The 57671-nt window shown below is 44.0% G+C and carries 37 protein-coding genes, 4 tRNA genes and 1 riboswitch (1 of these 42 running past the window's edge); of the genes, 19 read left to right on the top strand and 22 right to left on the bottom strand.

Annotation, left to right across the window (positions count from 1 at the left end):
• Positions 1 to 123: 123 nt before the first annotated feature.
• The 8 genes from L0B18_RS18045 to queA form a co-directional block, all read right to left on the bottom strand.
• Positions 124 to 195: transfer RNA gene (locus tag L0B18_RS18045), tRNA-Thr, on the bottom strand.
• Between the two features lie 11 nt (positions 196 to 206).
• A tRNA-Gly gene (locus tag L0B18_RS18050) sits at positions 207 to 279 on the bottom strand.
• Between the two features lie 14 nt (positions 280 to 293).
• Positions 294 to 376, bottom strand: a tRNA-Tyr gene (locus L0B18_RS18055).
• Positions 377 to 399: 23 nt separating this feature from the next.
• A tRNA-Thr gene (locus tag L0B18_RS18060) sits at positions 400 to 471 on the bottom strand.
• Between the two features lie 140 nt (positions 472 to 611).
• Positions 612 to 1253: a DedA family protein gene (locus L0B18_RS18065; RefSeq protein WP_234573312.1), complete on the bottom strand. Its 642-nt coding sequence runs from the start codon at positions 1251 to 1253 to the stop codon at positions 612 to 614.
• A gap of 1 nt (position 1254) precedes the next feature.
• Positions 1255 to 1734, bottom strand: a complete 480-nt coding sequence (gene ispF / locus L0B18_RS18070; RefSeq protein WP_234573313.1) for a 2-C-methyl-D-erythritol 2,4-cyclodiphosphate synthase — start codon at positions 1732 to 1734, stop codon at positions 1255 to 1257.
• On the bottom strand, positions 1731 to 2429 hold the full coding sequence (gene ispD, locus L0B18_RS18075) for a 2-C-methyl-D-erythritol 4-phosphate cytidylyltransferase (RefSeq protein ID WP_234573314.1): 699 nt from the start codon (positions 2427 to 2429) through the stop codon (positions 1731 to 1733). Before ispD ends, ispF begins: the two co-directional genes overlap by 4 nt.
• A gap of 3 nt (positions 2430 to 2432) precedes the next feature.
• Positions 2433 to 3479, bottom strand: a complete 1047-nt coding sequence (gene queA, locus L0B18_RS18080; RefSeq protein WP_234573315.1) for a tRNA preQ1(34) S-adenosylmethionine ribosyltransferase-isomerase QueA — start codon at positions 3477 to 3479, stop codon at positions 2433 to 2435.
• Between the two features lie 281 nt (positions 3480 to 3760).
• On the opposite strand from queA, the gene L0B18_RS18085 reads away from it, so the two are divergent.
• The 8 genes from L0B18_RS18085 (at position 3761) to L0B18_RS18120 (ending at position 13601) form a co-directional block, all read left to right on the top strand.
• Positions 3761 to 4249, top strand: a complete 489-nt coding sequence (locus tag L0B18_RS18085) for a hypothetical protein (protein ID WP_234573316.1) — start codon at positions 3761 to 3763, stop codon at positions 4247 to 4249.
• 8 nt (positions 4250 to 4257) lie between these two features.
• Positions 4258 to 4716 (top strand): LytR C-terminal domain-containing protein, encoded by a 459-nt coding sequence (locus L0B18_RS18090; RefSeq protein ID WP_234573317.1) that lies wholly within the window; start codon positions 4258 to 4260, stop codon positions 4714 to 4716.
• 6 nt (positions 4717 to 4722) lie between these two features.
• Positions 4723 to 5136: a ribosome silencing factor gene (rsfS, locus tag L0B18_RS18095; RefSeq protein WP_234573318.1), complete on the top strand. Its 414-nt coding sequence runs from the start codon at positions 4723 to 4725 to the stop codon at positions 5134 to 5136.
• 88 nt (positions 5137 to 5224) lie between these two features.
• On the top strand, positions 5225 to 9097 hold the full coding sequence (locus L0B18_RS18100) for a sensor histidine kinase (protein ID WP_234573319.1): 3873 nt from the start codon (positions 5225 to 5227) through the stop codon (positions 9095 to 9097).
• A gap of 85 nt (positions 9098 to 9182) precedes the next feature.
• Complete coding sequence (locus L0B18_RS18105; protein ID WP_234573320.1) at positions 9183 to 10541, top strand: MATE family efflux transporter; 1359 nt, start codon at positions 9183 to 9185, stop codon at positions 10539 to 10541.
• Between the two features lie 97 nt (positions 10542 to 10638).
• Positions 10639 to 11736 (top strand): type III polyketide synthase, encoded by a 1098-nt coding sequence (locus tag L0B18_RS18110; protein ID WP_234573321.1) that lies wholly within the window; start codon positions 10639 to 10641, stop codon positions 11734 to 11736.
• 3 nt (positions 11737 to 11739) lie between these two features.
• Positions 11740 to 12444 carry a methyltransferase domain-containing protein gene (locus L0B18_RS18115; RefSeq protein WP_234573322.1) on the top strand — a complete coding sequence of 235 codons (705 nt, stop codon included), beginning with the start codon at positions 11740 to 11742 and terminating at the stop codon, positions 12442 to 12444.
• Positions 12445 to 12449: 5 nt separating this feature from the next.
• Positions 12450 to 13601 carry an FAD-dependent oxidoreductase gene (locus L0B18_RS18120; protein WP_234573323.1) on the top strand — a complete coding sequence of 384 codons (1152 nt, stop codon included), beginning with the start codon at positions 12450 to 12452 and terminating at the stop codon, positions 13599 to 13601.
• 44 nt (positions 13602 to 13645) lie between these two features.
• On the opposite strand, the gene purU is transcribed toward L0B18_RS18120, so the two are convergent.
• The 5 genes from purU to L0B18_RS18145 all read right to left on the bottom strand — a co-directional run bounded on the left by purU (position 13646) and on the right by L0B18_RS18145 (position 21898).
• Positions 13646 to 14482 carry a formyltetrahydrofolate deformylase gene (gene purU, locus L0B18_RS18125; RefSeq protein ID WP_234573324.1) on the bottom strand — a complete coding sequence of 279 codons (837 nt, stop codon included), beginning with the start codon at positions 14480 to 14482 and terminating at the stop codon, positions 13646 to 13648.
• A gap of 6 nt (positions 14483 to 14488) precedes the next feature.
• Positions 14489 to 15814, bottom strand: a complete 1326-nt coding sequence (locus L0B18_RS18130; protein WP_234573325.1) for a Na+/H+ antiporter NhaC family protein — start codon at positions 15812 to 15814, stop codon at positions 14489 to 14491.
• Between the two features lie 69 nt (positions 15815 to 15883).
• Positions 15884 to 18601 carry an aconitate hydratase AcnA gene (gene acnA, locus L0B18_RS18135; RefSeq protein ID WP_234573326.1) on the bottom strand — a complete coding sequence of 906 codons (2718 nt, stop codon included), beginning with the start codon at positions 18599 to 18601 and terminating at the stop codon, positions 15884 to 15886.
• A 145-nt stretch (positions 18602 to 18746) separates the two neighbouring features.
• Positions 18747 to 19646 carry a hypothetical protein gene (locus L0B18_RS18140; RefSeq protein WP_234573327.1) on the bottom strand — a complete coding sequence of 300 codons (900 nt, stop codon included), beginning with the start codon at positions 19644 to 19646 and terminating at the stop codon, positions 18747 to 18749.
• A complete protein-coding gene (locus L0B18_RS18145; protein ID WP_234573328.1) occupies positions 19646 to 21898 on the bottom strand; it encodes a TonB-dependent receptor in 2253 nt (750 codons plus the stop codon). The genes L0B18_RS18140 and L0B18_RS18145 overlap by 1 nt, the downstream gene beginning before the upstream one ends.
• Positions 21899 to 22112: 214 nt before the next feature.
• Here L0B18_RS18145 and rplM point away from each other — a divergent pair, with 214 nt between their 5' ends.
• From rplM to smc, 7 genes are all read left to right on the top strand, one after another.
• The gene (rplM, locus tag L0B18_RS18150) at positions 22113 to 22556 is read left to right on the top strand and encodes a 50S ribosomal protein L13 (protein ID WP_370647609.1); all 444 of its coding nucleotides are present in this window, start codon (positions 22113 to 22115) and stop codon (positions 22554 to 22556) included.
• A gap of 9 nt (positions 22557 to 22565) precedes the next feature.
• On the top strand, positions 22566 to 22952 hold the full coding sequence (gene rpsI, locus L0B18_RS18155) for a 30S ribosomal protein S9 (RefSeq protein WP_234573329.1): 387 nt from the start codon (positions 22566 to 22568) through the stop codon (positions 22950 to 22952).
• Positions 22953 to 23145: 193 nt separating this feature from the next.
• On the top strand, positions 23146 to 24075 hold the full coding sequence (gene rpsB, locus L0B18_RS18160; protein WP_370647610.1) for a 30S ribosomal protein S2: 930 nt from the start codon (positions 23146 to 23148) through the stop codon (positions 24073 to 24075).
• A 49-nt stretch (positions 24076 to 24124) separates the two neighbouring features.
• Positions 24125 to 24955, top strand: a complete 831-nt coding sequence (gene tsf / locus L0B18_RS18165) for a translation elongation factor Ts (protein ID WP_234573330.1) — start codon at positions 24125 to 24127, stop codon at positions 24953 to 24955.
• A 160-nt stretch (positions 24956 to 25115) separates the two neighbouring features.
• Entirely contained in the window at positions 25116 to 25841 is a 726-nt protein-coding gene (gene pyrH / locus L0B18_RS18170) for a UMP kinase (protein WP_234573331.1), read from the top strand.
• A 172-nt stretch (positions 25842 to 26013) separates the two neighbouring features.
• On the top strand, positions 26014 to 26583 hold the full coding sequence (frr, locus tag L0B18_RS18175) for a ribosome recycling factor (RefSeq protein ID WP_234573333.1): 570 nt from the start codon (positions 26014 to 26016) through the stop codon (positions 26581 to 26583).
• A gap of 78 nt (positions 26584 to 26661) precedes the next feature.
• Positions 26662 to 30183, top strand: a complete 3522-nt coding sequence (gene smc / locus L0B18_RS18180) for a chromosome segregation protein SMC (RefSeq protein WP_234573334.1) — start codon at positions 26662 to 26664, stop codon at positions 30181 to 30183.
• Between the two features lie 3 nt (positions 30184 to 30186).
• Here the strand turns inward: smc and L0B18_RS18185 are convergent, their stop codons facing one another.
• The 3 genes from L0B18_RS18185 to L0B18_RS18195 form a co-directional block, all read right to left on the bottom strand.
• Entirely contained in the window at positions 30187 to 31584 is a 1398-nt protein-coding gene (locus tag L0B18_RS18185) for a phage tail sheath family protein (RefSeq protein ID WP_234573336.1), read from the bottom strand.
• A 12-nt stretch (positions 31585 to 31596) separates the two neighbouring features.
• Positions 31597 to 32547 carry a tetratricopeptide repeat protein gene (locus tag L0B18_RS18190; protein ID WP_234573337.1) on the bottom strand — a complete coding sequence of 317 codons (951 nt, stop codon included), beginning with the start codon at positions 32545 to 32547 and terminating at the stop codon, positions 31597 to 31599.
• Positions 32548 to 32617: 70 nt separating this feature from the next.
• A complete protein-coding gene (locus L0B18_RS18195) occupies positions 32618 to 33862 on the bottom strand; it encodes a M28 family peptidase (protein WP_234573339.1) in 1245 nt (414 codons plus the stop codon).
• Between the two features lie 61 nt (positions 33863 to 33923).
• Positions 33924 to 34025, top strand: a riboswitch (TPP riboswitch).
• Between the two features lie 61 nt (positions 34026 to 34086).
• On the opposite strand from L0B18_RS18195, the gene L0B18_RS18200 reads away from it, so the two are divergent.
• On the top strand, positions 34087 to 36555 hold the full coding sequence (locus tag L0B18_RS18200) for a TonB-dependent receptor (RefSeq protein ID WP_234573340.1): 2469 nt from the start codon (positions 34087 to 34089) through the stop codon (positions 36553 to 36555).
• A gap of 200 nt (positions 36556 to 36755) precedes the next feature.
• Here the strand turns inward: L0B18_RS18200 and L0B18_RS18205 are convergent, their stop codons facing one another.
• Positions 36756 to 40973: an FG-GAP-like repeat-containing protein gene (locus tag L0B18_RS18205; protein ID WP_234573342.1), complete on the bottom strand. Its 4218-nt coding sequence runs from the start codon at positions 40971 to 40973 to the stop codon at positions 36756 to 36758.
• Positions 40974 to 41365: 392 nt separating this feature from the next.
• On the opposite strand from L0B18_RS18205, the gene L0B18_RS18210 reads away from it, so the two are divergent.
• The gene (locus tag L0B18_RS18210; RefSeq protein ID WP_234573344.1) at positions 41366 to 45385 is read left to right on the top strand and encodes an ATP-binding protein; all 4020 of its coding nucleotides are present in this window, start codon (positions 41366 to 41368) and stop codon (positions 45383 to 45385) included.
• Between the two features lie 248 nt (positions 45386 to 45633).
• Here L0B18_RS18210 and L0B18_RS18215 read toward each other — a convergent pair whose 3' ends face one another.
• From L0B18_RS18215 to L0B18_RS19930, 5 genes are all read right to left on the bottom strand, one after another.
• Positions 45634 to 51819 carry a choice-of-anchor Q domain-containing protein gene (locus L0B18_RS18215; RefSeq protein ID WP_234573345.1) on the bottom strand — a complete coding sequence of 2062 codons (6186 nt, stop codon included), beginning with the start codon at positions 51817 to 51819 and terminating at the stop codon, positions 45634 to 45636.
• A 456-nt stretch (positions 51820 to 52275) separates the two neighbouring features.
• The gene (locus L0B18_RS18220) at positions 52276 to 52818 is read right to left on the bottom strand and encodes a DUF2911 domain-containing protein (RefSeq protein ID WP_234573347.1); all 543 of its coding nucleotides are present in this window, start codon (positions 52816 to 52818) and stop codon (positions 52276 to 52278) included.
• 188 nt (positions 52819 to 53006) lie between these two features.
• Positions 53007 to 53621 (bottom strand): peptide-methionine (S)-S-oxide reductase MsrA, encoded by a 615-nt coding sequence (gene msrA, locus L0B18_RS18225; RefSeq protein WP_234573348.1) that lies wholly within the window; start codon positions 53619 to 53621, stop codon positions 53007 to 53009.
• Positions 53622 to 53717: 96 nt separating this feature from the next.
• Positions 53718 to 54947 (bottom strand): MFS transporter, encoded by a 1230-nt coding sequence (locus L0B18_RS18230; protein WP_234573349.1) that lies wholly within the window; start codon positions 54945 to 54947, stop codon positions 53718 to 53720.
• Positions 54948 to 55189: 242 nt separating this feature from the next.
• On the bottom strand, positions 55190 to 55357 hold the full coding sequence (locus tag L0B18_RS19930) for a zinc ribbon domain-containing protein (RefSeq protein ID WP_370647611.1): 168 nt from the start codon (positions 55355 to 55357) through the stop codon (positions 55190 to 55192).
• Between the two features lie 78 nt (positions 55358 to 55435).
• Here L0B18_RS19930 and L0B18_RS18235 point away from each other — a divergent pair, with 78 nt between their 5' ends.
• Together L0B18_RS18235 and L0B18_RS18240 are read left to right on the top strand one after the other, a co-directional pair.
• Positions 55436 to 55723 carry a hypothetical protein gene (locus tag L0B18_RS18235; protein ID WP_234573350.1) on the top strand — a complete coding sequence of 96 codons (288 nt, stop codon included), beginning with the start codon at positions 55436 to 55438 and terminating at the stop codon, positions 55721 to 55723.
• Between the two features lie 147 nt (positions 55724 to 55870).
• A protein-coding gene (locus L0B18_RS18240) for a UPF0182 family membrane protein (RefSeq protein WP_234573351.1) crosses the window boundary here: on the top strand, positions 55871 to 57671 show its 5' portion. It continues 929 nt past the right edge of the window; only the first 1801 of its 2730 coding nucleotides appear in the window; its start codon is at positions 55871 to 55873; its stop codon lies off the right edge, out of view.

Genomic DNA, 57671 nt, shown 5'->3' on the forward strand with positions numbered 1-57671 from the left:
CCGTGATCTACGTGACCTATCGTACCTATATTCACATGCGGCTTGGTACGTTGAAATGTCTCTTTTGCCATGGTTAAAAAATTATTTATTAGTTTTATTTACTTTTGAACGTTCAATCTGAAGAGCCGATAGTCGGAATTGAACCGACGACCCCTTCCTTACCATGGAAGTGCTCTACCCCTGAGCTATATCGGCTTGTTTCAGTGAGCGGGCGACCGGACTCGAACCGGCAACATTCACCTTGGAAGGGTGACGCTCTACCAATTGAGCTACGCCCGCAATTGTGATATATGTGGGGGGAGCAGGATTCGAACCTACGAAGTCTCACGACAACAGATTTACAGTCTGCCCCAGTTGGCCACTTTGGTATCCCCCCTTCTTTCTACTCTTTACAGAGAGAGCCAGTGGCCGGATTTGAACCGACGACCGGCGGTTTACAAAACCGCTGCTCTACCACTGAGCTACACTGGCATATCCAAAATTTCAAAAAACAACGGGTACAGATAAGAAAACTTACTCACCCAACTTTCAGTATCTTGAGGGCATAATTTCCCCACAAGCGAAAGACCTGAAACATAAGAACATCTCCGATATTAGTCAACAAAACTGAGCTATTTTTTTAATGATTCTTCCTTTTTCTTTTGAAGACTTTTATATATCACCCTTGTTATGACCAAAACGGATATCAAAATTAAAATTATCCAGCCATATACATTTAAATAGTGACCAATAATTTGCCAGTTCTCGTGCACAATCCATCCAAATGAAAGCAAAATGGTATTCCACAGAATAGAACTGATAAACGAACTAATAACAGTTGAATAAATTCTTGTCTTTGTAATTCCGGAAGCAAGGGAGATTGCGGAGCGTGTACCGGCTAAAAAACGATTGGCAAGAATAACACCCTGCCCCCAGCGCCCCATCCACCGGTTGATCTTGTCGAAATATTTTACATCAATAAACCTCATAAGCCAAAAACGGCTTCGTTCTTGCTCAATTCGATCTCCAAAATACCAACCAACCGCATACATACTCATAAATCCGAAAACGGACGCTATGGTTGTGAAAATTAAAACAGGTATAAAGTTAATCGTCTGTTCAGCAGCAAGATATCCTCCAAAAGCCACAAGTACATCCCCCGGAATTGGCGGCAGAATATTCTCCATATATGCAACAAGCGTAAAGATCAGGTAGATACTTACAGGAGATAGCGTTTGTATCCAGTCAACAAGTTGTTGTACGTATGCCTCCATGTTACACTTTTTCTAAAAGTACAACGGCATGAACTGCAATTCCTTCTTCCCTGCCGATGAACCCCATCTTCTCGTTTGTAGTTGCCTTCACAGAAATTTGGTTTTGATTACACCCCAACGCTTCAGCGATATGATTCCGTATACCCGGAATGTATGCACTCAATTTGGGCCTTTCTGCAACAATAGTTGAATCGACATTTATTATGGAATAGCCTTCTTCTTGAACCCGTGCATAAGATTCTTTCAGAAGCTTTGTACTATCCGCATTTTTAAAAGCGGGATCGGTGTCGGGAAAATGCTGTCCAATATCTCCCAGCGCAGCTGCGCCCAACATTGCATCAATAATAGCATGAAGCAATGCATCAGCATCCGAGTGACCTTTAAGCCCCTTGGAAAAAGGAATTTCAATCCCGCCCAAGAATAATTTACGCCCTTCTTCAAACGGGTGCACATCAAAACCCTGGCCCACCCGAAAACTCACACCACCCCCTGCGTGATGAGATAACGGGCTACATTTAAATCATGTGGATGTGTAATTTTGAAATTTTCTGAAGATCCCTCTACAAGAACAACTTTTCCACCGGTTCTTTCCACCAGAGAAGAGTCATCTGATCCCAGAATTTTATGTTCCTTTGCATATTGATATGCTTCCCGTAGCAGAGCCGCCCAAAAAATCTGAGGCGTCTGTGCCTGCCAAAGTTTTTTTCTGTCCGGTGTTTCTTCAACTTCCAGGCTTGGCCGGGCAATTTTTATCGTATCTCGTGCGGGAATAGCAAGTACAGCCCCGCCAGATCTTGACGCTTCCTCAATACAATTCTCAATTTCTTCTTTCTTTACAAAGGGGCGGACTGCATCGTGCACAGCAATTAGCCCTGTCTTATCGGATATCTGTTCAAGAGCATTTCGAATGGAGTCCTGACGCTCAGCCCCGCCTTCAACAACCGAGCATTTTAAACCCGGAAAAACATTGTTGAGGATGTCCTCCGTTAAGCCTACATATTCCTGCGACGTTGAAACAATCACCTCTCCCAAACCGGAAACCTCCCTGAATCTTGAAAGTGTATGCTCCAAGACTGTTTTTCCGGCTATTTTAATATACGGCTTGGGAACTTCTCCCCCCAGCCTTTCCCCTTTTCCAGCTGCGGGGATTATAAGCGCCAGTTGTTGCTTTTCCACGTGTTATTGTATCAACATTGCATCCCCGAACGAGAAGAAACGATAGTCTTTATCAACGGCCTCTTTGTATGCTTTTTTGATGAACTCAAAGCCACCAAAAGCAGCCGCCAACATTAACAGAGTTGATTCGGGTCTGTGAAAATTTGTAATCAATCCTTCTGTAATCTTAAACTCATAATCAGGATAAATGAACTTATCTGTCCAGCCTGTTCCCGGTTTAGACATGCCGCTTGCCATTACACTGGTTTCAATAACCCGAACGGCAGAAGTTCCGCACGCATAAACTTTATTTTTTTTGCTTGACAGAGCTTCATTAATCCTGTCAGAGGTTTCCTGGGATATGTAATAATTCTCGGAATCCATCCGGTGCTTGGTCAAATCTTCCACTTCTACCGGGCGAAATGTGCCCCAGCCGATATGAAGGGTTACCGGCACAAAATCCACGCCTTTCTTTTCCAGCTTTTCAACAAGATCGGGGGTAAAGTGCATGCCGGCAGTGGGTGCGGCAACAGCTCCTCTTTCTTTCGCAAAAATGGTTTGATAACGTTCTTTATCCGTTTCCTTTGGATCGCGTTCGATATACGGAGGCAACGGCATGTCGCCAATCTCATCAAGACGAGCGTAAAGATCTTCATTTGGACCTTCATATAAGAAACGAATCGTTCGGCCCCGCGATGTAGTGTTGTCTACAACTTCGGCCATCAAATCTTCACCGAAATAAAGTTTGTTACCGATCCGGATTTTACGGGCCGGCTCAACCAAAACATCCCACAACATATTCTCGGGCATCAGCTCTCTGAGAAGGAATACTTCAATATCGGCTTCAGTTTTTTCTTTTTTTCCTTTTAATTTAGCCGGAAATACCTTTGTATTATTATATACAACAACATCTCCCTTGTTCAGGTATTTATGAATGTCAGAAAATTTTTCGTGTTTGATGGTTTCTTCTTCTCGATCAAGAACCATCAGGTTTGAGCCATCTCTTGGGTCTTTTGGTTCATCAGGTACATTAAAATCATCGATTTCAAACTTGAAATCTGTCAATTTCATTTTCAAAACAGTAGGGATTATGAATTTGAATTTTCAACTTTAAGGAAGCTAGAAAATATAGCTGTTTTTTCTTGCTCTGACAAGGTGAATATGTTTAAAGTGAACAACAACTTTTTCAATCACATTCCTTCTTTTTAAAACAGACTTCTCCTTGTTATTACAGGGAAATTCGCCAACACAAATCTGCACCTTCTTTTTGTATAATAATTATTTACTAACTCCTTACATTTATGTATAATTATTGGTGTTGAGAAACCGTTTGATTAGAAAACATAATCATTATGAAATTCATTACTTCTCTCATATTAATTCTTCTAATAACTGTTGTTGTAGCCAATGCCCAGTTACGTGAAGATCTATCTTATCAACCGGAACAGTATACAACCAGTGTTTCAACCTCTCCGCATTCGGGCCCGGGTAACTGGATGAATATGCTGAATATGACAATGAGCCACTCGTATTCGATGTCTTTCAGCAATTTTGGCGGCCAGATGCAAAACATCAATGCCTATACCAATCATATGTTTTTTGATTTGAATGAAAAATTTAATGCTCAGCTGGATGTCTCGGTCCTCCACTCTCCCTTCGGCAATAGTTTTATGAATAACGAAAATAGTTTAGGCGCACAGATTATTATCGATCAGGCGAGACTTGATTATCAATTATCTCCGAATGCCAGTATTTCGTTTCAGTTTTCGCAACGGCCGGCCTATTATGGACGCGGAGCATTCTATTCTCCTTTTTATAACCGGATGTCACCCTGGTATTAAGCTCATTGATGGCTAACGACTCTAAAGAAGAAAATTCGAAGCACCTCTTTCTTAATTCTGTAATCGGGTTTCTGGGTGTTTTACTTTTTATCTTACTCATTGCCTTATTTTCCCGTATTTTATACCCGAGAATTGTTGCTGATCGTGCTCAGGAAGACCCGGCGCTGATCAGTGAGGTTATTCAGCTTGAAGTATTGAATGGTTGCGGAATAACCGGAATTGCCACACGATTTACAGATGGACTTAGAGAGTACGGTTTTGATGTTGTTGAAACCGGAAATTATGATCACTTTGATGTCTCAGACACATTTGTGATTTCCCGGAGCGGCCAAATGGAAAACGCATACAGGGTAGCCAGTGCACTGGGAATTTCCCGCGATCAGGTAATCAGAGAACAATCCCCTGATTTTTACCTGGATGTAACATTAGTGATTGGCACAGATTATGAATCCTTAAATTTAAATTAACTGCCTATGACCAAAAAGACGGATATTGCCGAATCAATTTTTCAGACAGATTCACCGGGCAAAACATCTGATTCTAAAAAATTAATAGATGCTATTGTTGAGGGACTTCTCGAAAAAAAAGCAAAAAATATAAAATTGCTTGATGTTCGGGCACTTACAACATTGACTGATTTTTTTGTCGTTTGCCATGGAACTTCGGAAACACAAATCCGCGCATTAGCCAACAGTGCTATCGAAAAAGTAAAAGAAGAATTGGAAGAAAATGTGTGGAAAAAAGAGGGAATGGATGCCAGAAGGTGGATTATCCTGGATTACGTAAATGTTGTTGTTCATATCTTTAGCGAAGAAAAACGACAATATTATGGAATTGAGCGCATGTGGAATGACGCCGAAATTACAGAGATTGAAGACACACCATAGCCCTTTAATATTGAACTGCCAAAGTTTTATTAACTTTAGCCAATTATCAGATCTGTACCATCGCAAACATTAATTAACGCTTTTCTGCTTGTCCAGGTTAGCTACATATTCAACCAATCTCTGCGTTTCTATCCTGGTCATTTTGTTAGTAGGCCTTGCTGTATTTGAAGCCATTCAAATTTCAGGAACGTCCGATAACGGTATTCCTACAGATGAAGATATTCAACTCTCGCTCGAAGCAAGCGTAGATTTTTTTGATGATCTCTCCGGCGACTTTCGTGAAAAATCAAACCGGATTTACAACGATATCAGCGAAGCCATCCAAACGGACGTAGAGAGAATGGCTCTCTATAACCGGCTTGACAATTACGATGTATGGGGAGTTACCGTTCTGAGAGGAAATTCTAAATGGATCTGGAAAGGATTTGACCTGAGTACTCCTTCCGACTCGGCAACTATAGATACCGATGCAGATAAAATATCTATTGCCAATTACAACAATGTGGTTGTCTATTTAAGTCGGCGGACGCTTGATTTTAACGGAGAGCATTATATAATCCTGGCTGCAGAAAAACTCTATACGGTGACAGACCTTCCTTTTGCTGAAAACGGAAGGTCTCCTTTTTCCAGCGAACCTGCTTTAAGAGATCATTACCCGGTCTATTTCAACTTCTTTGGCAACATGCCGGAGAATGCCATTTACCGAACATTAAGTACCGCTTTCAGTGACTCAGTCGGCACCGTTTATGCTCTTCCAAACCAGTCTTTCAACATCCAGCAATCCAATGATGACAGCCTAAATACAACTTCTATAAGGTTCGCCTTTCACGTAGCTATTTTCATTGTCTTTTTTATTATGCTGATTATCTGGTCATCAAATAAAAGAGATGTAACTATTCGTGCATTGGTTTTCCTGATTATTGCTCTCGCGTGGCCATTGATCTTATCCATCAATTTTATCGGGCTGTGGTCGTCCATGATTCATACCATGACGCCCGGAATTGAATTGCGGTCTATCCGGGAATTGACCCTCTACACGGTAAATGGACTCTTTATTCTCTTTCTGTTCATAGCGTTTAACAACCTTGTTCAACTTACCAAACGCAAAGAGTGGAACAGCAAACTTTCCCGGGCATTTCTGCTCTCCTTTTTTTTTGGAGCTATCCAGGTTCTCCTAATATCATTTTTTATCCAGTCGACCCAAACCCTGCTCACGAACAGCGAAATTCCGTTGCTGGATTTAGAACTCGCTCCCAATGCTCACTCCTTTTTCTTCTACATATCCTCCGGATTATTTTTTACAGGGGTTTCTGGTTTCGCTATTTCGGCAGGCTATCATCTAAATCTTATTGAGGATGGAAAATCCGTACTCATCGCAATTATTACTGCCTTCAGTTTCTTCTGCACCTATTTTTTGATGGACTTGATCGTTAATGATTTCATCATTGTGGACTGGATGTTTCTGCTATCGATAGTGTTGTTGTTAATCTATCTCATCATCATTCACTTTTTACATTTATATCCGGATCTCATTAAAGAGATGTCTGGTTTCCGAAAGTTGATGATCGGCGTGCTCATCGCTTCCTCAACTATTTACGTCATCATCTGGACAGCAATGAACATGCGGTTAGATGAAAGGCTTCTTGAAAATGTAGCCAGTTTCACAGAGGAAGGATCTATTGATACACGAACTATTTTATACGATCTTCTCGCAGATATTGAGTACGAATTTTCGGACGTTACCGCTCAAGACATTGACGATAATATTTCAGCCGTTCAGATTCAGTTTCAGCAAATCGTTCAGCAGAACATCCGGCAGCAGTGGTCAGATTACTCGTTCTATATTAAATTAATCTCAGAAGATAACCGCGAAATTGCGAGCTATTCGACAACCGTTGAAACCCCGGCCTGGTCTACATCTTTCTATAACAGGGATATTATGCTTCGAACTTACCGGGGTGAACAGATTCGATGGCACACCAACCGCCCTGTTATCTGGGACAACCTTCCGCTGAATCTGTCAGACCGGTTTATCTCCCTGTCACGCGGCTGGATTCCAATCTATGATCAAGAAAATCCGCGGGATATCATCGCGTGGGTTGCAGCAGATGTATATCTGGAACGAGCCGATTATAACAAACCCATGCGTGCAGTACTTTCAGAAATGCCTTCTGATGCGTGGAAACAGAGCTTTTATCTTGCTGAATTTACCGGCAGCCAGTTAACAAGAAACAGCATGATTGGTCTGTACAATCACCAGCCGCAATACCATATGCTGCCGGCCCGTGAGCTGGAAATAGCGCAAATTGATTCCATTAATTTCCTGACCAATAAAACAGCCCATGGTATTTTCAGGGAGGTTCTTGTCAACACCGATACTCGCAAAATTATTAAAGCGAGCACACCTTTCCCTGGTTTGGATCAACACCTGTTTTCCTACTTCAGGTTGCAAATTGTGTTGATATTCTTTGGGTTGTTTTGCTTCTCCATTTTTTCTTTGATCGGTTTACGGCACTTCAGTCCCTTTGGCCAAAGCAGAAAATTCAAAGCCCGTTTGATTGATGGCCTGGCACTTGCCACCATTCTCTTCCTGATTGTCCTCACATTTGCCACTCAATATGCTGTTGGCATTCAGAATGAAAAAACGCTGGAACGGGAATTGATTCAAAATCTGAATAATTTATCCGTTTCTCTAAAAGATGCCGCCCTGGCCGGAGAAACAGAAGCTACGACGATTCAGCTTTCAGATCTTACTTCACAATTTAATGTAGATGTGATTCTGTATCGCAATGCAAACGTGGTCGAATCCACAACTCCTCAGGTTTTTCAACAAAATTTAATTCCTTCCATTCTTCCATTTCCTGTTTATGATTTTATTTACAACCGGCAGAGAAGTCATTACATCACCACTTCAAGAATTGGAAACGAAGAACTGCTGGTTGGTTATCAATCTCTGCAAAACTCAGCCGGCGAAACCATTGGCGTAATAGCCATTCCAACATTTCTTCAATCACCGGTTTATAATGAACAGTTATTGGAAACTACCAGTTATTTGTTTGTGGTTTATCTTTTTATATTCGCCCTGTTTATTGGCGGATCCGTACTACTCTCCGGACAGCTGACGAAGCCACTTTCACTCATTCAAACGGGTTTGAAGAAAATTTCGCGGGGAGATATGAAAACCAAAGTCCCCGTTACCAGCCGCGATGAAATCGGTTCTCTTGCAAACGCTTATAACAATATGGTCATCCAACTTGAAGAGGCTCAAAAAGAGTTGGTAAAAGCGGAAAGAGAATCGGCCTGGAAAGAAATGGCTCAACAGGTTGCTCACGAAATCAAAAATCCTCTGACCCCCATGAAGTTGAATCTTCAACATCTGCAGAGACAATTGGAAAGTAACCCTGACAAAGCCCTTGAACTAAAACCGCTGATTGAAAAAACCGCCAACAATATCATCGGGCAAATTGAATCTCTGAATAAAATTGCCTCTGATTTTTCAAAATTTGCCCAGCCAATGCAAGAGCCCAAAGAACCGGTAGAACTGGCTGGTTTGCTTGAATCTGTTTCCGATCTTTATAATCACGAAATCACCTTACATCTGGATATTCAGATCCCCGGAAAATCAGTAATGGTGCATGCGGTAAAAGATGAACTGCGCCGGGTTTTTGTGAATCTCATCAAAAATGCCATTGAAGCGTGTGATAATGAGCACGCATACATAAAAATATTGCTTGAAAAGAACTCCGAATCCGTGCTTGTAAAAATTACGGATAACGGTTCAGGGATTGATGAGGAAGATCACGATAAAATCTTTGTTCCGAAGTTTTCAACAAAATCCAGCGGAACCGGATTAGGTTTGGCTATTTCCAAGAAAATTGTTGAAGCTCATGACGGTAAAATCTGGTTCAAATCCAGAAAAGGAGAAGGCACTGATTTCTTTGTAGAACTTCCCCTAAACTGATTTCTGCCATAACCTTTATATTCAATAATTTGACAAATTAGTTCTCATCTTTCTGCTCAAATTTTCGTACCATCCTCCCCTTCTGATGAATTTCCGAGATGAATCATATCGCCAGCAAATACGGAAAGAAGTCTCCAACTTATGGAGAATTGGATTTCCGGTCATAATCGCCCAGCTTCTTCAAATGAGTATGAGCTTTGTGGACACCGTTATGGCCGGACGGCTTTCTCCGGCTGACCTTGCTGCAGTGGCCGTAGGTACAAGTATGCTCATTCCGTTTGTTGTTCTCTGTATGGGAAGCATGATGGGCGTTACACCGATTGTAGCACAAAATGTGGGCGGACGGAAACTCTCTGTAATTGGAAAAAATGCACGGCAGGTTTTGTGGCTCAGTCAAATACTTGCAATCCCCAGTTTTTTCGTGCTCCGCAATCTCGACATTGTGTTTGTCTGGATTGGAGTCACAGAAAATATCATCCCGATTGCAGGAGGTTATTTAAAAGCCATTTCCTGGGGAATTTTCCCTCTCTATGCATATGGTGCGCTTCGAAATTTTAATGAGGGATTGAGCGTAACCCGCCCGGCCATGTTTGTGGCTTTTCTGGGAACACTGGTCAACATTCCCGCGAATTATGTGTTGATGTATGGTAAATTGGGAATTCCTGCCATGGGAGCCGTCGGAACAGGCTATGCTTCTGCGATCGTCTACACGGTTATGTTCCTGGCCATGTTTAGTTTTACATACACTTATAAATCTTACGAACGGTTCGATATCTTCTCCCGGTTCCGATTACCCGAAAAAAAATATCTCTCCGAATTATTGCGGATTGGCGTGCCGATTGGAATCAGTTCCACAATGGAAGTTTCGATGTTTGCTTGTGTAAGTTTGCTGATCAGTACACTGAGTACCGTAGCCGTTGCGGGACACCAGGTAGCCATCAACTTTGCCGCTTTGATGTTTATGATTCCCTTTGGCTTATCCGTTGCAATTACAGCTCGGGTTGGAAATTCAATCGGGAGAAAAAGGCCAGATGAAGCCCAATTTCGCGGATATATCGGGGTGGTAGTTTGCTGCTGTGTAATGATTGTTACTGCGATAATTATTTTTCTTTTCCCGAATCAAATTGCATCCATCTATACAGATGATGCCGCAGTGAAAGCCATCGCGGTTGAGCTGCTTTTTATGGCTGCAATTTTTCAACTCTCCGACGGATTACAAGTAGCTGGTTTCGGTGCATTGCGAGGATTGAAAGACACGAAAGTTCCTATGTTTGTGAACCTGTTTGCCTATTGGATTGTAGGACTTTCAGTTGCCTACTACCTCGGATTTATCTCTGATTATGGCGCACCCGGTTTGTGGGTGGGGTTGATTACAGGACTCACTGTGGCCGGAATTTTACACAATGTTCGATTTTACATCCGAACCAAAGCAATGGGCGCTTAACACCTTCACTGAGTTTAGTCTGCCGAACGAAAGTTTTCCATTTCAGATTGATTAGAATAGTTAGTACATACAACTACTTCATCTAATCTTTACTGAAATGAACTCCGCCTACATCCATTCTATTGAAACTGCCGTTCCGGAGTTTAAATATCAGCAGACCGAACTTCGCGATATCATGAAAGATGTAGTGGGTTCCACAAAACGGGAAAAACGAATCATCCATCATCTGTATTCCAATTCAGGAATTGACACGCGCTATTCCGTCGTGGATGATTTTAAAGACAGAAAATCGCCCAAATTATTTTTCAACGGACAAGGAGCGACTCCCGGCACAAAAAGCCGAAATGACCTTTATATCCAACAGGGACGTAAACTGTTTGTGGAAGTAGCTAAGAAACTTCTAAAAAATTCCGATTTTAAAGCAGCCGATATCACACATCTGGTAACCGTTTCCTGCACAGGATTTTACGCTCCCGGCCCCGATTTCGATATCATTGAATCGCTTGGTTTGAATCCTTCGGTTGAGCGTTATCATCTTGGATTTATGGGATGTTACGCATCCATCCCCGCCCTGAAAATGGCCCGGCAATTTTGCCAGGCAGATGAAAAATCTACCGTTCTTGTTGTTTCTGTAGAACTCTGTTCCATCCATTTTCAGGCAAATACCCAAATGGATAACCTTTTGTCTTCTACTGTTTTTGCAGATGGGGGTGCCGGAGTTATTATCAGTAGTAAAATGCCTGAGAAACAATCATTCAGGCTCGATGGATTTGCTTCCTCCATCAACAAAAAGGGTGCGGATGACATGGCATGGTCCATTGGCGATACAGGTTTTAATATGATTTTATCCAACTATATTCCTGATCTCCTCAAAGAAGGTATGGATGACTTTCTCTTGGATGTAATCAATCAGTTTAAAATCAGCCAAGATGAAATTGAACAATGGGCAATTCATCCCGGCGGAAAAGCAATTCTTGACAAGCTTGAATCGTCTACGTCCATCCCAAAAGGAACAGCCGGTTCATCACGAAAAGTACTTTCGAAATATGGTAACATGAGTAGTGCCACCATCCTTTTTGTGTTGAAAGAACTACTCGATCAAACATCAGATAAACCGGAGAAGAAAACATTGGCCATGTCGTTTGGTCCCGGGCTCACGCTGGAGTCTGCGCTGCTTTCCAAAATCACTCGCTGAGCCATGCCTCTCTTTCTGAAAAAACGAGATGAGAAGCTCACGGAAAAGATGGATCAACCGGATTGCGACACGCATCTGCTTTTTAATACATACCAGCAATTCACGACCATAAACAAACTTCTTTCGGGCTGGCAACGTGTTTATAAAAAATATATCCGTCCGGTTTTTTCTGATCCATCTAAAGAATATTCTATCCTTGATATTGGCTGCGGTGGCGGAGACATTATTCAACTGCTGGATCAGCTTTCAAAAAGAGATGGATTTCAGGTTAGATTTACCGGAATTGATCCGGATGCCCGTGCCATCCGGTTTGTATCAAAAAAAGAATCGCCCGAAAATATTTCTTTTTTACAAGCCAGTGCTTCCGATTTGATCAAGAAAAACCACTCTTTTGACATTGTAATTTCTAATCACCTGATCCATCATCTCACAAATTCCGAACTTTTAACGATTTGCGGGGAAGCTGAAAAACTTGCCTCGAAACGGATTGTATTTAATGATATTGAACGAAGTGATGTCGGTTATGCCTCTTTTAAGATTTCAGCATCTCTGATTTTTCACAACAGCTTTATCGTACCGGACGGACTAACTTCCATCAAAAAAAGTTTTCGAAAAGAAGAACTTCAAAATGCATTGCCAGATGGCTGGAATGTACACAAACAGTTTCCCTTTCGGCTTTTGGCCACTCATGAATCGCAAACAAATTGAGCAATTTGGAAACAGATATTGTTATTGTTGGCGGTGGTCCCGTGGGTTTATTTCTCGCGGGACGATTGATTCAGCATGGAATTTCATGCAAGGTTCTGGAAAAAAGAAATAAAATCGATCGACATTCCAAATCACTTGGCATTCATCCTGTATCGATGGAGCTTTTTCATACAGCCGGTATTGTAAAACCTTTTTTAAAAGAAGGATTAAAAATTAAAAAAGGAATTGCTTTTTGGGATGCGAAAGAACTTGGTACGATTTCATTTGAAGACTGTCCTCCTCCCTTCAGGTTTATTCTGGCACTTCCACAATGGAAAACAGAGAGAATCCTTGAAAACTGGGTACGAAAATCAGATCCTGATGCCTTCATTCGTGGCTCTGAAGTAACTGGGATTTCTCAAACTCATGATTCAACAGAAATCAAATTCACACACAATAGAGACACAAAATCCATCCGCAGCAGATTTCTTGTTGGCTGCGATGGCAAAAACAGTATTGTCCGAAAACTGGCAGGGATAGAATTCATCGGAAAAGCCTACCCCGACTGTTACATCATGGGCGATTTTGAAGATACAACTCCATTCGGCTCCGATGCCGCTGTTTATCTTCATTCTGAAGGATTGATTGAGTCGTTTCCCCTTCCAAATGATCAGAGACGTTGGGTGCTAAAAACCGATCGATATATTGAAAATCCCACTCCGCAAATGATTGCCGAGATTGTACGTACAAGGATTCATCATATTCTCTATGGCGCCAAAAATTTCATGGTCAGCAGTTTTGGAGTACAGCAGTATTCGGCTGAAAAATACGTTCACCAAAATGTGCTGTTGGCCGGAGATGCAGCTCATGTTGTAAGTCCCATCGGTGGACAGGGAATGAATCTCGGCTGGCTGGATGCGGAGCATGTCACTTCCGTTCTGAAGAATACCCTGGAGGATTCATCAAACCAAAAGAGACTATTTTCAGAATACTCGAAAAACAGGAAAAAAATTGCCAGGCAAGTTGCTAAACGGGCAGAAATGAATATGCATCTCGGACGAAAAGAGACGTCCACATTCTTCTATAAAATGATGATGACCATTTCTCTGAAAAGCAGGCTTAACAAATTACTTGCTCAAATTTTTACAATGAGAGGACTTGGAAAATGGTGGATTTAGCTTTTTTGCTATCCTGAGCTTTTTGAGTATTTAGTTACCAATGCTCAATCAAAAACAATCGTCTTATCCTTATAAATAAACACCCGGTTTTCGAGCACCAACTTTAGGGATTTTGCAAGGACATTTTTCTCAATATCCCGACCCGCCCGGGCCATTCCAGCCGCTGTAAAAGTATGATTGACGGGAATCACATCTTGGACAATTATCGGACCTTCGTCCAGGTTTTCGGTAACAAAATGAGACGTGCTTCCAATAATTTTTACTCCCCGCTCAAACGCCTGCTGGTAGGGTGAAGCTCCAATAAATGCCGGCAAAAAAGAGTGATGAATATTGATAATGCGATACGGATAATGTTTGATGAATCCGGGTGTGAAAATTCGCATATATTTTGCAAGCACAAGATATTCCGGTTCATAATCATTGAGACATGCCAAAATTTTCTGCTCATGCTCTTCTCTGGAATAAGCCTCCGCAGAAATATAGTGGTATGGAATATTGAACGATTCCGTCAATTTTCTGAGTGAATCATGATTGCTGATGACCGCTTTTATATCACAGGCCAGTTCATTATCCGCATTTCGGAGTAGCAAATCGCCCAGGCAATGAGTTTCTTTGGTCGCCAGAATCACAACCGGTTTTTTACGAAGTGCAGAAAGACGAATGTTGGCTTCCTCAGGTAATACGTCAGTCAATTTCTTTCTGAATGGCTCTTCCGGATGACTTCCCTCTAACACGGTTCTCATAAGAAAATAACCGGAATTTGAATCCACAAACTCATGGTTACTGATGATGTTCAACCCCAAATCATAAATCACTTTTGTGATATTATAAACGAGTCCCTTTGCATCCGGACAATCAATAAGAACAATTTGTTTCGACATTTTTTATCAGGATAAATGTGAAGAATGCTGCCGTTTTCGATAACCGATAAATATGAATGCACATACGAACAGAATCAACCCATAATAATTGTGAGTGACGGCCTCCCACGGAGAAATGGCAAATGTGGCACTTAGCAGAAGAGCCTGATTTCCATAGGGTATAAAACTCTGCGCCGAACATGCAAAAATATCCAGAAGGCTGGCCGTTCTTTTGGGAGAGATATTGTGTTTTTTTGCAATGGAGCGACTGATTTCACCCGTTACGACAATGGCTACCACATTATTTGCCACACAAATATCCGTGATAAACGCCAAAGCACCGATTGCCAGTTGCTGTGCTCTATTGCCAGTTCGGGATGCTTTCTCTGCCATTCGGTTGATTTTCCCGGCAATCCATTGGAGTCCGCCCTGCTGTTTGATAAATTCGGCGAGCGATCCGACAAACATCGCCAGTATAAAAATTCCAAACATACTGGCGAATCCGGCAGAAATATCTCCTCCCAAAGAAGAAAGCTCATATCCGGTCAAAAGAACTCCCTGTAAAGCAGCAAGAATAATTCCGAGAATCAAAACCAAAAATACATTCATACCACCTACTGCCAGAACTAAAATAGCTATATACGGAATGGTAGCCAGCCACTGCATCTGCTGACTTTCTACGGGCGCCGAGTCGGTCGCGATCAATAGAAAAACAATGACTGAGATAATCGCAGCAGGCAATGCCACCTTAATGTTTTCCCGAAATTTATCCCGCATTTCTACACCTTGGGTTCGGGTAGCGGCAATCGTCGTATCAGAAATAATGGAGAGGTTATCCCCAAACATTGCACCGCCAAAAAGGGCTCCGGCAAGAAACGTTGGATCGGTACCGGTTTGATCGGCAAAACCAACAGCCACCGGAGCTAACGCTCCAATTGTACCTACGGAAGTTCCCATCGCCAGAGAAATCAATGCGGCAATCACAAACAAGCCCGGTAAAATATAACCGGCCGGTATAATTTGAAGTCCGGCATTGACAACGGCTTCCACTCCACCAGTCGCTTCGGCCACACTTGAAAAAGCACCTGCCAACAAGAATATCATACACATGGTGATGATATTATCATTCCCGGCCCCTTTTACTAAAATGGCGATAGATTCTTTTAAGGGCTTCCGATGAAGAAGAATCGCTAGAATGAGTGCAGGAATAATGGCCACCTGGCCCGGCAATTGTTGGAATGGATGATCGACTCCCTGAACTTGGAGAACGATTCCCGAACCAAGAAAAAGAGCTATGAATAGTAAAAACGGAAGAAGAGAGAGTGTTGCTTTCCGGCTGTTGAGTTGATCCATAGGGGGAATTAAAAAGCCCGACCTGTATTAGATCGGGCTTTTATTAATTAGATATTATCGAATCAATAATTAGCTCTTCTGCTTATCCTCTTCCACATAATCGCGGAGAACTTTGTGCAGAATTCCGCCATTTCGGTAGTAATCCACTTCAACGGGTGTATCGATTCGGCAATCAGTTACAAACTCAATCTGGGTTCCGTCTTCTTTGGTGGCGGTAACTTTGATTTCGTCGCGAGCTTTCACATTGTCATCCACGTGAATGTTAAATGCTTCCGTACCATCAAGTCCAAGGCTGTCAGCGCTATCTCCTTCTTTAAATTGAAGCGGCAGAACTCCCATTTGGATCAGATTGGATCGGTGAATACGCTCGTAAGAAACGGCAATCACACATTTCACACCAAGAAGATTGGTTCCTTTTGCAGCCCAGTCACGAGATGAGCCGGTTCCGTACTGCGTACCGGCCAATGCAACCAGCGGAGTATTTGATTCTTTATACTTCAACGAAGCATCAAAGATTGTTGTGATTTCACCGGTTGGGTGATATTTCGTAAAACCGCCTTCCGTTCCGGGAGCCAGTTGATTTTTAAACCGTACGTTTGCGAAAGTACCGCGTGTCATCACACGGTCGTTGCCCCGACGTGATCCGTAGGAGTTGAAATCTTTTTTCTCAACGCCATGTGCTTTCAGATATTCACCTGCAGGCGCATCTTCCTTAATATTTCCGGCGGGTGAAATGTGATCGGTTGTGATTGAATCGCCTACTTTGACGAGCACTTTTGCCCCTTTAATGGGTTGAATCGGAGCAGGATCACCTTCCATTCCCATAAAGAATGGCGGTTCCTGAATGTATGTGGATGAATCATCCCATTCGAAAAGATCTCCACCTTTCACAGGAATTTTTTCCCACGTTTCTGATTCAAAAATGTCGCTGTACATTTTTTCAAACAGTTCAGGACGAATGGCGCTGTCCAGATGCTCGGCGATTTCTGCGGTCGTCGGCCAAATCTCTTTCAGGTAAACGTCTTTTCCATCTTTATCTTTGCCGATTGGCTCGTTAGCAAGATCAATATGAACGGTTCCTGCCAATGCGTATGCCACTACAAGCGGAGGTGACGCGAGGAAATTCGCTTTCACCCACGGATGGATTCGGCCTTCGAAGTTTCTGTTGCCTGAGAGAACTCCGGCAGCAATCAAATCGCCTTCTTTAATGGCTCTTTCAACCGGTTCGGGAAGCGGGCCTGAGTTACCGATACAAGTTGTACATCCGTAACCCACAAGATTAAAACCGAGTTTGTCCATGTATTCTGTGAGACCGGCTTCTTGCAAATATTCGGTTACAACCCTGGAACCCGGTGCCAGTGACGTTTTCACATACGCGGGAACTTTGAGTCCGCGTTCGTATGCTTTTTTGGCTACAATACCTGCGCCAAGCATCACACTTGGGTTGGATGTGTTGGTACAACTTGTGATAGCGGCAATTACCACATCGCCGTGTTTCATTTCAATTTGCTGGCCATTTTTGTACACACCTTTGTTTGCCAGTTTTTCCTGTGTGAGGCTAAAGCCCATTGTCGGGTCGTCACTGGTCAGAGATTGCTCAAAAGTCGTTTTCATATTTTTCAGCACAATCCGGTCGTGCGGAAGTTTCGGTCCGGCGAGTGATGTTTCAACCGTACTGAGATCCAGCTCAAGTGTGGATGAAAATTCCGGATCAATAGTATCATCTGTTCTGAAGAGTCCTTGTGCTTTGGTATAACTTCCAACCAGATCAACCAGTTCTTTTGCGCGCCCTGTTCGGCTCATATAACGAAGGGATTCTTCATCAATCGGGAAGAAACCCATGGTTGCGCCATATTCAGGAGCCATGTTTGCAATGGTTGCACGATCTGGCAGACTCATATTGCTGATTCCATCACCATAAAATTCCACAAACTTGCCAACCACACCGTGCTTGCGAAGCATCTGGGTTACGGTCAGAGTCAAGTCTGTTGCCGTGACGCCTTCTCGAAGAGCGCCAGTCAGTTTCATACCCACAACTTCAGGCACCAACATGGAAATGGGCTGACCCAACATAGCCGCTTCCGCTTCAATTCCGCCAACACCCCAACCAAGAATTCCGAGTCCGTTAATCATCGTGGTGTGAGAGTCGGTTCCCACCAATGTATCAGGGTAAGCAACGGTTGAACCGTCAGCTTCTTTACGAGTAAAAACTCCTTTTGCCAGGTACTCAAGGTTTACCTGGTGAACAATTCCACGCCCCGGAGGAACTACCCGGAAATTATCAAAAGCTTCTTTGCCCCACTTCAGGAATTGATAGCGTTCGTTATTCCTCTCCATCTCTTTTTCCACGTTAAACATCAGCGCGGCGTCACGGCCAAACATATCTACCTGAACAGAGTGGTCAATTACAAGATCCACCGGAACTTGTGGGTTGATGGACTTTGGATCCCCTCCCATTCGTTTCATGGCAGACCGGAGAGCGGCTAAATCCACAACCGCCGGAACGCCCGTAAAATCCTGCAACACAACCCGTGATGGTTTGAAAGGGATCTCTCCTTCCGGATTTTTTGCATTATAATTTGCGAGAAGTTTGATGTCATTTTCCGTGATGGCGTAGCCGTCGAATTCTCTTAAAACGGCCTCCAATAAAATTTTAATCGTAAATGGCAGTTTGCTGATATTCCCGTAGCCAAGTTCTTCCAGTTTTTTAAGGCTATAGAGATGAGCCTCACCCGAACCAGTGTTAAATGCTACTTTGGTTTGCTTAAGTGGGTTGTTGGATGTCATAAAGTCCTCAGTTGATTTTTCAACATGTTAAGATTTTCCTTTTGAGTCTTTAAAAATAAGGTTTTTTGGATTTAGTTTCTTTATAAATAAGAATCCCTATTCAAAGACCGAATACATTACAGCAGCCATTTCAAATCCTGAAAATTTATTCTTCGAATTCACAAGCAATCAGGTTCCCAGCTCCATCAAAACAGCTTTTTAAAGGTACACCTCTCCAGCTTGCTATTCCCGCCACCAATCCGGTTCCATTTACTACATTGGTTGCAACTTCCGGTAAAGCAAGTTGTTGTTCATCAATATCCGCCAAATCCGGCCAATCTTCACTTGCGGAAGCCACAACGACAGATCGTTCTCGAATGATTAGTTTCTCACGGGATGTTATTGTTTCTGCTTCCAGCATGGGCCAGGCATCAATGTCAATGTAATAACTTCCCGGAGTGCTTACATATGCTGTTTCCAGATGAGAAAGTGAAACGGGAAACTCAGCTGACAATCTATTATGCTCTACTACCTGAAGAATAAATGTAGTTTCTACAACTGCCAAATCTTCGATACCCGAAACCTCAATACTTCCCTTCTCCTCTCCAGTTTGATATGTAATTTTGGGTTTTGGAATATTTTTTGGTGTAGTAGCCACTGCATAACAGCTTTCCCCCTCTTGCGACTCTACCCGCAATGTATATGTTTCTTCCGGAAGAATCGGTTCTGTTGTCCAAAAATTCCATGCGTACGCTAACGAGCTATAAGAAAAAAGAGAATCATGTAAAGAAATCATCTTACCATCACTTTCACGGGTTAATGTTACTTCTATCTTTTCATTTAATTCCGGAGCTTCAACCAATACCTTATCCTGAATAGGTATAACCCGAACCCATTGTGTGTCTGCATTTACATCCAGTAAACCATACACAGAAAACCGATAAGTATCGTTTTCCTGCAAGGCAGAAAAATCTGTCTCACAGGATAGTACAGCAAGCAGAGTGCACAGTAAAAGACAAGCATTCGTTAAAAATGTTTTGGAATAATAAAAAGTTGCTGATTTCATTATTTGGATCCTATTTTAATGGACATGTAAGGCAGTATGGGCAATTGATAAATAGTGGTTTGATAGTATACATCGTAATAAAAAAGATTATTTCGATCGTACATATTAATGGCTCCTAACTGAACTCTCATTTTTGTATTTGAAATATCGAACGCCTGTTCAATGGAAACATCCAGCCGGTGAAAATCAGGTAGCCGCCCCTGAAATGGTTTTTCAAGCAATATTCTTGGTGATCCATAATCCTCAACTACATCCGGTAAATGTTCGAGGAAAACAAAGTAGCTGTCGAATCCCAATGGTTGCGTATATGGCATTCCTGAACCATACACCCAACTCACGTTGGCACTGAAGTCTCTAAATTTAAACCCGGTTTGCACGCTAATTTGATGACGCTGATCATGTGCGGGATGATACTTCTGAACCGGCTCACCAAACCACACGTTAAAATGATCCTGTGCGGTGGTATACGTAGTTTCTGAATACCCATAGCTCATTGACCAATAATACGCCCTGCGATTATAGCTTAACTTAACATCCGCTCCCTGCACGTCTCCGTTTGCATAGGCAAGATCAGTGGTAAATTCTGCCGTCATACTCCACACAGATACGGGAATATCTTTCATCTGCTTGAGATACCCTTCAACAGAAAAATCTAAATAATCTCCAAGGGGTTGGCGCCACCCCACAAGAAAGTGGTTCGATTGCATCCTTCGGCTTTTTTCTGGTACAGCCATCCAAGCGGTAAATGCTGCTCCTGCATCTCTGAAGTCTGTGATTCCTACCACCGGTTGTCGGTATATTCCGGCGGCGGCATGGATCTCTTCATTTGATTTTCCACGAGGCTGCCAAGAAACCTGTAAACGTGGCTCAAGACTTGTTTTAAACCGCTGAATGAATGAAGTGATTACGACACCAGGAACCACAGAAACTTTATCTCCCAGCGAAATATTTGTTTTTACGTATCCTCCCAGACTCAAAAATGGCTGGGCCTTATTTTTAACTGATAGAAACCGGTCAGAAATATCATAGTCTACATTCCGATAGGTAGAAAAAATGCCATAGTCTAACCGGTAATCGCCAACATATTGCGTAATATTTACATCAAAATTTGATTTAAACACACTCGCTAATCTATTATTGGTACTGAGTCCGCCAACACGATTGGTATAATGCGAAATACCAAAATTTGCATCTACAAAGGACACATTTAAATTTTCAGACGTACCCGCGCAACGACCTCCTAATACTACATTCCTCCACTTAAAAACTTCGTCGTTGTCAAAATCAAGTTTACCCCGGTCATACGTTCGCAGCATATGGGCTGAACAGTTAAACCCTCTGTCTCCAGCATAATTATATTTAACCAGCTGACTGTTAAATTTCAATGGCTGCTCTTCATCCAAATAAAGTGCGCTCGCTTCTTCAATCAACGATCCTCTGAAAGATGCTATTAAAGAGCTTTTTCCTTTTCTGATGGGTGTTTCAAAAAACACATCAGATATAAAAGGACTCAGCGAAGCAGACCAATTCCTGTTATATAAATTCCCATTTTTGAGGGTTACATCAATTACTGAAGATGTTCTGCTGCTATATTCTGGTCCAAATCCGCCAGCATATAAATCAGCACTGGAAAGAACATCCTCAGAAAACACAGAAAAGAAACCGATAATGTGAAATGGTTGGTAGATAAGTGTGCCATCCATAAGCACAAGGTTTTGATCTGGCGTCCCTCCGCGAATAAATAACTGACCGCCCCGGTCACCTGCGGCCACCACACCTGATTGTGTTTGCAGATAGCTAACCAAGTCTCCGCCACCGGCGGGAGTAGGAATTCGGCTTAAATCTTCAGCGTTAATTCTTGTCTGTCCCGGCACCAGATCATCAGAAGACACACCGGAAACAACAACCTCACCAAGTGATTCTTCCGAGCGAATCATGGCTACATTTTTAACTATATTCTCTTGCAATTGCAATGTATCAGAATAGGATTGATATCCCACGAAACGAATAGTTAATATATAAACTCCCTCTTCTAAACCGTTAAATTGATAGAGTCCGTTTTTATCGGTTGCGGTTCCTTCTACAAATTTCCCACTATTTAAAGAGAGCGATATATTCGCCCCTTCAAGAAATTCTCCGGTTTGATGACCTGTAATAATTCCCCGAATAGTAGACTGATTCTGACTTTGCACAATAGCCGGGAAACTAATTATCAGGATAAAACCTATCCCTATTAGTCTTTTTACGCTCATACTCTTCTGTCCCCCATAAATTAATCCTGAATCGAAATTGCCATCAATGTATCTTATTTTATTTAGTGATGACAATCACATATCCATGTGATTGTTGAATATTGTAACCTTAATTGAAAAAACTAAATTAAATTGGTTTTTCAACATTGCAATCCAAAAGATTTCCTTTTATCTTTATCGACTTTCCAATTTTGCAAAAATTAAAGAGAATATCGTGAATACGATCAGTAACAAAACATACAATGCAACACCATCCACCATCGAAAAGGAGTGGGTATTGGTGGATGCTGAAGACAAACCCCTTGGAAGGGTGAGCAGCGAAGTGGCTTCCATTTTACGTGGAAAGAACAAACCGGAATTTACTCCACATATGGATGCAGGCGACAATGTGATCGTCATCAATGCAGAGAAAGCTGTATTGTCCGGAGACAAAATGTCTCAAAAGGTATATTTCCGTCATACGGAATATCCCGGTGGAGAAAAATTTACCACGGCTCAGGAGATGCTTGAGAAAGATCCTACCAGCCTGGTGATGACCGCAGTTAAAGGTATGCTTCCAAAAAACAAACTGGGACGTAAGCTTTTAACCAATCTTCGCGTTTATGCCGGACCCGTTCATCCGCACACTGCTCAACAACCAGAAATCAAAGAAATTTAACAGCCCGACATGGCACAAGAAAATTACATTGGCCGAAGAAAGACGTCAACCGCACGCTTGTACATCAGCGATGGAAACGGAGTTTTCCTTGTAAATGGCAAGCCGATTGAAGATTACTTCAGCACAAAGGCCCGACTGAATGTTGCCAAGCTGCCTCTTGATTTAACCGAATTAGATGGCAGTTATGACATTAAAGTGACCGTTGCAGGTGGTGGAGTAACCGGACAAGCCGGAGCCGTATCCCTTGCTCTTGCCCGCGCTATTGACGATCTGAATGAGGACAAACACGGAATTCTGAAAGAAAACGGACTTCTTACCCGGGACGACAGAATGGTTGAACGTAAAAAATATGGTCAGCCAAAAGCCCGTAAGAAATTCCAGTTCTCTAAACGGTAAAACGAGTTACGGGTTTCGCGTTCCAGGTTATTGGATTATTCAACCCGAAACACGCATCTCGCAACACGAAACGTTTTTTAATCACACATACACAGCGACCTGACGTCGGGTGTTTATTCTGAAAATTTCAGAATAGATTGGCGAGCAGGGTTGACCTGTGTAGAGGACAAACTCAAACATACATACCTATACCATGCCTAAAGCTTCATCTGTACAAGAACTATTGAAATCTGGTGCCCATTTTGGTCACCTTACCCGCCGTTGGAATCCGAAAATGAAAGAGTTCATCTTTATGGCTCGAAACGGAATCCACATCATTGACCTCAAGAAAACAGAAAAATACCTCCAGGAAGCACTCGAAGAGGTTACCAAACTGGCTCGTGCCGGCAAAACCATTCTGTTTGTAGGTACCAAAAAACAGGCGCAGGATATTATTAAAACCGAAGCCATTCGTTGCGGAATGCCTTTTGTAACCCATCGATGGCTGGGCGGAATGCTCACGAACTTCAGTACTGTTCGCAAGAGCATCTCCCGAATGGAAGAGATTGAAAAAATGAAAACCGACGGCACGTTCGACGAACTCACCAAAAAAGAGGGATTGATGCTTGAACGTGAGCGTGAAAAACTGGAACAAACACTGGGCGGTATCGCGAATATGACACGCCTGCCGGGTGCAATTTTTGTTGTTGATACTATTAAGGAACACATCGCGATGAACGAAGCTGTGAAGCTGAACATCCCGATTGTTGCCATGGTTGATACCAACAGCGATCCCGACATCCCCGATTATATTGTTCCTGCTAACGACGATTCAGCCCGAACAATCCAGTTGGTTACTTCTTTGGTAGCCGATGCTATTATTGAAGGTAATGCCGAACGCGAAGCCATGAAAGAAGAAGAACTCATGGAACAGGCTGCTGAAGAAGCGAAAAAATCTTCCGACTCCGACGATGATGATTCGGATGAAGGACCCGTTAAAGTTCGCCGTAGAAAACGACGACGCAAGAAAACATCAGACAAAGGCTCTTCAAAAGCTGAATCCGATTCAGATGAAGACGAGGAAGAAGAATCAGATGAATCCTCATCCGAAGAGTCTAACGATGATTCTGAAGACAAAGATTAAAACTCTGACATATTAATCCTGAAACCAAAATTGTAGAACCCATTTAGTCATGAGTATTAGTGCAAAAGATGTAATGAAATTACGAGAGGCAACCGGGGCCGGAATGATGGACTGTAAAAAAGCCCTCACGGAAGCCGACGGAGATTTTGACAGAGCTGTTGAAATCCTTCGTAAAAAAGGACAAAAAGTATCCGAAAAACGAGCCGACAGAGAAGCCAATCAAGGTCTCATTCTTATTAATGTAAGTGAAGACCATTCAAAGGCAGCGGCTATCGAAATTAACTGTGAAACAGATTTTGTTGCCCGAAATGACGATTTCCAAAAAAGCGCTCAATCTTTTTTGGATAAAGCTTTTGAAAACGAGATCGGTTCCATTGCAGAGCTGAAACAAGAAGAAGTGGATGGATTGACCATCCAAAAACATCTTGATGAAATGGTTGGAAAAATTGGTGAGAAAATCGAACTCAGTCGGGTTCTGTACATCCAGTCTTCCGGAGCTTTGGTTGAATATATTCACCCCGGCAACCAGCTTGGTGTAATTGTAGAATTTGAAAGCTCTATCGACAATGATGATGTTGCCAAAGATGTAGCAATGCAAATTGCCGCTATGAATCCCCTTGCCGTTACCAGAGACGGTGTGGACGCAACCGTTGTTGAAAAAGAACTGGAAATCGCTAAGGAACAACTGATTAACGAAGGCAAACCCGCTGAAATCGCTGAGAAAGCAGCCCAGGGCAAACTTCGCCGTTTCTATGAAGAACGGGTTCTCCTCGAACAAAAATTCGTTAAAGACAACGGCATTTCCGTGAAAGAATACCTTGAGCAAAATAATGCTCCGCTTGTCAGGTCTTTTCACAGATTACAGCTTGGCGAAGCTTAATTTTTTGATTCAAAAAAGCTACCTTCCCGGTAGCTTTTTTTTTGCCTTATATTTCCGGTGAATTATCCCATTGGAAACATTGCATGATATTTTACATACTCTCTCGCAATTGAGGGTTTTATAGACAGCTTATATCAACAACCACTAAAATCAAAAAATCTTGGCAGAACCATATAAACGTATTCTACTGAAATTGAGTGGCGAAGCGCTGCTGGGCGAACAAGGACACGGTATTGATGCAGACATTCTATCCAACTATGCTGATGAAATCAAAGCCGTTCAAGAGAAAGAATTTGAAGTTTCCGTTGTCATTGGCGGAGGAAATATTTTCAGGGGAGTAAAAGGCGCCACTGAAGGAATGGATCGCGTTCAGGGCGATTATATGGGTATGCTTGCAACCATGATCAACAGCATGGCTTTGCAGGATGCGCTTGAACGAAAAGGCGTCCATACCCGCCTGATGAGTGCCATCAGAATGGAAGAAATTGCCGAACCTTATATCCGCCGCCGGGCGATTCGTCACCTGGAAAAAGGCCGCGTTATTATTTTCGGAGCCGGTACCGGTAATCCCTACTTCACTACCGATACGGCCGCCTCTCTCCGGGCCATCGAAATTGAAGCCGATGTAATTCTCAAGGGAACCCGGGTAGACGGTATTTACGATTCAGATCCTGAAAAGAACAAGGATGCTCAAAAGTTTGAAACCATTCACGGCGATGAAGTACTGAGCAGACGACTGGACGTTATGGATCTGACTGCTTTTACGCTCTGCAGAGACAATAAAACTCCGATCATTGTTTTTAATATGAACACGCCGAACAACCTGCTAAAAGTTGTGACCCAAAGTGAAAAGGTGGGTTCAACTGTTGTTTGGGATAAATCGTAGTTTTTTTAAATTGCTTTGATTGTCAAACGCCTTATTCTGCGTTGACATTTTTCGATTTCGGTTTTTTCATCAAGAAAGGAAAAACCAGCTTTTGGAGCTTATACAAGTAGGATTATTCGCTACTTGTCAGAATTGTAAACCATTTCAGAACCAACTTTCAAACCTCTGAATTATGATACCTGAAGAACTGCAACTGATTATTGATACTGCTGATGAAAGCATGGATGAGGCGGTCTCATTCTGCAAAAAAGAATTTTCCCACATTCGTGCCGGTAAAGCATCCCCTTCTATTCTTGATGGGATCAAAGTAGATTATTACGGTTCGCAAACCCCTTTGAACCAGCTCGCCAATGTTTCTGCACCAGATGCGCGCTTGTTGACCGTTCAGCCGTATGACAAATCCGTAATGGAAGATATTGAAAAGGCAATTATGTCGGCCGGCCTGGGATTAAATCCTAATAATGACGGCACAATCATTCGCATACCCTTGCCGATGCTTTCTGAAGAACGCAGAAAAGAACTGGTAAAACATGCCGGAGAAGTAGCCGAGAATGCCCGTATTAGTATTCGAAACATCCGCAGGAATGCCAACGACGAAATTAAAAAATCCGTTAAAGACGATTCCCTTCCGGAAGACAGCAGATATGAAGCCGAAGAAGAGATCCAAAAAATCACAGATACTCATACCTCGAACGTAGATGAGCTGCTGTCGGTGAAAGAAGAAGAAATAATGACGGTTTAAAGCGTAGTCCTGAGTAGTGAGTCATGAGACTATTTTCTCTCACTACTCCCGACTCAAGACTCACTTCTGATCAAATAAATGTATATATCCGATTTAGAATTACACGGCTTCAAAAGTTTTGCCCATAAAACGCATGTAAAGTTTGATAACGGTATTACCGCTATCGTTGGGCCAAATGGCTGTGGAAAATCTAATATTGTGGACGCCCTCCGTTGGGTTCTTGGAGAGCAGCGCCCTACCCTGTTGCGTTCCAGTTCCATGAGCAATGTTATTTTTAACGGTACAGCTCAAAAGAAAGCCCTGGGAATGGCAGACGTATCCCTCACTTTCGTGAATAACAAAGGCGTTTTGCCGGTTGAGTATAGTGAACTGACAATTACTAGAAGACTTTATCGATCCGGAGACAGCGAGTACCTGATCAACAACACTCCCTGCCGGCTCAAAGATATCATGGAGCTGTTTATGGATACGGGCATGAGTTCTGATGCCTATTCCGTGATTGAATTGAAAATGGTTGAAGAGATTCTGAATGATCGTAACAATGATCGCCGACGACTTTTTGAAGAAGCGGCTGGAGTAACCCGCTACAAGGAGAAGCGGAAACAGACGCTTCGTAAGCTGGATGAAACCATGAAAGATCTGACCAGGCTTGAGGATATCCTGGTTGAAATTCGAAAAAAAGCTCGTTCTCTTGAAATTCAGGCACAAAAAGCGGAGAAGGCAAAAAAACTAAAGAAAGAGCTTGAACATCTCGACAAGGCCTACACACTTCACGAATATAAAGCGATTAAAGAAGAGCTCGATCCGCTTGATACAAAAATTAAAAATGCTGAAAAAGAGAAAGTCGAAATTGCTGACCGCCTGAAAGAACTTGAAGCTGATGAGGAAAAAGCACGGACAAAACTTCTGGAAAAAGAACGAAATGAATCCGAAGCAAAACGCCGTGTCAGCCAGTTAAGTTCTGCAATTCGTGAACTGGAAACCAGCCTTCAGATTACAAACGAGAAGATCAGCAATGAAGAAGGCGTTATCAATCAGTACGAATCGGACATTGAACAGAGCCGGGTTGATATCAAAGAGCTTGCAGAACTGAAGAAAAGCAATGAAACCAAACTCGAAAAGCTCACTGAGGAGAAAGACAGATCGGAAAGAGCATTAAGTGATTCGAAGGAAAAATTTTCTGGTATCCAGCAGAAGTATACGAAGGTTCGGCATGAACTGTATGAATTGGAAATTGAGATTAGTGACGTCAACCAGAAGCTGACCAACCTGCAGTCGAACCGAATAAAGCTGGAATCGCGGCTGGAAAACAGCGAGGACGACCAGGACCGTATCGATCAGGATATCGCAAATATTGAAAAAGAAATTCGTACAGCAAAGGAAAAACTTGAAGAAGCGCGAAAGCAGTCCGAAAAAATGAACTTCCGGATTGATGAACTGGAAGAACAGCTTCAGACATCCACCTCATCAAAGAGCGAGTTAGAAGAAAAACGGGAATCTCTGCGGGAAGAACTTCGGTCTGTAAAAAGTAAAAAAGATGCCGTTTCATCTGAAATTTCCCTTCTTCAGGGAATTGCGGAATCCAACGAAGCGATGCCGGCTTCCGTGAGTTATCTGATTGAAAATCACAAAAACGAATTCAAGCTTTTAAAACCTGTTGGTGAGCTGCTTCAAACCGCAGAAGAATATGCGCCAGCACTGGATACAGCACTCGGTGATGCCGTCAATTTTATCGTTACTGAATCGCTGGAGGAAGCCATTCGGGCATCAGAAATTCTAAAAGAGAATGATAAAGGCCGGGCAACTTTCATTCCGCTGGCTGAACTGAATGATTCGTATCCTGCGGAATCTGGTTCCATCGTGGAACATGTTTGGTTTGATGATGAGTACAAACCTGTGGCACAACTTCTTCTTGGAAGTGTGTTGATTTCTGACAGTATTGAAGAAGGAGTAAAACTGCTGAAAAAATCAGGTACTTCGGCCGTTACTTCCACCGGTGACCTGATCACGTCTGACCGTATTTTGAAAAGTGGAAGCAAGAATAAACAAGCCGGAATTCGTCTCGGTCTTCAGGATAAACTCAACAAGCTTAAAAAGAAAGAGTATAATCTTGAAGCAAGCCTGGTTTCAAAAGAAGATTCGCTGGATGAAATCAACCGTGATCTAGAGCGCATTGATTTGGATTCTATTCGCCAATCTATCCGCGATCTTCAAAAAACAAACCGCGAGCTTGATCAGCAGGTAAGCCGGTATCAGTCCAGTATTCAGGTGTATGGGAAGAATATTGGGGATCTTCAGAACCGAAAGGATAAACTTGCGGGCAATCGCGATATGGCGATTGAAGAACTGGAAAATCTTCAGCCCAAACAGAAAGAGTTTCAAAGGAAGATAACGGAGCTGGATCAACAGCAAAAAGAGAAGAAAGAAACTCTCCAGAATCTTGAAGAAGAACGGGCCATTGCCCAAAACCGGTATAATGATGCCCAACTGAAACACCAGGATCTGTCGAACAAAACCGATAACCTGATCAAGGATATTGAGCGTGCAGAATCCGGCATCGAAAACATGAAAAGCCGCCAGGAAAGCCGAAGCGAGCTGCTTGGTCAAAGTAAAGAGAAGATTGCCGGATACCGTTCTTCCATCAAAGAAACGGAAGCCAATCTCGGAAAAGCTAAAACACAAAAAAAAGAAGCTGACGAAAAACTGTCCATTGCTGAAGAAGAGAGCAGCAGGCAGCGTGGCAAGATCAATGAAGTTGAAAAGGAGTTAAAAGAACTTCGAAAACGGAAGGAGGTCAATCTCGAATTGGTTCACCATTTGACGATGGCCAAAGAAAAGTTTGAATTAAAAGCGGAGGGTTTATCCGATCACATCTGGGAAACCTACGAGATTTTGATGGATCAGTTGGGTGAAGAGCTTCCGGCCGATATGGAGCCTGAGGAGGCCAAATCCCGTGTGACAACGCTTCGCCAGAAATTGCACCGAATCGGGGATGTCAACCCGCTTGCGATTGAGGAATTCCGTGAAGAGAAAGAGCGACTTGAGTTTCACGAAGAGCAGATTACCGATCTTCATGAAGCCGAAAAAGAGATGCGCGAAACGATTGCTGAAATCAACGAAACGGCTACGGAACGTTTTAATAAAACATTTGAGCAGATTCGGGAAAACTTTAAAAATGTTTTCAGCACGCTTTTCCACGAAGACGATTTCTGTGATTTGGTGATCCAGGAAGATCCGGAAGATCCGTTGGAAGCAAAAATTGAGATTCGTGCCAATCCGAAAGGGAAACGTCCGTCAAGCATTAACCAGCTCTCCGGTGGCGAGAAAACCCTGACGGCCATTGCATTGCTATTTGCGATCTATCTCGTAAAACCCTCCCCGTTCTGTGTACTTGATGAGGTGGACGCTCCGCTGGACGATGCTAATATTGAACGGTTTTCATCGATGATTAAAACATTTAGCAAGGAAACCCAGTTTATAATCATTACTCACAACAAGAAAACGATGTCTAAAGCAGAGATGATGTATGGCGTTACCATGCCGGAAACAGGTGTGAGCCGGTTGGTGGGTGTGAAGCTGGATGAGGTAGAGACGGTTTAGAGCTCAAGGATCACTCATTTCCAAAGAAATTCGAATAACGATAAATTCCGCCGGTCGCACTGCCGCCACACCGAGCTCAATAATTATTCTCCCCTCTTGAATATCAACCTGAGTCATGGTTTCTCCCAAACCCACTTTAACAAAGAATGCCTGTTCCTGTTTCGCTCCCTGAATAGCTCCATTTCTCCACAGGCCAAGTAAAAAGTTTTCGATCATTCCTTTGGCGGAGTTCCACGTATTGGCGTCATTCGGTTCAAAGACAAAACGTTGGGCGGATGCTTCAACCGATCCTTTTATCATCCCAATTAACCTTTGAACTGAGATGTAGCGCCATTCGTTATCATTCCCGGCAAGGGTTCTGGCTCCCCAGATTTGTGTGCCGCGACCGGTTAATTTTCTGATAACGTTGACCGATTTACCATCCGGGCTCACATTCATCAACTCCTGCTCGGCACTTGAAATGTTGATGATCGGCCGCTCGATGTCATTCAGTTCAACACCCGCCGGTGCCTTCCAAACACCCCGATTTATATCTATATATGCATAAACCCCCGCTACTGCTCCGGAAGGTGGAAGGACCAAATGAACACTATTGAGTTGATTCACTATCGCATGATAATTCAACTTTCGATCATCATCATTGTGATAAAACGACTCTGTTTTCTTCTCCGGATCATCTTCAATTGTTTGATCAGAATGTCTCAGTACCATTTTCTCCTCACCGAAAATAACAGTCACTTGGTCTTCGGAATAATGATGCTCTAAATACGAAACAAGTTGTGGATAGTATGCAGCTCCATATCGTAAATGGGGTCCGCCGAGATGAGATCGCAATTCCTGGATATTGGCTTGATGATCATTCGGATTCGATTCAGAAAATTTCGTATCAATAATCGTGAAACAGTTCCCGATTTTCTGGCAAACATCCAGCGCTTCTTCATAGACAGAATAGTATTCGTGAGGATCTTCAAAACCACCTAAATCGGTTAGTACAATAAGCGATGGGCCCTTTTGATCTTGCAGTTTCCGAATAGCCTTTTTGAATTTTCGGGAGTTATAAGTCTTTCCAAAACGGCCGGCCGATAGAACGTAACAAGGCCCTCCTCCATTCGCAAAGTAGAGCTTTAGAGAATAATAGAGATGAAAAACCGGGGACTCGGGAATTGGTGCGCTGTTCAATGTTGAAACCGAATTTCCATCAACGACAAAAGCGGGCAGATCAATGTATGGACCGCCAAATAGCTCCTCAAAATCGGTCAGAGAAAAGATTCCGGTCAGCTGTTTGGGTCCCTTTTCCGTGTACCCGATAAAAACCGGCTTTGATGTCGAAAGCGGATGTACCGAAAAAGGAAATATTGAAACTTCTTCAACGTAAACACCGGGTACGGTATAATCGGGCATGTTCGCTCTCCGCTATTCAGAGGAACCGATTCTTGCCAACTCAGCTTCGGAAGCAATATATCCAAATGCCGCCCACTGATCCGTATCATACACATTTTCCCAGATGGAAATGGCACGTTCTTCTCGCCCGTTGATGTAATGCCAATTCCCGATTCCATATCCCAAAGTGGCATTTTCGAGAGCATCTTCTGAGGTTTCCATCAGCCGATTAGAGTCAAAAACTCCTTTAAAAACCAAAATCAGATTCAAGTATGCTTCGTTTTCGATCAGATTAATGTCGGCATTCACCGGTTCAATAATCTCGCCTGCTTTCAGATCGTTTCCGGACCTTTTCAGGGCCATATAGTACCAGTAAATCAGTGCAATTCTCATGTCATCCGTTAAATCCAATTTCAGGGATTCTTCATATTCCTGAATTGCCAGATCATATTCTCCTTTCAGATAGTGTGCCAATCCTTTGTGATAATAAATATTTGATTTCAGCGTACTTGTGGGCTGATTCAATTCATTTGGAAGACCGTCCGGCTCAACCTGATCGGGCATGGAACTCATCAATTCTTTGGCCTTTTCAAAATCTTCAATGGCAAGATCCAATCTTCGAAGAGTAATATATCGGTGACCGCGATGGCGGGACATTCTCGGATCATCCGGAAACTTGGAAATACCTTCCGTGAAGATCCGAATCGCTTCCCGGTATTCTCCTAAATAGGCCGTTCTTCTGCCTAACCAGATAATTGCATCCGCATCATCGGGATTTGCCCGGTAGTCTGTCAAAGCCTGGATCAATTTTTCGTTCTGTTCATCAAACATTTCCTGAGAAATTTCTGGCGTTTCAAGCGTATCTCCCAATAATGAATATCCCTGGATACCTTCAGGAACCGGCTCAAGTTCGCTCTGTTCACTGCATGAAATAAGAAGTGAGAGCGGAATGAATAGAAGAATAACTGATCGTAAATATTTCATTTTAATTTGTGAATTATTTATAGGATTTAAATCGATGCAAAGAATGTCCCCTTCAAAGGGGGATTTCTTTCTAAAAAGTCGCTTCCAAATCTATCTCTTCATCATCCCGGAGAATGGTAATTGAAATCGTATCACCGCTCTCCAGCGTATTCAAAACTTCCATATAACCATATATATCCGCCACCTCTTTTCCGTCCATTTCGATGATGATATCTCCATCCTGTAAACCGGCTGCATCTGCCGTACCATCCGGACGAACCTGCTCAATTCGAAAGCCTTCACCTGAGAACGTATAATCCGGCATCACACCCAACGTGGGTCCGCTTCTCATCCGGACATTTCCTCGCGGATCCGTAGATTCCTGGAAATCGATCTCACCCGGAGTCATTGAATCCAATGTTCTCACGACGCTTTCAACATGCTCCAAAACCTTTTCCATTCCGGCATAGTTAATCAGGTCCGCTGTATCCGTTTCCCTATGATATTGTTGATGAGTGCCCGTATAGTAATGCAAAACAGGAATTTCAGCCCGGTAAAACGAAGCGTGATCACTGCTTCCCATTCCTCCGGGAGTGGTGGTTATTTCAAGGGAATCTGTTTCAACTGAAGCAATAATTTTCTCCCATTGGGATGACGTTCCCGTACCGAAAATATCCAGTTCATTATTTTCAAGCCGCCCAATCATATCCAAATTGATCATCGCCAGCACAGAATCGGGGGATATTTCCATTTCATCCACAAAATATTTGGAACCGATCAGGCCAAGCTCTTCTCCTGAAAAGGCAACTATCAGAACACTGCTTTGAGGAGGATGTTCCGCAAACTCGCGAGCCAGGTAAAAAAGCCCGGCTGTACCCGAAGCATTATCATCCGCGGAGTAATGAAGTGCCGGTTCAGAATTCATATTCATAGAAATTGTTCCGCCCATTCCCTGTCCGTCGTAATGCGCCCCGACTATAATATATCGGTTTGGAAACGTCTCGCCTTCAAGCAACCCGACAACATTCCGGGAAATCTGGCTCTCAATTTCCATCGCCTGAACCATTGGGCCTTCCAGTTTAAACTGCTGGACGTAAGTTCCTTCATCACCCGCAGGTATTAAACCGTATTGCAGAAAATGATCGGATATATAATTCGCAGCATCGGCTTCGTTGATGGTTCCAACCAACCGCCCGCCACGCTCTTCATCGGCCAGCCAGGTGACATGTTCTTTTAAAAAGTCATCACCAGCTTGTTCCACTTCATTCGTTCCGCACGACATCAGGAAAAAAAGCCCGATCACAAAGACGGGAAGAGCTATTTTAATTTTTTTCATTCTAAAAACTTTTTTGTTTGAAGCATACGGGTTTCGTGCCTATTTTTAAAGCTTAACCAATTAAAAAGGTTGGGGGTGTCCCCTCAGAAATGACGGGACTGAGATCATACCCTGAGAACCTGAACCGGATCATACCGGCGTAGGGAAACCGATCTTCCACACATGTAGTTTCAGAAGTTGCATGTCGCCCCCTCCCTCAATAAACCTATTGACGGAGGCTATCAATGCTTAAACAATTCATATCTCTTTTTGCAGTTTTTCTATGGACTGTACTTCCCTTTCAACTCGTTGCACAAACCATCGAAGGCCGGGTAACGGACGCTTCGACCGGTGAAGCTCTCGAAGGAGCAACCATTCTTGAAACCAGAACCATCAACGGCACTTCTGCCGATTCAGAAGGTTCATTTGAGTTAAAACTCACAACAAAGGTTAATGAAATCACTATTAGCTTTGTTGGATATGCTACCAAAACAATTTCAATTACAAATCCTGAGGAGTTTATCGAAATAACTCTTGAGGAACAGGTCGTTATGACCGGTGAAGTTTTTGTAAGTGCTTTGCGGGTAGATGAATCCACTCCCATTGCATACAGCAATATTAACCGTGGAGAAATTGAGGCTAAAAATCTTGGCCAGGATATCCCGATGTTGGTTCAGTCTGCACCATCGGTTGTTTCAACTTCAGATGCCGGTGCGGGAATCGGCTACACGGGAATTCGGATTCGTGGGGTCGATCCCGGGCGAATCAACGTTACTATCAACGGAATTCCATTGAACGACGCCGAATCTCACGGTGTGTTTTGGGTGAATATGCCAGACATGGCGTCCTCAACCCAGAACATTCAAATTCAGCGTGGTGTTGGAACTTCGACCCAGGGAGCCGGGGCTTTTGGTGCAACCATGAATCTCCAGACCGCCCTCATGCAGCCGGAAGCCTATGGAACCATCACAACCGGAATTGGCTCATACGGAACCCGAAAAGCGAATGTGCAGCTTGGCTCCGGAATCCTGGACAACGGCTGGCAGTTTGAAGGCCGGCTCTCTAAGATTGAATCTGACGGATATATTGATCGGGCGCGGTCTGATCTGAAATCGTTTTATCTATCCGGATCGCGCCACGGCAACCGAAGCTTGTTAAAAGCGGATGTCTTTTCCGGCCAGGAAGAAACCTACCAGGCGTGGAATGGTGTTCCTGAACCGATTTTGGAAGATGATCCGCAGCAACTTGAATCCTACATCAATAATCTCTTTCTTGGAGAAGAAGATGCCGAACATTTGAGAGCGAATCTCGGCAATCGTCAATTCAATGAGTTTACCTATCAGGATCAGACAGACAATTATCAGCAGGATCATTATCAGCTCCACTACACCTATCGCCTGATGGATACCTGGTCGGCAAATGCATCCCTCCATTATACATACGGGCGCGGATATTACGAGGAATTCCGACGGAATGACGATTTGGATACCTACAACATCTCTCCCATTCAGATTGGCGGAGAAACAGTATCGAACTCTGATTTGGTTCGGAGGCGATGGCTCGACAATCATTTTTATGGAGGTGTTTTTTCAACTGAATGGAAACACCCCGAAGAGTGGACACTAACTCTTGGAGGTGGCTATAATGAATACGATGGCGACCATTTTGGCGAAGTGATCTGGTCGCGTTTTGCGGGAAGCAGTGATCTTGGCGACCGGTATTATAACAATAATGCCTTCAAAACCGACTTCAATGTATACGGTAAATTCAATTACTACCTTACTTCCGAATTTAATGCATTCGCTGATTTGCAATATCGAACGGTCGGGTATGAATTTCTTGGGTTGCGAATTGATGATCAAACCGAAGATGTAATTGACGTAACCCAAAGTGACAGAATTAACTTCCTGAATCCTAAGTTCGGCGTTGTGTATCGTCCCGATGAAGGACACCGAATGTTTGCTTCTGTTAGTGTGGGCGGAAAAGAACCGACTCGAGATGAATATGTGGAATCGAGCCGGGAGAGCCGACCCGACCCGGAACGATTATTTGATTACGAATTGGGGTATGATGGAAACTTCAACCGTTTTCATGCCGGAGTGAACCTTTATTACATGAAGTACAAAGATCAGTTGATTCTGACCGGAGCTGTAAATGACGTTGGCGGTTACATCCGCGAAAATGTACCTGACAGTTACCGGGCCGGGATTGAGCTGGAAGTAAGTGCCAGAATTACCGATGATTTTGAATGGAGCGGAAATGCCACATTCAGCCAAAATAAAATTGATGAATATCAGCGCTTTGTGGATGATTATGATCAGGGCGGTCAGCAAGCTGAAACATACTCCGATGTAGATATTGCATTTTCTCCATCTACCATTGTGAATTCTATTCTGAGTTATAATCCGGGAGCATTTACTGCAGAGTGGATTTCAAAATATGTATCCCGGCAATACCTCGATAATACTCAGAACAAAGCGCGGTCTATCGATTCTTATTGGGTAAACGATCTTCGGTTTTCGTATGAACTGCGCGATTTGGGATTCGTCCAGGGAATCACGGCATCACTCCAGATCAACAATGTTCTGGATGAAAAGTATGTTTCAAATGGATACACATTTGGTTGGATATCCGGTGGAGAAGAGCAGTTTTTCAACTACTATTATCCACAAGCTGGTCGAAATATCCTGGCAAATGTGAAGATCCAATTTTAGTTGTTGAAATTACGACTGAGCCCCCGGCCCAAGAGAATCCGGGGGCTTGTTCGGTATCGCGGCTGATGGACAGGGTGGTGGTGATGGATGGTGATTGCCACGCTGCTTTCACTTCATTCATTTCGCTCGCAATGACCCATGAAAGACGTGAATCTGTCATTGCGGCAGAGCGAAGCAATCTCCTATTCCCATATTTGTGGTTACTTCATCACAGTTAGTTTCCGGGTCATGATCTGACTTCCCGTCTGCAAACGATACAAATACACACCACTGGATAAATGACTCGCATCAAAATCAACCGTATGCCGGCCCGCTGCCACCTGTTCGTTCACAAGGGTAGCTACATTTCGCCCCAGCATATCATAAACTTCAAGACGAACCTGACTGCCCACTGGCAATTGATAACTGATCACTGTGCTCGGGTTGAACGGATTCGGATAGTTTTGACCAAGAACAATTTCTTCCGGAAGTTCACTACTGTGTCCCTTCGGAGATGTTAACAAGACAAAACGGGTGGAGTTAACTGTGGTGACTTTTTTCGGGCCACTTGTTCCCCGGGCAAGAATCTCCTCCACCGTTGGTACTTTCTTCTGAGGTTCATTCGTGTCCATTGTAAACGAATAAGCGAAAGAACTGTCGGCTATCTCTGTGGACTGTTCTTTTTTCTGATCGTATAAGTACAGGCTCATGCCTGCGGGAAGGTCCAGATCGGTAGCAGTGATTGTGTACTTCCCAGACCGGGTGGCATCTACGGCCAAAGGAATCTCCAGGTCTGGCATTCCGGACGGATAATGAGCGATATCCATCAGCGTGCCATCGGACTTGTGGGTGCCAAGAACAGCATAATCAGCCGAGAACGATTGGAGTTCCAGGGCTTCTCCATCCGTGGGAGTTGTGGACCCCTGATCAGAAAAACGAATCCAGGCAGAATTATATAGGGACTCTCCACGAAGTTCCAGGCGAACAAAATCTTTTCGTTCTGTCTCTTTGCCGTAAAACTCTCCCGTTGTGGTTTGATTGGATTCTGAAAACATTAACGTTGCCGGTAAATTTTCTGTCTGAACAAAAAAGCCCTGGCCCGGGGCGATATTTCCACTGGGAATATCCCCGTAGTCTCCGGCAATGCTTCGCCAGGCTCCGCCGTTGTCCATAATCGGGCCCGTCGGGTCGATTGCTGTTGCATTCAGATCGTACACATAAGCGGCTCCTGTCAGGCCGGATGTCCCTGGGTTGGCAAGTACCTCATCAAAAGCAATCGGCAGTCTGTACGGGTTGCCTACCAGAGTCCACCCATCTTCACTTTGGTTAACAGTTGGCTCCACATTTCCACTGTGAAAAGCACCACTTAGTATAACATCTTTTGGAAACGGGGATGGGTTGGATTCTCCATGCTCATCATCTTCAAAAACATACATTAAAAAGCCGCTGCCGGCAGGAATTGCTTCCCCAAAGTCTGCCGAGGAAGGAACCTGCCAGCCAGAACAATTCTGATTACTTTCATATTCAAAAACACAGTTCTGATCATTATCTTCATAATTGGTGTTCCAGACATACACATTGGGTTCTCCGCCGGAGTAATCAGCTCCATCGATTCCCTGGGTCCATAATGGCTCCAACATATTGGCGTAACTTTGTCCGGCAACCGGACTGGCCAGCATTCGCCAGCCTTCTGTCAGTGTGAGTCTCAATAGAGCTTCGGAGTCACCCTGAAATTCGTACGCGCCTATATCCACAACGTCAGGATCGGGTGTGCCATCAAAAATTCGTACGTTTCCGGCCAGGTCAGTGGTAATGCCTTCGGCAGGTTCTCCCGTTCCAAATGGGGTATTTGATCCGGCATTTAGAGCCAAACTTATACTCTGCAGTGAATAATCTCCATTCTCTTCATCAACAAAGACCGGATTGGTATTTAACAGGTTTCCACTCCCGCTGTTAATAGCTGGTGGAAGATCGCCGTTATTTCCTGATGTTTCATTAAAAAACAGGCTGTTTGCCGCTATTCCTATTCCGGCTCCGCCATCATCATTCATATTGCCGTTTGTTCCGGAATTATTATAAAATATGGAGTTGATGGCTACTACATTTCCAGCCCAAAAATTAATGGCTCCTCCTTTAGCGCTTTCATTATTCGCTAAGATAGAATTGATAAGCTGCACCGTTCCATTCTCAGCAGAAATTGCCCCACCACCGCCAGTAGAACTATTGTTGTAAAAAAGAGTATTGATAAAGGTCAGCTCGCCACCCCAATTGATCACTGCTCCGCCCACTCCATTGGAACCGTCACCCATGGCATGATTGTCTCTGAAAATGGTATTTGAAATGGTATTATTGCCATTTGTGTCGATCGCGGCACCGGTTCGGTTGCCTGTTCCTCCACCATCTGCATAGCCGGATTCAATAATAAATCCGTCAATGGTTACACCGTTTGTTACGGCGGGAATCACAAGAATGGTGTGGGCATCCCCGGGGTTGGCTGTTTCCGATCCATTTACATCTCCACTCAAGATGGTTGGATGATCGGAAATGTTTCGGTCGGAAAGATCATCTTCTGTACCGTCAAATCCACCCAGAAGGCTCAGATTTTCTCTCAATCGAAACGGGTTTGTTTCACCGGCAGGGATGTAGGTTCCTTCAGCCACCCAAACCTCTGTGATGCATCCGCTAAGATTATTCAGAGCTGTATGAAGATCGGTATATGCGTTTTCCCAGGACGATCCGTTGTTATCACCGGAAGTAGCGTCCTGATCTACATACACAATTTCCGGGGGGTGTACGGTGAAGTTATAGTCATCAGAAAAAGAACCACCTTCAAAATTGTGATCAACAGCCTGTACACTGAATGCGTAGGTCGTAGATTCACCGCATGCTAATTCAGGAGTTTGAAACGTATAGCTGTTGTGTTGTCCCTGATTGCCGGGTGCAGGAAGTTTTCTCCAGCCATCTGCTTCCTGAGCCATCGGGCTGATCAAATATGGAGGATCGCCTTCCGGGTCTTCTTTTAAAAAAATGTTATAGCTGAGGCCGTCAGACGGAGTTTCACTATCGGAGGCCGTTCCCCACGAAAGAGTAATCTCCGATCCATTTTGAACGGCAGAAAGTGAGCCCGGAGCCGAGGGAGCGGTATTACTGTTCTCTGAAAGATTGGTATAGAGTTTGACCAATTCATCGTTATTGGTGTAATTCCCCGCTATGATCAGATCGAGAGCGCCATCCTGATCAACATCTCCCATCGCTATCGAGTTGGCAGCAAGATTTAAAAGAGAGCCTGTAACTTCAGTAAAGTTTCCGCTCCCATCATTCATAAATCTCTCAGTAATAATCTCATCATCAGAAAACCCAGTGTTAATTACATCCAGGCTGCCATCGCTGTTCAGGTCACCAAATGCAACGGTACCGGAAACAACTCCTGTAAACGGCTGCTGATCCGCTTCGGAAAAATTGCCATCTCCATCGTTTGTGTAGATTCTTGTCTGACGATTCTGATAAGACCCGGGGGGATTCCCTGAAGTAATCAGGTCCAGGTCACCATCGTTATCGATATCTCCAAAGGCAGCCGAGCTACGCTCCAGTTCTGTTATCGGATTACTTTTTTCGCTGAAATTTCCGGCTCCATCGTTGATATATGTACTTGAAATTCGTCCATCAAAATCATTATGCCCGGTAATAAACAAATCTAAATTGCCATCATTATCAACATCCCCCAAAATTACACTCCCCCTAAAAATAGATGGTAAATCATCCGGTATGGAGGTAAACAACCCACTGCCATCATTGAGGTAGACCGTCAAATTGTTGAAATCATAGGGATTGGCTTGGCCCGAAATAATCAGATCCATATCGCCATCATTGTCAATATCTCCGAGCGCAACCGAACTATATTGAACACCTGTCAGCGAATTGGATTTTTCAGTGAAATTGCCGTTTCCGTCATTCAGGTAGGTTTTCGCTAACTTCCCATCGGTACCAAAAGTAGTTCCTGTTATTACAAGATCAAGGTCTCCATCATTATCAATGTCACCAAATGCAGCGTCTCCCCAGCCTGCCCCCTCAAGATTGGAATTGGATTTTTCAGTGAAATTACCGTTTCCGTCATTCACATATGTTCTTGAAATAAATTCTATTGAAGAACCGTCGGTTATCCAGACGCCCGACAAAAAAAGATCTAGGTCTCCATCATTATCAATGTCACCAAATACCGTGGTGCCCCCTTCTATCTCCATGCCTGAGAACGGAGTATTTTTTTCGCTAAACAGATCGACATACAGCGCCTTCGCATCGTCCGGTTTAAACTCAGTTTTCGCGTATGAAAGTTGCTGGTTAAAAAGAATGAATAATAAAAAACAGCAACCAATACGAAGAACTCCTGCAGCCAGGTTGATGAATCGTGATGAATAAGTTTTTGGAATTAATTTTCCCATGAGTATCCCGGTTTTAAATCAATAGAAAGAGTTTGAACAGCGAACTGCTGTACTTCGAATAGACATGAAAAAGGATACCTGTCTTAGACTTTCAAATTGTCCGGCATTTCTTTCAAATTGTCCAGATCATGTGATTATGACTTGTAAAAGGATATTTATCGTTTTTCTAATCAGGACGAATAAGCAAATTTGTTGAGAAATAAATCGGATAAAATCAGGGGGTAAGAAACCTTATTTAAAACCAAGTTGAGCTTGCTGATTTACAGAATAATAGATTTCAGAACAGCCATTCGAATGGCTCAAATCGCTGCAACACCCCTACAAAGTTTTAAAATTGTTCGGTACTTTAAAGGCTCTTAAAATCTATTTATTTGACTATAAATTGGGAGCTTATGCTCACTGCCTTTTTTTGTTTTGTTCTTCTGTTTCAAAGCCTCGTCTCTTCTCCACCTACTTCAGAGAATGATTACCTGGTCCGTCATTTCACGGCCGAAGATAGTCTGCCGGTAAATGCCGTGAGTGATATTGCCCAGGATGAAAACGGATATCTCTATTTTGCGACGCTGAATGGACTGGCCCGTTTTGACGGGTACCAATTTGAAACGTTTAACACCAGCAACAGTCCCGGAATTCTCACCAACCGTTTTTCCGGAATGATGATGACATCGGCCGGAGATATCTGGCTGCCCACCGAGTCGGGACCTCTCACACTCTATCAAAACAATACGTTTACAACCTTTACAGAAGAGGATGGTGTTGAAGGACAAAACCTGAGCATTGAGGAAGGAGTCAATGGAGAGCTTTTGATTTCTACCAGTGCCGGAATCAAAAAGCTGGATTCACAAGCCGGCCGGTTTGTTACTCTTCATCCGGAACTTGAGGTTGAAACCTGGGTCATAAAATCTCAGGCGAACGGTGGTTTACTGGCTGTGAATCATCATGGAATTGTTCAGTATGAGAATGGCGAAGTACAAGTGTTGCTGGAGCCAAAAGATATGCCTATTCAACCCGAGAGGGTCATGGAATTAAATCGGTTTTCTGATGGAACCATCTGGATAATGGCAACTATTGGGTTTTTTATTTTCCACCCAAATAAAGGCATCATTCATTCCTATCAAAACAACCAGCCGCCGGGCTTCATATGCTGGAATGTTTATAAAACCAATGAAGGATCCATACTAAGTACTACTCAGGGATTTTTTCGTGTAGATCCCAAAAATTTCAGTCTTTCGAGGCTCCCTGTTAAAACGGATCCGGTCATCAACCGGCCAAACACTATTATTTCACAAAACAATCAGACGGTTTTCTTTGGAGATGAAGTGGCTGTTAACGACCGCATTATTTTTGAAACAGAAGCCGTTAAAACCGGCCTTGTTGATCGGGAAGGTTCCATCTGGGTTGCATCGGAGAGAAATGGACTCTATCAGCTTCGGAAAAGTATCATTTCTAATATCACCTTGGTTGATAGCAAATCCATCGAAAATATCTATCCAATCATACAAGATTCCAACGGAGATATATGGGCTGGCAGTTTGCTTTCGGGGGTGTATCGTTTTAAAGATACAGAAACCGATTTTTGGCACGGCGGGAACAGTTCTCTTAACACGACTCAAGTCCGCTTCCTGTATGAAGACAACGACGGAACCATTTATATGGGACTTTGGGGAGACGGTCTCTGGAGATTTGAAAACAATGACTGGGTGAGAATGCGGGAGTTCGATCATCTCTTTGATAATAGCATAACGATTGAAGCAATGTACCGAGATATAAATGACACAATGATTATCGGTACGCGTTCACAAACTGTGCTTGAAAGAAACGGGCGTTATCAACTGATGCAAGATTCGTTGGGGACGGGTTTAGAAGGAGTTCGGGTGATCCGGGAATCGAATGATGAAACGCTTTTTTTCGGCACCAACGGTCAGGGCCTGGGGATTCTTGATTCCTCCGGTGATCTCAAAACCATCACTAAGAGTAATGGACTTCCCAGCAACTTTATCCGTGATATCCATATTCAATCACAAGATACATTATGGATTGCTACTGAAGATCTCGGACTGGCAAGAGTCATTCTGAATTCAGAAAAAAATGTACAATCGATTCAATCTGTTCGTACGAAAGACGGTTTGATGGATAATTCTCTGCACCGAATTATCGCGGATAGAAGGAATAATTACTGGATCAGTTCCAATAGCGGCGTGATGAAAATATCCCGCAGGGAACTGAATGCGTATGCAGATGGAAATCGGGCAAGCCTTCCGGTTATCAGCTATAATCAACGGGACGGTATGGTCAATCCGGAAGCCAACGGCGGCGTACAAACTGCCGGAGTCCTGACGAATGACAATAAGATCTGGTTTCCTAATCAAAAAGGAATTACGGTTTTTGACCTCACAGAATCCGATTCGGTGGAAAGAAATGGAACGATTCAGCCACAGATACAGAATATCATCTTGCCGGATTCTGTCCTCTTCGCATCCAATGATCAGACGATCTCCCTACCCGAAGGCGAAAGAAATGTGAGCATTACATTCACGGCACCAAATTTTGCCTATCCTGAACGGGTGAAGTTCAGATATCGCCTGTCGGGAGTCAGTGATGATTGGATTCCGGCAAATGAATCGAGAGAAGCTGTATTTACAAATCTCGATCCCGGCACCCACCGGTTTGAAATTCAGGCAAATCCCGGAAACGGCGAACTTTCCACTGCATCTATTTTTGTGACGGTACCATCCTTCTTTTATGAAACCTATTGGTTTTATGTGATGATGATCTGTTTCGGGGGATTGCTCATCTATGGTGGTTTTAAATATCGCACCCGTACCCTGGTGATGCGTGAACGGGAACTGCAAAAACGTGTCGACGCTCAAACAAAAGAATTGAAAGAGGCTGCCGAACAAAAATCCCGGTTTTTCTCAGGAATCACGCATGAGTTAAAAACTCCGCTTTCTTTGATCTTAGGACCGATCGACGATCTTGCTGAATCTAAAAAACCGGCCAATTGGAAGAATGTTCAAAACCGGATAAAGATGATGCAGCGAAACGGCTACAGGCTTCAAAACCTGATCGATCAGATTTTAGATGTTACCAAACTCAATGCCGAGGCCATTCAGCTGATCATCCAACCTGTGGATTTTGAGAAGCTCAGCCGGCAGATACTAGGACAGTTTCAATCACGGCTCATTCAGAAAAAGATCAACCTCAAAATCCGGTCGGATAAAATAGATTCACCTGTCTATTTAGACCAGGATGCCTGGGAACGAATACTCATCAATCTGATGAGTAATGCGATTAAATTTTCGCCTTTGGATTCCGAAATTCAGATAACGATCAAAAATAATGAAAACAAAGTCTCTCTGAGTGTGAAAGATCAGGGTGAAGGGATCAAACCTGAAGATCAGCAACAGGTTTTTGAATATTTATACCAGGCTAAAGGGAGTCAGTCGGCCGAGGGAACCGGAATCGGACTCTTCCTGGTAAAAGGATTGGTAGAACAGATGGGTGGCGAAATCGAACTGATTTCAAAAGAAGGGGAAGGTTCTGAGTTTATTGTCAGTTTGAAAAAGGGGTCGGCCCATTTTCGTGATGAAGATCAGGTGCTTCACAATCCGGTCAGTATTTCGGATGAGCCCGTACCTGTTTTAACAGAAGAAACCGATAGAATAAAAACAGAGCCTAAGCCTTCACCGGCAGGTGATAATCATATATTAGTTGTTGAAGACAATGATGATTTCAGATCCTACCTTCAGTCTATTTTGTCTGATGAGCATCGTGTTTCTACTGCTTCTGAGGGGACATTGGCTCTTAAAGTTCTGGAATCAGAATCGCCGGACCTGATTATTTCTGATGTGATGATGCCCGGAATGAACGGCCTTGAATTTGTAAACTCTCTGAGGGAGAAAAAGCAATTTAAACACCTTCCGGTACTCTTTCTATCTGCAAAAAATCATGAAACGGATATTGAAGCCGGCCTTTCTACCGGGGCCGATATTTACCTGACCAAGCCGATTAAAAGCAAAATGCTGCTTGCTCAGGTGAATGCTATTCTGCGCAGAGAAAACGTTCTTAAAAATCAGGAAATCAATAAAACAGAGAATAATGAGCCTGAGTTAGTTTCAGAAATTCGCACAATCGTCTACCGGCAAATGGCAAATTCTGCTCTGAATGTGACGATGCTTGCGGATGCCTTGTTTATGAGCCGATCAAAACTTTATGAGGAATGGAAAAAAGTTAGCGATATGACAATCAATGATTTCATAAAAAGCATCCGGTTGCAGGAAGGTAAAATCCTGATTAAAGAAAAAGGCTTTGGAATCCAGGAAACGGCACATGCCGTCGGCTATTCGAATTCGGATTATTTTTCGACCAGTTTCAAGCAACAGTTCGGGGTAAGTCCTTCGCAGGTAAAATAAGGTCTGTTGACAGGACTTGCTACGACTGAGCCCCCGGCCCCGGGGGGGCCAGGGGACCCTGCTCGGTATCCCGGCTGATGGACAGGGTAATAAGGGTTGGCGATTGCCAGGGAGTGTGGGTTTTGTTGGTTTTCATGATTAAGTTTTGTCTACGTTTAAAAATGGGTTTTTTGATCCTGCTGAGGTGTAAAGCGGTCGGCGCAGAGCGTTTTTCTCCTCTAACGCTCTGCGCGGTGCTCTTCGCTTTGTTATTTCACCACCGTGAGTTTTTTGGTCATAACCTGGTTGCCCGCCGCAAGCCTGTACAGGTAAATCCCGCTGGATAAATGACTCGCATCAAAATGGACGCTGTGCCTGCCCGCCGCCACTTGCTCGTTGACCAATGTTGCGACGTTGCGGCCCAGCATATCGTACACCTCCAGGCGTACCTCACTGCTCACCGGCAGCTGGTAGGAGATCACCGTCGTCGGATTGAACGGATTCGGGTAGTTCTGCGCCAGCTCAAAACGTTCGGGAACCGCCCCGAGTTCGCTCAGCCCGTCGATGCCGGATGGGGCAATGAGAAGTTCAAACCTGGGGGCCGGTGCATCCTGGTCTTCTGCAATTTCAAAAGAGTAGACGGAGCCCGGATGGAGTTCCATGACCTGCCCGGCCTGGATATCCTTCAGGTAGTAGGTGCCCCCGAACCGGTGGGCCTCAGGCAGGTTCCAGTCCAGGGTAAAGGTGCCGGATTCCGTGGTTTCGATCCCCAGCGGGATACGCAGAGCCTCTTCCAGGCGGGAAGGTACACTTTGCACCGCGTACGGGCGGCCCTCGGTGTCCAGCGAATAGAAGGACAGATACCGCCGTGCCAAACCCGCCGGGCTGCGCTTGGGCCCGTCGCTTAGGTCGCGACCGGAGGTTCCCTGTTCGCTCAGCAAAATCCGGGTCGTGTTGGTGAAGTTGGCTTTCCCGCCGCTTACCGTCAGGCTAAGCAGGAAGTGCTCTTCGCCGGATACGGGTTCTTTAAAGTAGCCGGCGGCGGTCCCTCCCATGTAGGCGGCGGCCGGAATCTCATAAGTGTTGTCATCGCCTGTCACCCGCACCCAGTATCCCTGGAACGGGGCAATCTCCACATCGCCCCCCGCGCAGCTCAGCGTGCGGTAGTCCCCGTCGTTCAGGTTCGGATCCCACACGTCAATGTTGTCGGCCACATGGTTTCTTGTGGTTTGACAGTAGTCGATGCCAATCGGGTGGGGATTGCCCAGCAGGAAGTAACTCTCGTCCTCATCCTCCTCCCCGTCCTGCAGGTCGTCATAGAGCAGCGCTCCGCCAAAGCTCCCGTCCAGCGGCTCCCAGTCCTCTGTGGAACTGCTCAGCGTTTTGGGGAAGCCTTCCTCCGCCCCGCTGTTGTCATCATCCGAGTATACGTAGACAATGGCCGCTTGCCCCACCGCCAGAGGATCGGTGGCGTTACCCGCCGGCTCCCACTGGTAGTCTCCCGCATTCAGAAACTGTACGTTGACAAAGGATGCCCCGGGGCTGTCCGAACCGGGAAAGCCCTGCGTCCAGAGCGGATCCAGCAAGCCCCCGACCGTTTCCCCGCCCACCGGTGAGGCCACAAACCGCCAGCCTTCCCCTCCGGTCAGCTCCACGCTTTGGGCGGCCAGGTCGATCGTCAGCGTGTAACTTTCCTCACTTTCCACATCGCTGCCATCCACAAGGCTAAAATCAAACGATGTAAACCCATAGCCGTATTCGCCCTCAGGCATATCCCAGGTCAGCATTCCGCTGTTGATGTCAGTGATGGAGACTTCACCCTCGGCCTCAACCGCATTGCCATCGTATTCCAAATCTCCTTCATCCGGCAGGGTTTCGATAATGATGGAAAAGTCCGAATCATCCACTCCAAAATCATCCCCGGAAAATTCATACTCCCCGCCATTGCCAACCACAATCCGTTGATCTGAACCCGTGGGGGGTAAAATTTCTCCTGTCGTAGTAAATGTCCACACTGTACTCCATCCACTTTCATCTTCACTGGTTAGTGAACGAACGCGCCATTTATAGTCGGTTGATTCTGCCAATACCGTGACTTCGATATCTGTTTCTGTTGTTTCATCATCAAAATCGGGCGTATCAAACGAACCAGATTCGGTGACGACTTGAATTTGATAGGATTCCACTCCGCTTGCTGAATTCCATGTGAGGGTTACCGGCAGCGTTACATCCGTTGCTTCATCCGATGGACTGGAAAGGGTGGGGATAGCCAGTTCAGAACCACCCGGATCTCCCTGAAATTCATAAGCACCCATGTCAATTATGTCTGCATCTCCGTTATATACGCGTGGATTTCCTGCTAAATCTAAGGGGGCAGCAGGTCCACCGGGAAACTGAGACAAATCGATTTCCGGATCCCCACCATTAATTGCGGGACTGGTATTTTGTAAAGTATAATTTCCGTTTCCGGGATTGGTAAACTGCGGATCACTGGTGAGTGAGTGGTCTCCGTCGTCAAAACTGCCGGGCCCTTCTACAATATCATTGTCCCCATTCCTGTACAGGCTGTACTCCAGGGTTACAGAAGAACCAGAGTCGAAGTTCCAGATTTCATTACCTTCAGCAGAGGCTGTATTCCCCCATATAATTGAATTAATTAGTGTGGGGCTACTATTTGAATTGCTCATCCCGCCGCCATTGCCGCCAGAACTGTTACCGCTGATAGTAACATTCGTCAATGTGGGGTTGCTGTCCCAGTTACGCATACCACCAGCACTATTTGCAGCACTGTTGTCGATTATGGTTACATTCGTCAGAGTGGGATGGCTGCCTTCCTCGTTGTAGATCCCCCCGCCGTATTGTGTACTATTGCTCTCGATGTTTACATTCTTTAGAGTTGGACTACTACTTTCGTTATAAATCCCCCCGCCATAGGTAACGGCTCTGTTACCTTTTAAGTTGAGATTTATGAGCGTTGGACTACCGTTAAGGTTATAGATTCCACCTCCGGTATCATGTGGTACACCAGCATTGGCATCCCCACTGATTATAGTAAATCCATCAAGTATAGCTGTATTATCGGTTCCACTACCTGTAACTACGTGATAACTGTTTACACCAATCAGATGGTCGGTCTGAGAAACAGTATTCGTATCACTATCCGTATCTTCATCGGGATCAAATGGATTGTCATCGTCATCAATATCTCCACTGAGAATCGTTGAATTGTTCTGCCAATCGCGTGCATCCAGATTGTTTTCTGTGCCATCAAAACCACCGTAGATTTCTATGCCATTGATCAGCTGAAAAGTGCCTAAAGCACTCGTGCCTGGAACATAGACGCCTTCCGCCACCCAAATTTGATCCACATCCTCGGTGGAACAGTCTTCACTGTCAAAAAGAGCCATTGCATCCCGCAATTCTCCCAGTGCATTAGCCCAGCTTGCACCGGTACCGGATGCTCCTTTTTTCACGTAGAGAATATTATCTATGGCCGGGCAACTGCCGGGGTCGCCTTCGAAATTCCCCTGGAATTCATAAGCACCCATATCAATGACATCTACATCACCATCATACACACGTGGGTTTTCTGCCAGGTCTATTTCATCTACATCAAAAATATGAAAATCCGACATCTCTGTATTGGGATCCCCCGTATTGATGGCAGGAGAGGTGTTGGAAAGTGAGACATCGCCGCCGGAGGCATCCTCAAAAAGTGGATTTGTGGTAAGGGAATTCTCCGTTGTAAAACCCCCGCCTTCTACAATATCTCCTTCTCCATTTCCATACAGGCTGTAATCGAGTTCGGTAGAACTTGGACCGGCATTCCATATTTCATTACCCGCCAGTGCCGCTGAATTTCCCCATATAATAGAATTCAGAGCGTATAACTCAGCACCATTCCGATTGTAAATACCACCGCCATTTCCTGAATACTCCGTAGCGGTTTCTTCTGCTTCATTCCCATAGATGGTTGTATTCTTTAAAGACAGTGTTCCTGTATATGCATGATCGATCGCTCCACCATTGAAGCGTGCCGTATTTTGGGTCATTTCCACATTTACAAGTTCCGGTGATGAACTGTCTGTACTTATCGCCCCGCCCTGAGAATTGGCATGATTACTCGTGAAGAACACATTTCTTATTACCGGTGCCGACTGACTCATAAATATTGCACCTCCATACCGATTAGCCTCATTATTTTCAAACGTCACAGATGTAATGCGTGACTCGGCATCTTCCAGGGCTAAAGCACCACCATCATTACCCGATTCATTATTCCTGAATATTGTTCTGACAAATCCTGGATGAGCAGCACCGATCCGACTTACCGTTTCAATTACATAGGCAGCGCCGCCGGCTGTTTCTGCATAGTTGTTTTCAAAAAGAACATTACTTGTAGAAATCCCCCCATTGCTTGCATATAAACCGCCGCCTTTGTCATGGGGAGCAGTGCCATTGGCATTTCCGCCGGTAATTGTAAAATCAAACAGGTAACCTGACTCTTCATCCATACTGGTTACCACATGGTAGCTATTGCCGGAAAGATTATTATCTCCATTAATTTCTCCGCTTAAAACGGTTGTATTCGATTCTACATCTCTTTGGCCCTCATTGGTTTCACCTCCTTCAAATCCTCCGTAAATATTCACTCCGGGCATCAGGAAGGTAGCTTCCCGGTCGCCGGAATCATCCGTTGGCAGGTATGTACCCGCGGTGACCCAAATCTTTTCTACATCACCCGTTGTACAGGTTTCGTCTTCGAAAAGAGCTAATGCATCCCTCAGCTCGCCCAATGCATTGCTCCAATTGGCGCCGGTTCCACTTTCACCTTTTTTTACGAAAAGAATCTTATCCTCATGGGTAACCGGGCATCCCACCACTGTGCCTGCCTGCTGCAACTCAAATGCACCGATATCAATAATCCCGCCGCTGCCAAAATCATACACCCGGTCGTTTCCGCTGGCATCGGTGTCACTTCCCAAATTCCCGCCTGCATTCGTATACAGTGTGTTACTACCATTATTGATAGCCGGACTGAACGGATCAGTAGAAAGGGCATGAGTGAATACAGGCCCCCCATTATCCTGAAGTGGACCTAAAAACGGATCCAGATTTTGCAGGTCCCCGGTTTCTGTAAACCCACAGGATGTTTCTGATTCCAGATTGTACCCAAGTGAGGTGAATGCAAATGGTGCCCCTTCCTGATCAAAAATCTGGCAATCATCACCTGCGCCCTGATTGGCAATAATAGAGTTGGCGACATTAACAATACCACCAAAAACCAGAATACCTCCAACATTCCAGCCCGTATTATTGGTAATGGTTGAATTGATGATATCAATATTCTTTGCCCCGAATTGATCTATATACATCCCTCCGGCAGTACCTGAATTCACTCCGTTCCCGGTTTCATTCCCGCTAATGGTACTGTTTATAATTAACACCTCAGCCGCTTCCTCACTATTTTCAGGACCCGTCACAAAAAATGCACCTCCACTCCCGCCTGACCCACTTTCATCTCTTGCAATATTTCCACTGATGGTACTTCTTTCTATATTTACGAGTGCTCCCCTGCTTATATTAAAAGCTCCTCCTCTTTGGTATGCTCTGTTTCCTGAAACCGTACTCTCTATCACGTTTAACGTGCTTCGTGTTATATTAAAAGCTCCTCCAACATCTGCTTCATTGTTTGTTACTGTACTATTCTGAATAGTCACATTACTTTCAGCCCACTCTATATCTTCTAATTCTTCTAATGTAGTAGCGTCTTGATACAGCGGCGCCCGATCTATAGACATGGCACCAGCTAATGTTACCGGGGCCGATATTGATTCGTTTTGGGAGATTTCGCTGTCTTCAATTACTACGACGCCCCCCTGCACATCCATGCTGCCACCCGAGCGTGCTGTATTCCCGGTAATCGCACTATTCGTAATGGTCAGGTTTTCGTTATAGGCTACAATGAAGCCACCTCCAAGTGGATTATCCCCTCCGGTTATTATGAGTCCATCCAGCTCTGCCACCGTTTCGTCCAATACCATAAAAACCGGACCTGTTCCATCTGCATCAATAGTAGCCCTACCTCCTCCTGTAGATTCAATTCTGATCGTTCTATCCCTATTCAATATTTTCAATGCACCTTCTTCATCATTTGTACTGAATTCATCCAACCCTATATCTTGGCCTTCAATGATCACGGGCCCGGAAATTACATCTCCACTTATACTTAGGGTATAGGTCAACCCACCAGTCAGTTGAATGGTATGATTTTCACTGTCGTCATCATTTGCTGCGATAATTGCTTCACGAAGAGAGCAGTCGCCTACTTGGCAACCATCGGGTGTAGGGTCATCAATTCTGGTTACCACAAACGTCTCTGCAAAAACGTTGGGTGCCAGTAAAACAAAAAACAATACAAAGAATTGAATGGAGGATATTCGAATAGTTTTCATTAGCATGTGGATTAATATGAGCCAGGTACTCACTGCGATTACCTGATTTTGCCAGCGTTAATTCTACATGCAACAGATCAGCTCAAAAGAGATCACTCTTTTAAAAAAAACTTGTACGCTCAAAAAAACTTCTCTTGATCTGTAATGAATCGTTTTAAAAAAAATTGAAATTGGCATTCTGAGTACGATTTTAATCCGCCATCAGGATCCAAAAGGACCTGTTCGGTATCGCAACTGATGTACAGCCTGTGAGGTTTGGCAATTACCAGGAATTGCGAGGCGGATTGTTTTGGCGAGACGTTTAATGTATCGTACAGGGTGTGTAGGCGAAACATCACGTCATTGACTCAAAACGATAGCTTGAATGTGATTGGTACGATAATCCTTCTACAAAACAAAAAAAGGCACAAGCTCAACACTTGTGCCTTCATCAAATTATCTGATTAAAATCTAAATTTAATTAGTACTAATCGTTACCGGAACTTTAATGGTTCCCCAGTGGATAACCAGTTCACCGCTTGTATCACTAACATTTTCAAAATAGATCATCAACTGCTCTGCGGGAAATGATTCTTCTGCGTCGGCCATCACTCTTATAACATCCTGTGATTCATCATACTGTGTTCCCCATGATAACTTCTCGTTGATAATAATTGTCCACTCTTCTTCACCCGGAATCGTATAGATTGAATAGGTTCCTGCCGGAACGTTCTCACCTTCAATCATAACATCATCAGACAAAACAATAACGGTAGATTCATTGGCGCCTGTTCTCCAAACTTCGCCATTTGCGTCGTCATGGATAAGGCCTGTAATATCGCGATCCCTTAAGCCGGGCCGGCCATACGTTACCAAAACTTCGGTTGTTCCGATTGTTTGACTCACCGTTGCATTGGGGCTGACCCGGGCTTCGTCGCTTCCACGCTCCTGTGCGGTGGCGGCCGAGCTAATCAGGGTAACTAATAACAGAGAAAAAAGTAGAGATGCTAATGATTTCATAATCCAGAATTTAATTTTGAGGTTTAATGGCAAAGTTAAAATTTATCAAATGTTTACGGGAATTCTAATCTTAACCTGTTACGGTGTAAGATTTTACATTCACGTGGCAGATCCCAAATATAGAAAGTCACTTGAGATCAGTAGCGTTCCAAAATATAGAATGGGTAAAAATTTGAACCACTGAAAAGTTACAACGCCCTCTTATCACTCAAAAGATGTGGAAAATCTTTCTTGAATTTGGCAATCTTCGGAGCAATCACAATTGAGCAGTAGCCGGCATTGGGATTGTTCTCGTAGTAATTCTGGTGATAGTTTTCGGCAACGCTGTAATTGCTCAGGGGTTCAATCTCAGTTACAATTGGATCTTCCCAAAGATCTGATACATCCGTTTTTTTGAGTGATTTTTCGGCAATCTCTTTCTGCTCATCATTCAAATAAAAAATCACTGAGCGGTACTGAGGACCCACATCCGCACCTTGTCGATTTTTGGTTGTCGGATTGTGAGTATGCCAGAAAACTTCAAGAAGTTCTTCGTACGAAATGATATTGGGGTCGAACTCCAGCCGGGCTACTTCGGCGTGACCTGTGGTTCCTGTCGTCACCTGTTTATACGAAGGATCTTTCACGTGTCCACCTGCATAGCCGGATTCAACCGACAGCACACCATTTACACGTTCATAAATAGCTTCCACACACCAAAAACAACCGGCTCCAAAAACAGCGGTTTCTGTATCATTTTGAGCATTCTTGTCAACATCTGCCATGGCAAAGAGAAGTGTAGTTAGAATTAAAAGGGTATTCATTACAAATTGGCTTTGTTTTCTGTTGTATGACGGCAACGATTAATTTATACAAAACGTGCCGTCAAAAAACAAAACTGCCAGATTGTTACAAATTATTTACACTTTTGCCTTATCTGTATTCCTGCGCGAAAAAGCCGGCATAATTTTAAGGGAAAGAATTCCGGAAATCACACTTGTGATAATGGCTATCATCAAAATGGAATTCATGGAGACGGATTGATCGAGCAGCCAGCCAACTAAAAACGGACTCAATGCTGTGCTAAATACCATCAGGGATGAAAAAATACTCTGAACCGTTCCGATCACTTTTGTACCGTACATTTCCGCCCATAGTGCAGATTTGATGGTGCTTGAGAAGCCCATAGTAGCTCCAATCAAACCGAGATAAACAAATGCGGCCCAGCCTCCTGAGAAGAAGTAACCGACCAGCAGTCCAGCAATCATCGGGATCAGCAAAAAAGGAAAGATTGATTTTGCAGAAAACCGGTCAATAATCGGGCCGGAGAATAAGCCTGTAGCAATTCGCATACCGGCAAATGCCACAAATGCTGAGGCAATCAACGCCGCTGACCACCCCAATTGCTCAGCTGCCGAAACCTGATACAAAAAGAGACCGGTTACCCAAAATGGCGGCATGAGTATGGCCGGAATCACAAATAGCGTGCGCGTATCGGTGAGAAGATTCTTGTACTGATCGCTCGTTGAGATTTTTTTCTCATCACCGACAACTTCATCATCAACTGCGGTTCTTTCTTTGCGAATCAAAAACCAAAGAACCGGAATGAAAAATATTCCAATCACTAACGCAATTAACGCCCAGGTGGTTCTCCAATGCAACATCACCAGCAAACCGGCAATAACGGATGGCAAAATAGCCTCGCCAAGCGGGTATCCAATTCCGGAAATACTAAGTGCCTTTCCCCGAAGTTGGTCGTTGTAACGGGCCATAGTTGTTTGAGCGGTATGCCCGCTGAGACCCTGGCCGGAAAGACGGAGTAAAATCAGCCCAACAAACAGCATGGAGATGTGCCACGAAACGGCCATCACCAAGCTTGCTATTAAAAGGCCAATGGCTACATACATGCTGTATTGCCGGAGTGGAATGCGGTCGATCCACTGCCCCAGCCAGGGAAGAGCCAAAGCGCTTGTAAGTGTGGCAGCCGAGTAAAGTGAGCCGAATGTAGCGTTACTCAATTCGAAGGCTGTTAAGAAGTATGGGACAAAAAGAGAGATTAAAAATGTTTGTCCAAAACTTGAGAAGAAAGTAAAAGAAACTGCAAAAGAGAGAAGTCGCCTCTCCTTTCTGACAAATGCCAGGTAAGTCATTTTGGGGTTTACGTCGCTTTAAATTTTGTCGCCGAAAATTCGACTGAGATTCTATTCTGATTTTATATACAAGCTGCCAGCCGTCTGATTTTTTTAAAACTGATACCCGATGACTGAAAGCTGATAACTAAAGAAAACAAAATACGGCTTTAGAAGCTTAAAATGAATGATTTACAAGCATTTAGCACGAAGCGCTACCATCGGTTTATAAACCAAAATAAAGGCAATCTTGTTGATTCTCTCTAAAAAAAATACCACAGCAATAGCAGTAAAATGAGAATCCAGACTCCAACTTTTACAGAAAGCGGTTGCCTGGGAAATTCATATCCACAGATTGGACAGATATCCGCATTTTTTGGAACATCCATCGCACAGCCGGGGCACTCTTTGGTTTTTTCAGAATTGATCACGGACCAGATTGTTTAAAAATTCACAACGTCTTAACGCATATAATATACATTATAAGTAGGAGCAACAGGGAGGTTCCTATGGAAACATCCAACGAATTCAGTCCACATCACGGAGTTGAAAAATCCCGCGATGTAATCGCCGCAATCTCAAGTATCATTCCCGGGCTGGGACATATTTATAAAGGCCATTACCGGGTTGGCGCAGGTTTACTGATTATTAGCCCCGTATTTATCTGGGCTGCCTTAATCATGGGATTTGCAACAGCCGGAATCGGGCTTTTAGTCCCCTTTTTCTTTTTGATGATTATCGGGTGGCATGCTTATTCAATTGAAGACCGGCGAAAACATCCCGGAGGGATTATTTAAGAGTGAATCTTGATATGATCCGGCTTCGCGTTGATTCAAACAGAATCAAATAGAAGAATTCTGTGTTTCGATTTTCATCGCAAGCTTAAGGCTTTCAGCGCTTATTTTCTTATCATATTGTAAAATAATAATCGAGCTAAACTACGTATGTCTCAAAGACTGATCCGAATTTTTCTTTTCATCGCCATTCCACTTTTTCTGCTGTCTGTATCATCAAGCTGGATTTTTGAATGGATGTGGCTTGATCAACTGGGCTACTCCGAAATTTTTTGGACACTTCGCGGTACACAGGTTATTCTCACCGTGGGCGCTTTTCTGATTGCCGCCACTTATTTCACCCTCAATTTCCGTTACCTGGCCGGTCAACTTCGTTATGTGAATCTTGGCGGCACTCCCCTTCAGAATGTTAATTTCGATTTTTCGAGTGACTTCACCAATAAACGAATTCGACAGGTTTTTACGCTTGCCGCCCTGTTTATTGCACTGTTATTTGCGTTCAGCTTTTACATCCGATGGGATGAATCACTCCGGTTTATAAGCAGCGTGGATTATGGCGAGGTAGATCCTCTCTTTGGAAATGATATCAGCTTTTACATGTTCGATCTGCCATTCCTCAATGTTTTGCAGAGTTCGCTAACATCTATCGCATTTCTTACGCTTGTCATCTTGTTGCTCACATATGTTTTCACAGGCTTGTTTACCATTCATTCATTCACGCGTTTTGATGCGCGGGACAAGGTGATGAATCACGTAACCATTAATGCGGGAATATGGCTGTTTCTGCTTGCCTGGGGATTTTTCCTGGATCGTTACGAACTGCTCTTCAAAGCAGACGGTATTGTGTTTGGCGCCGGCTATACCGATGTGGTGATTCAGCTTCCATCCATCTGGATTTTATTTATTCTCGCCCTCGTTCTCTCTTTGATTTTCTTCGTGAACCGGTGGATCAAGCTCACGAAATACATTCCTTACGTAATCATCCTTTTTGTAGCCGTTCTGATCTTAGGTCGGGTTTTGATTCCAAATGTTGTGCAGCAATTCAGTGTAGAGCCCAACGAGCTGGAACTTGAAACTCCCTATCTCGAAAAAAATATTCAAATGACCCGGCTGGCCTACAATCTCGATAATGTGGAGGAGATTGAATACGAGGCCGATGATACTCTCGGTATTACCGATATCCGCAATAACCAGGATGCAATTGACAACATCCGCCTCTGGGATCCAAGGCTTTTGATCGGAACCTATAAGCAGCTCCAGGAAATCCGATCCTACTACGAATTTTATACGGTGGATAATGATCGTTACACGGTTGACGGACAGGTTACCCAGATGATGCTTTCTTCACGTGAGATTGCACAAGAACTCCCAAGTCAATCCAATACGTGGGTGAACCGGCACATGCAGTACACCCACGGTTATGGTTTGGTGATGAGCCCCGTTACCGAAACCAATCCGCAAGGCGAGCCGGTTTTAGTTATACGAAATCTGCCGCCGGTCTATGAAAGTGATGATCTTCAGGTTGAAAATCCGGCTATTTATTATGGTGAAAACAGTTCGGATTACTACATCGTCAACAGCGGTGTTGAAGAGCTTCACTATCCCGAAGGAGATGACAACGTCTACATTCATTATGACGGAACCGGTGGAATTCCGTTCAACAATATTTTCCGTAAGCTGCTTTTTGCCTGGGAATTGAGCGACATGAACATCCTGCTTTCGGATTATATCCAGGATGAAAGCCGGCTTCAAATCTGGCGAAGTGTGCAGGAGCGCATCAACAAAATCACACCCTTCCTGCAGTTAGACAGCGATCCCTATCTGGTGCTCAATAATGGCGAACTCTATTGGATACAGGACGCTTATACCACCTCCGAATATTTCCCCTATTCCGAAAAATACCAGGGCCGCTACAACTACATCCGAAACTCTGTAAAAATTGTGGTTGATG

The sequence above is a fragment of the Rhodohalobacter sp. 614A genome (assembly GCF_021462415.1).
Lineage (GTDB): Bacteria > Bacteroidota > Rhodothermia > Balneolales > Balneolaceae > Rhodohalobacter.

Bases quoted from the DNA above. Each gene is read 5' to 3' on its own strand.
- tsf (WP_234573330.1), top strand. From the start codon at position 24,125: ATGAGTATTAGTGCAAAAGATGTAATGAAATTACGAGAGGCAACCGGG.
- L0B18_RS18085 (WP_234573316.1), top strand. From the start codon at position 3,761: ATGAAATTCATTACTTCTCTCATATTAATTCTTCTAATAACTGTTGTT.
- L0B18_RS18130 (WP_234573325.1), bottom strand. From the start codon at position 15,814: ATGGATCAACTCAACAGCCGGAAAGCAACACTCTCTCTTCTTCCGTTT.
- L0B18_RS18090 (WP_234573317.1), top strand. From the start codon at position 4,258: ATGGCTAACGACTCTAAAGAAGAAAATTCGAAGCACCTCTTTCTTAAT.
- rsfS (WP_234573318.1), top strand. From the start codon at position 4,723: ATGACCAAAAAGACGGATATTGCCGAATCAATTTTTCAGACAGATTCA.
- L0B18_RS18145 (WP_234573328.1), bottom strand. From the start codon at position 21,898: ATGAGCGTAAAAAGACTAATAGGGATAGGTTTTATCCTGATAATTAGT.
- frr (WP_234573333.1), top strand. From the start codon at position 26,014: ATGATACCTGAAGAACTGCAACTGATTATTGATACTGCTGATGAAAGC.
- L0B18_RS18190 (WP_234573337.1), bottom strand. From the start codon at position 32,547: ATGAAATATTTACGATCAGTTATTCTTCTATTCATTCCGCTCTCACTT.
- rpsI (WP_234573329.1), top strand. From the start codon at position 22,566: ATGGCACAAGAAAATTACATTGGCCGAAGAAAGACGTCAACCGCACGC.
- L0B18_RS18200 (WP_234573340.1), top strand. From the start codon at position 34,087: ATGCTTAAACAATTCATATCTCTTTTTGCAGTTTTTCTATGGACTGTA.
- L0B18_RS18110 (WP_234573321.1), top strand. From the start codon at position 10,639: ATGAACTCCGCCTACATCCATTCTATTGAAACTGCCGTTCCGGAGTTT.
- L0B18_RS18235 (WP_234573350.1), top strand. From the start codon at position 55,436: ATGGAAACATCCAACGAATTCAGTCCACATCACGGAGTTGAAAAATCC.
- rpsB (WP_370647610.1), top strand. From the start codon at position 23,146: ATGCCTAAAGCTTCATCTGTACAAGAACTATTGAAATCTGGTGCCCAT.
- smc (WP_234573334.1), top strand. From the start codon at position 26,662: ATGTATATATCCGATTTAGAATTACACGGCTTCAAAAGTTTTGCCCAT.
- L0B18_RS18205 (WP_234573342.1), bottom strand. From the start codon at position 40,973: ATGGGAAAATTAATTCCAAAAACTTATTCATCACGATTCATCAACCTG.
- L0B18_RS18105 (WP_234573320.1), top strand. From the start codon at position 9,183: ATGAATTTCCGAGATGAATCATATCGCCAGCAAATACGGAAAGAAGTC.
- queA (WP_234573315.1), bottom strand. From the start codon at position 3,479: ATGAAATTGACAGATTTCAAGTTTGAAATCGATGATTTTAATGTACCT.
- L0B18_RS18210 (WP_234573344.1), top strand. From the start codon at position 41,366: ATGCTCACTGCCTTTTTTTGTTTTGTTCTTCTGTTTCAAAGCCTCGTC.
- L0B18_RS18065 (WP_234573312.1), bottom strand. From the start codon at position 1,253: ATGGAGGCATACGTACAACAACTTGTTGACTGGATACAAACGCTATCT.
- L0B18_RS18140 (WP_234573327.1), bottom strand. From the start codon at position 19,646: ATGAAATCAGCAACTTTTTATTATTCCAAAACATTTTTAACGAATGCT.
- L0B18_RS18115 (WP_234573322.1), top strand. From the start codon at position 11,740: ATGCCTCTCTTTCTGAAAAAACGAGATGAGAAGCTCACGGAAAAGATG.
- L0B18_RS18185 (WP_234573336.1), bottom strand. From the start codon at position 31,584: ATGCCCGATTATACCGTACCCGGTGTTTACGTTGAAGAAGTTTCAATA.
- msrA (WP_234573348.1), bottom strand. From the start codon at position 53,621: ATGAATACCCTTTTAATTCTAACTACACTTCTCTTTGCCATGGCAGAT.
- L0B18_RS18195 (WP_234573339.1), bottom strand. From the start codon at position 33,862: ATGAAAAAAATTAAAATAGCTCTTCCCGTCTTTGTGATCGGGCTTTTT.
- L0B18_RS18220 (WP_234573347.1), bottom strand. From the start codon at position 52,818: ATGAAATCATTAGCATCTCTACTTTTTTCTCTGTTATTAGTTACCCTG.
- L0B18_RS18230 (WP_234573349.1), bottom strand. From the start codon at position 54,947: ATGACTTACCTGGCATTTGTCAGAAAGGAGAGGCGACTTCTCTCTTTT.
- acnA (WP_234573326.1), bottom strand. From the start codon at position 18,601: ATGACATCCAACAACCCACTTAAGCAAACCAAAGTAGCATTTAACACT.
- purU (WP_234573324.1), bottom strand. From the start codon at position 14,482: ATGTCGAAACAAATTGTTCTTATTGATTGTCCGGATGCAAAGGGACTC.
- L0B18_RS18215 (WP_234573345.1), bottom strand. From the start codon at position 51,819: ATGAAAACTATTCGAATATCCTCCATTCAATTCTTTGTATTGTTTTTT.